Origin of the sequence: Paracoccus niistensis (genome assembly GCF_042432925.1) — a bacterium.
Lineage (GTDB): Bacteria > Pseudomonadota > Alphaproteobacteria > Rhodobacterales > Rhodobacteraceae > Paracoccus > Paracoccus niistensis.
This window is the reverse complement of sequence record NZ_JBHLWE010000029.1, coordinates 333,055-374,767: the sequence shown is the minus strand read 5'-3', so window position 1 is coordinate 374,767 and position 41,713 is coordinate 333,055. Positions and strand designations below refer to the sequence as shown.

Genomic DNA, 41,713 nt, shown 5'->3' with positions numbered 1-41,713 from the left:
TGCCGTCGCCCCTGAAATACCGGCCGGCCGCCGCGCCCAGGCGCAGCGCCATCTCGGCCGTCATCGGGTGGCTGTTGGCGCGCCCGCGCACGCCGTCGGTGCCGAAAAGCTTCCTGCTCATGCCTCTGCCCCTCTTATCGCCTGCCACAGGGCAAGCCCTTGTCTGGTTCCCGCCACGTCATGGACGCGGTGGATCTGGATGCCCTGCTGGACCGCCGCCAGCGTCACCGCCAGGGTGCCCGGATCGCGCCGGACTGCTTCCCCGGCCCCGCCGATGGTGCCGATGAACCGCTTGCGCGAGGCGCCCAGCAGCACCGGCACGCCCAGGGCATGATACAGCGAAATGCGCCGCAGGATGGCCAGGTTATGCTCCAGCGTCTTGCCGAAGCCGATGCCGGGGTCGATCACGATCCGGTCCCGGGGGATGCCGGCGGCCTCGGCGCGCGCGATGCGCAGGGCCAGCGCGTCATAGACGTCCAGCAGCACGTCACCATAGCACGGGTCGTCCTGCATGTTCTCCGGCAGCCCCTGGGCGTGCATCAGACAGACTTCCGCGCCGCTTTCCGCAACCGCCGCCGCCATGCCGGGATCGAAGTCGAACCCCGAGACGTCGTTCACCATCCCCGCGCCCGCCGTTACCGCCGCTCGCGCGACCTGGGCCTTGCGGGTGTCCACGGAGACCGCAGCCTCGGCCGACAGGGCCGCGATGGCCGGGCGGGTGCGGGCGATCTCCTCGGGGACGGGCACGGCCGCCGCGCCGGGGCGGGTCGATTCGCCGCCGATGTCGAGGATATGGGCGCCTTCCGCGATCAGCTCGCGCCCGTGGGCGATCCCGCCGTCCGCATTCCAGTGCCCGCCGTCGGAAAAGCTGTCGGGCGTCACGTTGACGATGCCCATGATGCGCGGCGCGTCCATGGACAGGCCCAGCACCGGCGGGCGCGGGGCTGTCAGCGCCGCGATCACCTCGGACGGAACGTCGGTCACGATCCGGGGCGGGGCGCCCCGGGTCAGCAGTTCGAAGGAAGAAAAGCCAGTCCAGCCGCCGGCAAGACGCCAGCGGCCGCCGGAGATGTCGGGAACGGGACGGAAATACTGGGTGGTCATGGCATGGCGGCTCTGAATCAGCGACTCATGCCGCCAGGATGCCCGCTCTGCAAGGTTCAGGCATCCAGCAGCACCGACCGGATGCGGAAACTCGCCGCTTCGCTGGGCAGCGCCGCCCCCTCGGGCAGTGCCCAGTCGATGCGATCGGCGTCGAGCCTGTCGGCCAGCCACATCGCCAGCGCAGCAGGATCGGCAGGCACTTCGGCATCAGCGGCCATCCGGGCCGGCGCCCAGACAACGGCGAGGCCGTTCGTGGCGGCCCAGTCGATCTCGGTCCGGCTGTCCGCCACATCCACGCCCAGCGCCCCGGCCAGTGCCCAAGCCGCCTGGTCCAGCGCCAGCAGCGCGATCCGCCGCCGGTTCCCCCCCTGCAGCAGGGGCAGGTCCGGGGCCGGGGGCACGATCACCAGCGGACCCGGGGGCAGCGGGACCCGCCGTCCCATGACCAGCAGAGCCGGGCGCACCGCCTGCGCCGCGACCTCGACCTGCGCCGTCCGGCGCGTCAGCGTCACACCCAATGCGCCGGGCACGCGGTCCAGCTTCTCGATCGTGACCGTCACCTCGGCGGCCTGGGGATGGGTCAGCACCTGCGCCGCGATCCGCTCGGCCAGCGTTTCCAGAAGGTCATAGCGCCGGTCGGCCAGCCCGTCGCCCACGGCCGCGACCAGCACGTCATAGCTGAGGATTGCGTCAACCTTGTCCTCGGCCCCGGTCACGGGCTGGGCCAGCGCGACCTCGAGGGAAAAGAGCAGGCGCTGGGTCAGGCCGCGCTCGCTCTGGAACGCGCCGATCTCGGCCGCGACGATATAGTCGCGCAGGTGGATGCGGTCGGGTCTGTCCATGGCGCCAGTTGAAACGAAAGCGGCCCCGCCGCAAGGGCGAGGCCGCGATATCCGCGTGGGTCGAGCCTCAGTTTGAGGCGATCCGCTGCCCGCCCCGACGATAGAAGACATGGGCGCCGATCTTCGTGGTCCGGGTGAACCGCTTGGACCAGGACGGCTTGACATAGGTGGTGTGGAAATAGGTGGCCCCGCCGGTCAGGTTGCGCGGCGCGCCCGCCAGCGCCTCGGAGGCGATCTTCTGGGCGCGGTTGAACGCCGCGCGGTCGCGCATCTTGCCGACCTTGCCCTTGTAGCTGAACTGGCTGGGCTGGTTGACGACGCCGCAGACCGACTTGGGGAAGGCCGGGTGGTCGACGCGGTTCAGGATGACCTCGGCCACGGCGCGCTGGCCCTTCACCGATTCACCCCGCGCCTCGTGATACAGCGCCTCGGTCAGGCACCTCAGCGAGGCGTTGGAAGTTCCGCCCGCCTTGGCCTGGACCAGCCGCTCGGGCCCGCCCGCGGCTGCACGCGGGTTCTGGGCCTGCGCCGTGGCGGGGATAGCCAGCGCGATACACACTCCGACGTGCGCCAGCCATTTCAGCAGCTTGCTCATGAAGGATCCTGTTGTTGCCACTTCTTTCGCCTCGGACCTGCCAGGATCCTCGGCGGCTGGTGACGGTCATGCGGCACGGGTTCCCTGCGGCGCTACCGAAAGAAGCGGGAACGGCCGGAAAAGGGGGAAAATGAGCAATTTCCGGCAGGTTCCTGCCGACATAAAATAATCAGTTCGGCAAGAATCGGCGCTCAGGCGCCGTGTGACCTGTGGGAACCGAAGGCAGTTCCGGCGGCGAGATCGCTGTCATCACGCACCGATTCAGTCAGCCGGGACAGAATCGCCTCCTGCGCGGCGGCCAGCCGGGCAACCGGGACACGGAAGGCCGAGCAGCTGACATAGTCGAGTCCCGCGCGCTGGCAGAAGGCGATGGATTCAGGATTGCCCGCATGTTCGCCGCACATGGCGACGGTGATGGCCCCGTTGCGCGTCCGCGCCCGCTGGGCGCCGATCAGAACCAACTCGCCCACCCCTTCCTGGTCAAGGATGTGGAAGGGGTCCTCGGCATAGACCCCCTGCCCCACGTAGCTGCCCATGAAACGCGCTGCGTCGTCGCGCGACAGACCATAGGTCATCTGCGTCAGGTCGTTCGTCCCGAAGGACAGGAAGGCGCAATGTTCCGCGATGTCGCCCGCCCGCAGCGCGGCGCGGGGCGTTTCGACCATGACGCCCAGCCGATAGGTGAACTCGGCCCGCGTCTCGGCGCGGACGGCGGCGGCGATGCCCTCGATGCGGTGTCGGACCAGCTCGACCTCGCGCATGGCGCTGACCAGGGGGATCATGATTTCGGGGACGACGCCCTGCCCGCTGCGGCCGACCTCGACCGCGGCCTCGAAGATGGCGCGGGCCTGCATCTCGTAGATTTCCGGCACGGTGATGCCCAGCCGGACCCCGCGCATCCCCAGCATGGGGTTGTATTCTGTCAGCGCCTCGACCCGGCGGACCACGTCAGACAGGGGCAGATCGAGCGATTCCGCCAGTTCCCGCATCCCCTCGCGGTCATGCGGCAGGAACTCGTGCAGCGGCGGGTCGAACAGGCGGATGGTGACGGGATAGCCGTCCATGATGCGGAACAGCGTGGTGAAATCCCCCCGCTGCATCGGCAGCAGGCGGTCCAGAGCGATGCGGCGGTCCTCGGCCCGGTCGGCGAAGATCATCTCGCGCATGGCGGGCAGGCGCTCGTCGTCGAAGAACATGTGTTCGGTGCGGCAGAGGCCGATGCCCTGCGCCCCGAAGCGCCGGGCGCATTTCGCATCCTGCGGCGTATCGGCATTCGCCCGGACCTTCATCGTGCGCGCGGCATCGGCCCATTCGAGCAGTTGGTTGAAGCTGTCGTCCAGCGCCGGTTCCAGCATTTCTGCCGCGCCGGCCAGCACCTCGCCCGAGGTGCCGTCCACGGTGACCTCCTCGCCCTCGCGGAAGCTGCGGCCCCCGGCGTGCATGACGCGGCCCCGGAGGTCGATCGTCAGACCCGAGGCGCCCACGATACAGGGCAGCCCCAGCCCGCGCGCGATCACAGCGGCATGGCTGGACATGCCGCCGCGTTCCGTCAGCACCGCGACCGAGGCGTGCATGCCCCGGATGTCCTCGGGCAGCGTCTCGCGGCGCACCAGGACGCAGGATTCGCCCCGCGCGGCGGCGGCCTGGGCGGCGGCGGCGGAAAAGACGATGCGGCCGGTGGCGGCGCCGGGGCTGGCGGCCATGCCGCGGGTGATCAGGTCGCGCGGCGCGCGCGGATCGACCTGGTGGTGCAGCAGGTCCGTCAGCGCGCGGGGCTGGACTCGCATCACCGCCTGTTCCGGCGGGATGATCCCGTCGCGCGCCAGCCCCACCGCGATGCGCACCGCCGCGCGCGAGGAACGCTGCACCCGCACCGCGTCGATCAGGGACAGGCGGCCATCGGCCACCACGAATTCGATCTGCATCTCCTCCTTCAGACGCTCGCGGGCGGCCACGCCGAAGCGGACGAGATCGGCAAAGACCTCGGGTGCGGCTTCCTCCAGCGAGGGGCCGCGCGGGTCGCGGGTCAGATAGATCGACTCGGCGTCATGGCGCTGCGCCCGGCCTTGGGTCTGGCCGCGAAAGCGCCCGGTGATGCGGGGATCTCCCGTCACGCTGTCGATGAACTGGATCGTGCCCGATCCGGTGACGCCCGGCCCCAGAGCCAGCGCCATGTCCTGCACCACCAGCCCCAGCGGCGCTTCTGCGGGCGCGCCCTTGGCCTGACGCAGCAGACGCGCGGTCGGCCCTTCCCAGGCGCGGGCCATCGAGCGCAGCACCTCGACCAGCTGCCGCTCGGGGTCCTGCGGGAATTCCTCGTCGGTCTCGTCCTGGTAGCTGCGCAGCGCCTCGGACAGGGTCGCCTCGGAGTCGCTGAACATGTCAGGATCAAGCCGCGCGACATGGATCGCATAGGCCTGGACGAAGCCGCGATACAGCGCATCCGCCGCCTCGGCGCCCAAGGTTTCTGTCAGTTCGGCATGGCGGGCGGCGTTCATGCCCACGTTCAGGACCGACCGGGGGCCGCCCCATTCAGGATCGAGCGCCGAGGGACGGACGCCCAGCAGCCCGCCCGCGCTGCCGATCAGCCGCCCGAGGTCGGCACCGGGCAGCGGCCGTCCGGCGGCGATCGCCCGCACGGCGGCGGCCGGAATGGCGAAGCTGCGGGGAACCGGCAGGTTCATGCGGATCAGCCGCTGCAGACACTTGGCCCGCCAGCCGTGGGTGGCGGTGTCGATCCGGGCAGAAGGCGTGATCTCGACGATGGTCGTCTCGGTGGGCTGGTCCATGGCCCGGCACCCTAAGCCCGGCCCGGATCACCGGGCAAGAGAGAAGGCAGGCTGGCGGTTACGCGGCCAGGTCCACCCAGACGGGAACATGGTCGCTGGGCTTCTCGCCCGCGCGCTGGTCGCGGTCAATGCCTGCGCCGCGCATCAGGTCGGCGGCCTGCGGTGACAGAAGCAGATGGTCGATGCGGATGCCGTTGTCGCGTTCCCAGGACTGGCGCTGGTAGTCCCAGAAGGTGAAGGGGCCGCGCGTGGCATGAGGGTCCGAGATGCGGATCGCGTCGGTCCAGCCCTGGTTGACGATCCGGCGGAAGGCCTCGCGCGATTGCGGCAGGAACAACGCGTCGTCCACCCAGGCCTCGGGCTTCGCGGCATCGCGCGGCTCGGGGATGATGTTGTAGTCACCCAGCATCACCACCGGGGTTTCCGTCGCCAGCAGTTCCGCCGCGCGCAGCCGCAGCCGTTCCATCCAGGCCAGCTTGTAGTCGTATTTCGGCCCCGGCGCCGGGTTGCCGTTGGGCAGATACAGGCCCGCGACGGTGACGGCATGGGTGTCGCCCATCACCACGGCCTCGATCCAGCGGGCCTGCTCGTCCGTCTCGTCGCCGGGCAGGCCGCGGCGCACCTCCTCGACGGGCAGACGGGACAGGACGGCGACGCCGTTCCAGCTTTTCTGCCCGTGGGTCCAAACGCGCCAGCCCAGGTCCTCGATGATTTCCGAGGGGAAACCCTCGTCCACCGTCTTGATTTCCTGCAGCACCACGACGTCGGGCTGCGCTTCGGGCAGCCAGGCCGTCAGCTGGTGCAGCCGCGCCTTGATCCCGTTGACGTTGAAACTGGCGATCTTCATGGCCGCGACCCTAGGCCGGGCGCGAAGCCGGGGCAAGAAGCCCCGCAGGAACCGGCGCGCAAGCGCAAGGATTGAACATGCTGAACGACTTGAAGGTCCAAAGCCATGTTCCAGCTTGAAAACTCCATCCCCGAACTGATGGGGCGCGGCGCGTTCCTGTTCATCCTGTTCATGGTCCTGTTCCGGCTGCTGCCCCGCCGCACGGGCGGAGAGCTTGCGCCGATGGATCTGGTGTTCCTGCTGCTGATCACGGAAGCGGCGTCGAACTCGATGGGGGATTACAGCTCGCTTGCGGATGGCACGGTGATCATCCTGACCATGCTGGCGCTGAATTACATCACCAACCGCCTGTCCTTCGCGCTGCCCTGGTTCGAGCGGATGATGGAGCACAAGCCGCTGCAGATCATCCGCGACGGCCAGACGATCCCGCGCAACCTAAAAAAGGAAATGCTGACGGCGGACGAGCTGATGGGCAGCCTGCGCCTGAACGGCGTGGACGACATCGCCCAGGTTCGCAGCGCTTGGGTCGAGGGCGACGGACGGCTGAGCGTCGTCAAGAAGGAGGATGACAGCCGCGGCGAGGGCACGCAGCACGGCAGCAGGGCGGGCTGACCGCCCCCCTTGTCACTCCGCCACGGGCGGGGTGACGATCAGCTTGTCGATCCGCATGGCGTCCATGTCGGCGACCTCGACGGTCCAGCCCTGATGGTGGAACACGTCGCCAGCCCGTGGAATGCGGTTGATGATGGACAGCACCATCCCCGCCACCGTGTTGAAATCGCCCTCGGGGACGGGAAAGCCCGTCTCGCCCGCGAACTCATCGGCGCTTTCCCCGCCCGAGACGAGCCAGGACCCGTCGGCACGCCGCACCATGTCGGGCTCGTCGCCTTCCGCGTCGGCGAAGTCGCCGGTGATGGCCTCGAGCAGGTCCATCGCGGTGATGATGCCTTGGAAGTGCCCGTATTCGTCATAGACCAGCACCATGCGCGACGGCGTGGCGCGCATGACCTCGATCACCGACAGGGCGTCGGCGGCGTCCAGAACGGTGGGCGCCTCTCGCATCAGGGCACGCAGATCAGGTTTCTCCACGCCGATCAGGTCGCGCAGGGCCACGACGCCCAAGATCTCGTCGTCCGAGCCCTCCGTCACCGGCAGGCGGGAAAAGCGGGCGCTGCGGGCCTTTTCCAGAACGACCTCGGGCGGATCGTTCACGTTGATCATCTCGACATCGCGGCGGGGCGTCATCATTGCGGCGGCGGACCGGTCGGCCACGCGCATCACGCCCGCGATCATGCCGCGCTCGCCTTCCATCAGGACCCCGGCCTGCGTGGCCTCGGCGATGGTCATGCGCACTTCCTCGTCGGTGATCGCGCGGTCCGAGCTGTTGTCGATCCCGATCAGTCGCAGCACCAGCCGCGCGCCCGTGTCGAGGAACCAGACCAGCGGGGTGCCGATCCTGGCCACCATCCGCATCGACGGCGCCACCCGCGCGGCGATGCCTTCGGGATTGGACATGGCGATCTGCTTGGGCACCAGCTCGCCGATGATGACCGACAGGGCGGTGATGGCGGTCACGACCAGGAAGACGCCCAGCGACTGCGCCACGCTGTAGGGCACGCCGGCCGCCACAAGGGCGGTGCCCACGCGCGCGCCTAGGGTCGCACCCGACACGGCGCCCAGCAGCACGCCGACCAGGGTGATCCCGATCTGCACGGCCGACAGGAACTTGCCGGGATGCTCCAGCAGCTCCAGCGCCGCCTGCGCGCCGCGGTCGCCCTTTTCGGCCATGCTGGAAAGACGCGCGGGGCGCGAGGACACGACGGCAAGCTCGGACATCGACAGCACGCCATTCAGGATGGTCAGGCCGACGATCAGCAGAATCTCAAGGAACATGGGGTCTCAGATCGAGAAGGACGTGCCGCAGCCGCAGGATGAACTGGCGTTCGGGTTGTCGATGACGAAGCGCGCGCCGATCAGCTCGTCCGACCAGTCGATCCTGGCGCCGGCAAGGAAGGGCAGCGAGACCGGATCGACGACCACGCGCTGGCCTTCGCCTTCCAGCACCAGGTCCTCCGCCGCGGGTTCGTCCATGCGGATGTCGTACTGGAAGCCCGAGCAGCCGCCGCCCAGGACGGCCACGCGCAGCGCCGGCCCCGGTCCGCCTGCGTTGATCTCGGCCAGCCGCGCGAAGGCGCGGGGCGTGACCATCGGTGGCAGGTTCATGGGGCGTTCCCGTTTCGTTGAGGTTTCACAGACTATAGGGTCGCCGATGCACTCCCGCAAGGAACCAGCCCCGATGGTCGCCGTCCTGCCCGCCCCCTATGCCTGCCAGCCGGGCGAAAGCCGGGGCCGCCTTCACCCCGAGGAACTGTCCACCTTCCGCAGCCCCTGGCAGCGCGACCGCGACCGGATCATCCATTCCTCGGCCTTCCGGCGGCTCAAGCACAAGACGCAGGTCTTCGTCGAACATGACGGCGACGAATACCGCGGCGATTATTACCGCACCCGCCTGACCCACACGATCGAGGTGGCGCAGGTCGCCCGCACCATCTCGGCCGCGCTGGGCCTGAACACGGACCTGGCCGAGGCGGTGGCGCTGGCCCATGACCTCGGCCACCCGCCCTTCGGCCATACCGGCGAGGATGCGCTGGCCGCGCTCATGGCCCCCTATGGCGGCTTTGACCACAACGCCCAGGCGCTGCGGATCGTGACGCGGCTGGAACGTCATTACGCCGGCTTCGACGGGCTGAACCTGACGTGGGAGACGCTGGAGGGCATTGCCAAGCACAACGGCCCCGTGGCCGTGCCCTACCCCTGGGCCTTGGCCGAGGTGAACGCCGCCTGGGACCTGCGCCTGTCCACCTATGCCAGCGCCGAGGCGCAGGTCGCCGCCGTCGCCGACGACGTGGCCTACAACCACCACGACCTGCATGACGGGCTGCGCTCGGGCCTGTTCACCGAAGCCGACCTGATGGAGCTGCCCCTGATCGGCCCCGCCTTCGCGGAAGTTGACCGCCGGCATCCGGGCCTCGAAACCATGCGCCGCCGGCACGAGGCCCTGCGCCGCGTCTTCGGCGTCATGGTCGAGGACGTGATCGCCGTGGCCCAGGGCCGGATCGAGGCCGCCCAGCCGCAAAGCGCCGAGGCGATCCGCGCCATGGACGGCCCGATCATCCGCTTCTCGAAGCCGCTCTACCAGAGCCTCAAGGCGGTCAAGCAGTTCCTGTTCCAGCGGATGTACCGCGCGCCATCCGTGATGGAGGAGCGCGCCCGCGTCACCGCCATCCTGAACGCGATCTTCCCGATGATGCTGGATGACCCCCGCCTGATGCCCGAGGACTGGCAGGCCGAGGCCTTGGGCGCGGGCGACCGCACCGCCTGCGCTCGCGTGGTGCTGGACTACATCGCCGGGATGACGGACCGCTTCGCCATCGCCGAATGGCGGCGGCTGACCGGCGGTCGGGACTGACGGTCAGCGCAGGAAGATCAGCCCCATCCCCGTGACCGCGATCAGCGCGCCCGCCCAGCTTGCGGCAGGCGGACGCTCGCCGGTGAGCACCCAGAGGACCGGCAGGATCAGCACCGGCGACAGCGCCGACAAGGTGGACACGATCCCGACCTTGCCGCCCTGCAGCGCGAACAGCAGCAGCGTCATGCCGACCACCATGGCCAGTATCCCCGAGGCCCCGATCTGCGCCGCGCCCTTGCCCGACAGCCTGCCCCTGGGCCTGGCCACCCCCAGCGGCAGCCCCGTCAGCGTGCCCAGGCACAGCACCGCCACCCCCACCCGCATCAGCGAGGCCACCATCGGATCGAGCCCCGCCGCCATCGCCGGCCGCGCGATCAGAGACCCCGAGGCCTGTCCCAGCGCCGCAAAAAGCCCCAGCGCCACGCCCTGCCAGATCGGGCCATGCACCCGTTCCAGATGGCTCGACGACGCACGCCCCAGCACGCAGATCGCCACGCCCGCGGCGCAAAGCGCCACGCCTGCCGCGCCCTGCGGCGACAGCGTTTCCCCCAGCACCGCCCAACCCAGAACCGCGGCCATCGGCGCGTTCATCGCGAACAACGCTCCCGTGCGGCGCGGACCCAGGCGGCGCAGGGCAAAGAACAGCACCGTGTCGCCCATGAAGACACCGACGAACCCCGAGAGCGCCAGCACCGGCAGCAGCGCGGGGTCGATCCCCTTCCAGGCACCGGACAGCAGCACCAACACGCCCAGCACCAGGGTGACAAAGGACTGCCGGTAAAGGTTGAAGGCGAATGGTCCCACCTCGGCCACCGGCCGCGCGGCCAGCAGTCCCGTCAGCGCCCAGCAGACCGCCGCGCCGAGTGCCGCAAGCTCGTGAATCGGCACTTTCGGCCCGTCCCCCGCTCGTTTGCGCAAGTGCTAGCGCGGGCGTTGAACCTGGGCAATGATCCCCGCGTTCGACCGCGAACCAACTCAGGAGAAGCGACATGGCAATCACCAGAACCGGCTCGGCCCGCTGGCAGGGCGGCATCAGGGACGGCAAGGGCGAGGTCTCGACGGAATCCGGCGCCCTTTCGGCGCTGCCCTATGGCTTCAACACCCGCTTCGAGGATCAGCCCGGCACCAACCCCGAGGAACTGATCGGCGCCGCCCACGCCGCCTGCTTCAGCATGGCGCTGTCGGGGCAGTTGGAAAAGGCGGGGGTCAGGGACGCGCGCATCGAAAGCTCTTCGGCGGTGACGATCGAGAAGCAGGGCGACGGCTTCACCATCACGAAGGCCCACCTGACCGCCCGCGTTTCGGGCCAGGGCGATGAGTCGGCAATCCGGCAGGCCGCCGAGGCCGCGAAGGCGGGCTGCCCGGTCAGCAAGGTCCTGAATGCCGAGGTGACGATGGACCTGACGGTGGGGTAAGACTGGCGGGAACGACAGGACAAGGGAGCAGGATTCCGCTCCCTCTTCCGGACGTTAGTTGTTCCTTAACTCCTGTGCCATAGCCTGACTGGCACAGGAGGCAGGAATGATTGATTTCAACAACAAGTCCTTCTTCAAGATGAAGCAGGATCCTGAATATGGAATGAAGGTGAACGACCTTCTCATTCCGGGGGAAACGATCGTTTCCTCCTACCGGTCCATGAGGGACGGGGTTGTTTTCACGAATAAGCGGATCATCGCCGTCAACGTGCAGGGCTTCACCGGAAGCAAGAAGGACTACACCTCGCTTCCGTACAAGAACATAGTTGCATATTCCGTGGAAACGTCAGGAACACTCGACATCGACTCGGAGCTTGAGATCTACTTTTCCGCTCTGGGCAAGGTCAAATTCGAATTCACGGGCCGGACCAACATCGTCGAGATCGCGCGGATCATCTCGGAAAGGATCTTCTAGTTCCGCAGCGCAGCTTCCCGAACTGCAGTTGACAGGACAAATTGGACTGCAGCAACTCAAGTGCTGAGGTGGGCTGTGCTCCTGCTCGATCAGGTTCCCCGACAGCTCGAACTGCCGCGTGCTTGAGACGCAGAGGGACCCTTCCGGGAGAGCCCCCGTGACTACAGGAACCACCTGTCAGACCCCGGACGTGCCCGCAGGCAAAAGCCTCCTGCCACCCTCAGCGCCGTCGCAACAGGAGCGGTGCCGCATCACTCTTCGGGAAACTTCTCCCTCTTCTGCATGTTGTAGGGAGGAGATCGAAGAAGGGGACAATCGATGGCGCTGGAACCCAAACCCTCGCGCGGGATGCCGCGTTCGCTGCTTTACGCCCTCATCCCCGGAGGGTTCATCCTGATGGTCGTGCTCATGATGGTGTTCGGGCGCGCCGAACAGGAAGAGGCTGGACCGCCGGGCCAGGTCGAGACAACCGCTCCCGCGACAGGCACGGCGGCGGAACGGGCGGCGCAACCGTCGCAGTGATTCCCCTGCCCCGTCCGAATTGGCCTTATCAGGGCCTGTAAGGGTTACAGGCCGAACACAGACAACAGCTCTCTGGAGCCGCATCGCGGCCCGGCTGAGCGCATAGGAACCGGAGAGCGATCAGGCCTCTGGCAGCCCGCGTGGGGCACCGGGGCAAGGCCCCTGCGAGAGGCTGATCAGCCTCTTGCGGGGCAATCAGACCATCATTTCCTTGGTCGCGGTCAGCTTGAGCTCGGGATGGTCGCGCTGGACCCGGTCGATGTCCCACTGCAGCCGGGTCAGGTACACCAGATCGCCGTCATTGTCGGTGGCCATGTGCTGCTTGTTCGTCTGCGCGAACTTCTCGACCGCGTCCTTCGGCCCCGACAGCCAGCGGGCCGAGGTGAACTGCGAGGATTCGAAGCGCACGGGCAGCCCGTATTCCTGTTCGATGCGGCTCGCCAGCACGTCGAACTGCAGCGCGCCCACGACGCCCACGATGAAGCCCGAGCCGATCATCGGCCGGAAGACCTTGGCCGCGCCTTCTTCCGCGAACTGCATCAGCGCCTTTTCCAAATGCTTGGCCTTCATCGGGTCGCCCGCCCGCACCGTCTGCAGCAGTTCCGGCGCGAAGGAGGGGATACCGGTGAAGCGCAGCGCCTCGCCCTCGGTCAGCGCGTCGCCGATGCGCAGCTGGCCGTGGTTCGGGATGCCGATGATGTCGCCCGCCCAGGCCTCCTCGGCCAGTTCCCGGTCGGCGGCGAGGAACAGCACCGGGTTCGACACCGCCATCGGCTTCTTCGACCGGACATGCAGCAACTTCATGCCACGTTCAAAATGCCCAGAGGCGAGGCGCACGAAGGCCACGCGGTCGCGGTGCTTGGGGTCCATGTTGGCCTGCACCTTGAAGACGAAGCCCGCGACCTTCTCCTCCTCGGGGGCGATCTCGCGCTCGGCGGCGTTTTGCGGCTGGGGCTGCGGCCCGAACTCGCCGATCCCCACCATCAGCTCCTTGACGCCGAAGCTGTTGATGGCGCTGCCGAACCAGATCGGGGTCATGTGCCCTTCCAGGAAGGACTTGCGGTCGAAGGCGGGCAGAAGCTCCCGCGCCATCTCGACCTCTTCCCGCAGCTTTTCCAGCAGGTCGGCGGGCACATGCCCGGCCAGCTTCGGATCGTCGAGACCGGAGATCTTGATCGACTTGGCTACCCGGTTGCGGTCGGCGCGGTCCATCAGTTCCAGCCGGTCGTGCAGCAGGTCATAGGTGCCTAGGAAGTCGCGGCCCGAGCCGATGGGCCAGCTTGCCGGTGCCACGTCGATGGCCAGGTTTTCCTGGATCTCGTCGATGATCTCGAAGGTGTCGCGGCTTTCCCGGTCCATCTTGTTGCAGAAGGTCAGGATCGGCAGGTCGCGCATCCGGCAAACCTCGAACAGCTTCCGGGTCTGGCTTTCGACGCCCTTGGCCCCGTCGATCACCATGATCGCGGCGTCGACGGCGGTCAGCGTGCGATAGGTGTCTTCGGAAAAGTCCGAGTGGCCGGGCGTGTCCACGAGGTTGAAGCGGTACTGCCCGAAGTCGAAGCTCATGGCGGATGCAGACACGGAAATCCCCCGGTCCTGCTCCATCTTCATGAAGTCCGAGCGCGTCCGCCGGGCCTCGCCCTTGGCGCGGACCTGGCCCGCCATCTGGATCGCGCCCCCGAACAGCAGGAACTTCTCGGTCAGCGTGGTCTTGCCGGCGTCGGGGTGCGCGATGATCGCGAAGGTCCGGCGGCGGGCGATTTCGGGCGGCAGTTGGGGGCGATTGTCCAGCATGGGCGGCATGTAGAGGTCCGGTACGTCCTTGGCAACGTGGCGTTGCGACAACCCCACAGCGATGCTAGTGATCACAAAATCGAGAACGGGATCTCAGGTGTAGTATGGTGGATGGAGCCAGCGCCCCCGAGCGCAAGAAGTCCCGCATGAGAGGATGGCGGGACAACTTTGAGCAATTCGAGAACTCCCGGCGCGGCAAGGTCATAATCGGCACCATACTGATGGTCATAGGGGCACTGGCCGGCAACGCGATCGACCGCGGCATAGACATTGTATTCCCTGATCAGGCCGAGAAAATCGCAGAGGCCCAGCAGGCGTTGCTGATTGATCGCACGGATGGCATCAGCCAAGGCGTGCAAGAGCTGCGCACACGCTTGGAGAACCTGGGAAGCAATCCGGACACTGCAGAGTTGATGGCATTGCAGCAGGACGCGGCCCGTCTTGTCACGGAGCTGCGGACAGTGGCGCCGGAGATAGTGTCGGCCGCAAGCCGCAATGCCAATCTCGTCGCCCAGATGCGCACCCTTGATCTCGAACGAACCGGAGCGACCTCAAGACCCGCCTTGATGATGCCGATCGGAGGAGGGGCGCAGATTTGCGGCGGCTTCACCGTCGGCGTGCAGCAAGGCACCACCGCGAACAACGTGCGCCTCGTCATCAGCCGGGGAGGAGTAACTCAAGCAATATTCGCAGGCGCAGGGGATGGAATCAGCTTGGCGCAAGCGGGTACGGTCGCAGGCGTCTCCGTTGCACAGTTCACTTCCGAAGACCCAGAGCGTGTAGGTCTGAATTTCACCTGCGATCAGGAAAGCTAGCCCGGGATCAGATATGGTACCTGCATGCCCTATCTGCGTGCGACCGCTGCGGCGTTCCCGAGCGGTCGCACGTTTCAGAAAACAGGGACCCGGCTAGAAATCAGGCCCGCACCAGCGCCTCGTAATCCTCGGCGATCTTTCGCGTCGTCGCGCCGACCTGGAAGTGCCAGTTCTCGCCGATCTGGGCGACCGGGGTCACTTCGGCCGCCGAGCCGGTCAGGAAGCACTCCTGGAAGCCCTCGACCTCCGCGGGCAGGATGTGGCGCTCATGCACCGCCATGCCCTGGTCCTTGCACATCTGGATGATGGTCTGGCGGGTGATGCCGTTCAGGAAGGCGTCGGCCAGCGGCGTATGGATCTCCCCGTCCTTCACGAAGAAGACGTTGGCGCCGGTCGCCTCGGCCACATAGCCGCGATAGTCCATGAACAGCGCGTCCGAGCAGCCCTTCTTCTCGGCCGCGTGCTTGGACATGGTGCAGATCATGTAAAGGCCCGCCGCCTTGGCCGCTGCCGGGATCGTCTCGGGGCTCGGGCGCTTCCATTTCGAGATGTCCAGCTTGGCGCCCTGCCACTTGGCATCCCCATAGTAGCTGCCCCATTCCCAGGTGCAGATCGCCAGGCGGACCGGGTTGTGGCTGGCGGCAACCCCCATGTCGGGACCGGCGCCGCGGAAGGCAATGGCGCGCAGATAAGCGTTGGTGAAGCCGTTGGCGTCAAGCACCTGACGCTTGGCCTCGCAGATCTGCTCGGCCGTCCAGGGAATCTCCATGTCGATCAGCTCGCCCGATTTCAGCAGGCGCTCGGAATGCTGGCGCGACTTGAAGATCTTGCCGTCATAGCAGCGCTCGCCCTCGAAGACGGCGCTGGCATAATGCAGCGCATGGGTCAGGACATGGACCTTGGCGTCGCGCCAGTCGACCAGCTCCCCGTCCATCCAGATCTTGCCGTTGCGGTCTTCGTAGCTGCCTGCCATGATCCCCATGACCCCCGTTCTTTTCGGAATGTTTCGCGCGACCCTGCGCACGCGGCGGAAAGTTGCGTCGAAGGCAAGGCGTAGAGATTGATTCTTGGAAAGTCAACAAGGCTGCCCTATCCTTGGGCAGACCTTCGGCAACAAGGATGCGGCAATCCGGAATGAGAAACGACCCCCATCCCATTCCCGGCGGCGAAAGCCTGCTGTTCCTCACCGACGAGCAGATCCGGCGGGGGATCGAGGCGATGTATTTTGCCTATCGCGCCTTCACCGCCGACCCCGACCTGATCCTGGAAGAGATCGGCTATGGCCGTGCGCATCACCGGGCGCTGCATTTCATCACCCGCGATCCGGGGCTGACGGTGACGGCGCTGCTGGCGGTGCTGGGCGTCACCAAGCAGTCCCTGAACCGCGTGCTGCGAACGCTGATCGAGGACGGGCTGGTGGACAGCCGCGTCGGCCGCCGCGACCGGCGCGAGCGGCAGTTGTATCTGACCGAAAAGGGCGTGGCGCTGGAACGCCGCCTGTCCGAGGCCCAGCGCGCGCGCGTCCGCGCCGCCTATCGCGCGGCCGGGCCACAGGCGGTGGCGGGCTTCCGGCAGGTTCTGGAGGCGATGATGGATGGCGAGATGCTCGCGCAGTTCCGCGCGCTGCGCGAGGCGCCGGACCAGCGGCTGAGCGCCCGCCGTGCGGGGTCCGCCGGATGAGCGTGCCCGAGACGCACCTGCTGATTGTCGATGATGACGAGCGCATCCGCACGCTGCTGCGCCGCTTCCTGGCCCGCAACGGCTATTACGTCACCACGGCCAAGGACGCCGCGCAGGCCCGCCGGCTGCTGGCGGGGCTGGAATTCGACCTGATCGTGCTGGACGTGATGATGCCGGGCGAGGACGGCATCGCGCTGACCCGCGCGCTGCGGCGCCACGGCCAGACGCCGATCCTGCTGCTGACGGCCAAGGGCGATACCGACGACCGGATCACCGGGCTCGAGGCCGGGGCCGACGACTACCTGCCCAAGCCCTTCGAGCCGCGCGAGCTTCTGCTGCGCATCGCCGCGATCCTGCGCCGGATGCCCACGGTGGAAAACCGCGGCCCCAAGTTCCTGACGCTGGGGCCCATGCGCTTCGACACGGCAAAGGGCGAGCTTTGGAACGGCGACACGCCCATCCGCCTGACCGGCAGCGAGCAGACCCTGATGCGGCGGTTGGCCGAGACGCCCGGCGAGGCCGTGGACCGCCCCACCCTGATCGAGGAACTGGGGCGCGAGCCGGACGACACGGGCGAGAACTCGGACCGCGCCATCGACGTGCAGATCACCCGGCTGCGCCGGAAGATCGAGCCCGACCCGCGCGAGCCGCGCTATCTGCAGACGGTGCGCGGGATGGGCTACATGCTGGTGCCGGACTGAGGGCGCGCTTGCGTCACCCGCCGGACCGGGAGTTTCCCACCTCCATCGTCGTATACGACGATCACGGAGGACATTTCCGGACAGAAGATGCAGGCCGGGCCTGTTCCGGTCGCAATCTCACGCTTTCAGGCGGCCCTCAATCCAGCAGCCTTGCGAGGTAGCGTCCGTAGTCGGTCTTGCCGAACCTCTGGGCCTGCCGCCGCAGCTGGACATCGCTGATCCAGCCCTGCTGGAAGGCGGCTTCGTCGGGGCTGCCGGACTGCATCCCCTGGCGCTTTTCCAGGGTGCGCACGAAGTTGCCCGCGTCCAGCAGGCTGCCGTGGGTGCCGGTGTCGAGCCAGGCAAAGCCCCGGCCCATGCGCTCGACCGTCAGGCGGCCCTCGTGCAGGTAGGTTTCCAGAAGCGTGGTGATCTCGAGCTCGCCCCGCTCCGAGGGCTGGACCTCGCGCGCGCGGCGTGGCGCGTCGGCGTCGAGGAAGTAGAGCCCCGTCACCGCGTAGTTCGAGGGCGGCACGGCGGGCTTTTCGATGATCTGCACGGCCCGGCCGCCGTCGTCGAAGGCGACTACGCCGTAGCGCTCGGGGTCGGCCACGTGATAGCCGAAGACGGTCGCGTCTTCCCGCCCGTCCGCGGCCGCCAGCAGCTCGGTCAGCCCGTGGCCGTAGAAGATGTTGTCGCCCAGCACCATCGCCGAAGGGGCCCCGGCCAGGAACTCCTCGGCCAGGATATAGGCCTGCGCCAGCCCCTCGGGCCGGGACTGGACGATCCAGGTGAGCGCGATCCCCCACTGGCTGCCGTCCCCCAGCAGGCGCTGGAACTGCGCCTGGTCGTCGGGCGTGGTGATGATGGCGATCTCGCGGATGCCGGTCAGCATCAGCACCGACAGCGGATAATAGATCATCGGCTTGTCATAAACCGGCAGAAGCTGCTTCGAGACGCCAAGCGTGATCGGGTAAAGGCGGGTGCCCGACCCGCCGGCCAGGATGATGCCCTTGCGGCTGCTCATGCGGAAAGCTCCTGAATGACGCGGTCCAGCCCTGCGCGCCAGTCGGGGCGCGCAAGGCCGAAGTCGCGGGAAATGGCGGTGCAGTCGAGGCGCGAGTTCAGCGGCCGTCGTGCGGGTGTGGGATAGGCGCTGGTCGGGATGTCCTCGACCTGCGGCGACAGGCCGGAGCGGGCGAAGATCTCGCGCGCGAAGCCGGCCCAGCTGGTGTCGGGGCTGCCTGCGAAGTGATAAAGGCCGCCCTTCGCGGGGTCCGCGATCATCGCCCGTGCCATGACCAGCAGCGCCGCCGCGATGTCGGCGGCGGGCGTCGGACCCCCGACCTGGTCGGCCACGACCGTCAGCCGCTCGCGCTCGGCCCCGAGCCGGCGCATGGTCTTCACGAAGTTCGCCCCATGCGCCGAGAACACCCAGGAGGTCCGCATCACCGCCCATTGCCCGCCCGCGGCGGCAATGGCGCGCTCGCCGTCCAGCTTGGTCTGCCCGTAGACGCCCAAGGGTCCGGTCGGCGCCTCCTCGGCGCGCGGCGCCTCGCCCGAGCCGTCGAAGACATAGTCGGTCGAGACATGGAGGAAGGGGATGCCCAGCTCGGCGCAGGCACGGGCCATGGCGCCCGGTGCCTCGGCATTGACCAGCCGGGCGGCGTCGGCGTCGCTCTCGGCCCGGTCCACCGCCGTGTAGGCGGCCGCATTGATGACAGCCGCGGGGCGCATCGCGCCGATCCGCGCGGCGCAGGCGGCGGGATCGGTCAGGTCGGCCTCATCGCGCCCCAGGAACCGCGCCCCCGGAACCAGCCGCGCCAGTTCCAGCGCCACCTGGCCCCTCCGCCCGAAGATCAGAAGATCCGTCATGTCGTGCCCTCCTGCTTGCGGCGTTCGAGTTGCTCGGCCATCGCCTGGAACAGCCAGGCGGTCGTGGGATCGGCGCGGCTTTCGGCTTCCAGCTCGTCCAGCAGCGCCGCCAGCGTCCCGCTCCGGGGATCGGGCTGCGCGGCCTGCCGGCGCGCAATCTCGCGCAGCGTGTCGTTGCGGGTGTCCAGCGTGTCCTGCATCAGCGCCAGCAGCGCGTCGCGCGGGCCGCCCTGCGCACCCAGGGCGTTGATCCTCAGAACCGCGGGGACGACCGAGTCCGCGATGGATTCATGCCGCCGCTCGGGCACCGTCGCCCCGGTCGCGTCGATGTCGATCACGCGCGCGAGCTTCGGCATCCAGTTGTCCTGCGCGGACAGCTCGATCAGGTCGCGCGCGCCGAAGCCCGCCGCGAGATCGCGCCGCAACCCCTTGAGGTCGGTCAGCTTCTGCACCCTTGGCCGCGCGGCGAAGTCGGCCATGTCCAGGTCCAGTGCGAAGTCCATGCCGTCCTCGGGCGGGTTGATCATGCACTGCTTCCACATGGACCGCTGCCAGCCCGACAGGTCGCGCGTCATCAGGATCAGCCGCACGTCCCAGCCTTCCGTTTCCTCGCGGAACCAGGCCAGATGTTCGGGCGCGAAGTCGTGGAAATGCAGCGTCAGCCCCTCGGCCGAGATGAGGACGTCGCCGCCGGCCTGTGCCAGCACGGCGGGCAGCCGTTCGTCCGGCCCGTGCCGCAGCGCCGAGACAAGCCAGCGGTGGCGCGCGGCCATCAGGCCGCAATCGTCGGTCTCGGGCCAGCACAGCCCCTGCGCGGCCAGCAACGCGCGGTTCGTGCCGGCCCAGTCCTGCAGCGCTGACGATCCGCAATGGGGCAGCCCGACGTGCAGGAAGAGCGAGCGGCGGCCCGCCATCAGCCCTGCCTCCGAGGGCGCCGGGGCCCCGGCCCGGCCCCGAGATCCCTGCGGGCGCGCATCCTCAGGCCGTGCCCAGGCGCCGGCCCACGCCCTCGCGATCGAGAAGCGGGCGCCACCAGGCCTCGTTGTCGAGGTACCAGGCGACGGTGCGCTTCAGGCCTTCCTCGACCGTGACCGAGGGGCGCCAGCCCAGTTCGGTGCGGATGCGCGTGGGGTCGATCGCATAGCGCCGGTCGTGGCCGGGCCGGTCGGTCACGAAGCGGATCAGCCGGTCATGCGGTGCGCCCTCGGGCCGCATCTCGTCCAGATGCGCGCAGATCGTGCGCACGAGGTCGATGTTGCGGGCCTCGTTCTCGCCGCCGATGTTGTAGCTGCGGCCGACCTCGCCCTTTTCAAGGCACAAGAGCAGGGCGTCGGCGTGATCCTCGACATACAGCCAGTCGCGCACGTTGCCGCCGTCACCATAGACCGGGATCTCGCGCCCGTGCAGGGCATTGAGGATCACCACCGGCACCAGCTTTTCCGGGAAGTGGAAAGGGCCGTAGTTGTTCGAGCAGTTCGTCAGCACCACCGGCAGACCGTAGGTCTCGTGCCAGGCGCGGACCAGATGGTCGGATGCGGCCTTTGACGCCGAATAGGGCGAGCGCGGATCGTAGGGCGTGTCCTCGGTGAACTGCCCGGTCTCGCCCAGGCTGCCGAAGACCTCGTCGGTCGAGATGTGGTGGAAGCGGAAGCCCTCGGGCCTGTCCTGCCCCGTCCAGAAGGCCCGCGCCGCTTCCAGCAGGTTGTAGGTGCCGGTGACGTTGGTCTCGATAAAGGCGCCAGGGCCGTCGATCGAGCGGTCCACGTGGCTTTCCGCCGCCAGATGCATCACCGCATCGGGCTTGTGCTTGCCAAACACCCGGTCCAGCGCCGCGCGGTCGCGGATGTCGGCCTGCTCAAAGGCGTAGCGCGGGCTTTCCGCCACGCCCGCCACGTTTTCCAAGTTCGCCGCATAGGTCAGCGCGTCGAGGTTGACCACCTCGTGCCCGCGCGAAACCGCCAGCCGCACCACCGCCGAGCCGATGAAGCCCGCGCCGCCCGTCACCAGTATCTTCATCTCACGCCTCGAAGGGGGATTGCCAGTCAGCGAAGGGCACGGCCGTCTTGTCCTTGTCGGACAGGACCGGATCGGCCACGCCCCAGTCGATGCCGAGGCTGTCCCAGCGCACCGCCCCGTCGGCGGCCTTGTCGTAAAAGCCCGTGCATTTGTAGACGACCTCGGTGTCGTCCTCGCGCGTGACAAAGCCGTGCAGGAAGCCCGGCGGCACCCAGAGCTGGCGTCCGTTCTCGAAGCTGAGTTCCACACCCACCCACTGCCCATAGGTCGGGCTGCCACGCCGCCCGTCCACGGCCACGTCGTAAAGCGCGCCGCGCCCGCAGCGCACCAGCTTGCCCTGCTCGTGCGGCGGCGCCTGATAATGCAGTCCCCGCAGCGTGCCCGCCTTGGCAGACAGCGAGTGGTTGTCCTGCACGAATGGGGGCAGGTGCACCCCTGCCTCTTCCAGCGTGCGCCGGTTCCAGCTTTCCGAGAAGAAGCCGCGCGCATCGCCATGCCGCGCCGGCGTCAGGATCAGCACGCCCGGCAGGGCAGTTTCCTCGATCTGCATCTATAGCCTTTCAACTCCGCAAGGGGGCGCTTGCCATTTTTCACGGGAAAGGGAAAGCCGTCTGCAACCACGGCGGTCCCGCGCCGCATCGTCACAGGAGAGCTTCCATGCGAATCGTCGGCGGCCGCCTGCGCGGGCTGAAACTGGCCGAGGTCGGCGCAGGCGATCCCGCCGCCCATCTGCGCCCCACGACCGACCGGGTGCGCGAGGCAGTCTTCAACCTGCTGCTGAACAGCCACGGCTTTCCCATCGAGGGTGCGCGGGTGCTTGACCTTTTTGCCGGGACCGGGGCGCTGGGGCTCGAGGCCCTGTCGCGGGGCGCAGGCCGCGTGGCCTTCGTGGACGAGGGCGCGGCCGCCCGTGCGCTGCTGCGGGCGAACGTGGAAAAGGCCCGCGCGATGGGCGTGACCGACATCTGGCGGCGCGACGCCACCAACCTGGGCCCGAACCGGGGCGCGGGCTACGATCTGGTGTTCCTCGACCCGCCCTATGGCCAGCGGCTGGGCGAGGCGGCGCTGGCCTCGGCGCTGGCCGGCGGCTGGCTCGCCCCTGAGGCCATGGTGGTGTGGGAGGAGGACACCGCCCCCCTTCCCCCGCTGGAACTGACCCCCATTGACCAGCGCCGCTACGGCGACACGCTGGTCACGCTGCTGCGGGCGGGGTCGGAAGCCGGGGCCTAGCGGGACAGGGCCCAGAGACCCACGGCTGCAAGAAGGACCGTCCAGACCGCCGCAGCGTGCCAGAAGACGATGGACAGCAATGCGATCAGCCGCACGACATCGGCAAGCGTCCCGGCCCATGCGGCGGCAGGCACGGCAGGAACGATCCCCGCCACGATGCAGAGGAAGCTCGCCAAGGGCAGTCCAGCACCAGCGCCACGATGCCGGCCAGCGAACCCGGCCCCGGCAGACGGAAGCGAGGGCGCGGCAGCCGACGCCAGGGACGCTCGGTGCCCGGGCTCTGCCAGCCGTCCTGGCCGCCTTGCTGCCGCCGGTTCACCCTTGGGGCCGGAAGGCCGTGACCCGCGCGGGGTTCGTCTCGATGCGCCCGGCGCCGATCAGGTCCAGGCAATAGGGCACCGCCGCGAAGACCGCGTCGAGGCAGGTGGCGATGGCGGCGGGCTTGCCGGGCAGAAGGATCATCAGGCAGGCACCGCGGATGCCCGCCGTCTGGCGCGACAGGATCGCGGTCGGTACGCCCTCGGCCAGGCTCGCGCGGCGCATCTCCTCGCCGAAGCCGGGCAGTTCCTTCTCGATGACATCGGCCAGCGCCTCGGGCGTCTCGTCGCGGGGGGCCGGGCCGGTGCCGCCGGTGACAAGGATCAGGTCGGCGCCTTCACCCTCGGCCAGGCGGCGCAGGGTCGCGGCGACCCCCTCGCGGCCGTCGGGGATGATGTGGCGCGCGATCTCGACCGGCGAGGTCACGACCTCGCGCAGCCAGGCTTCGGCAGCGGGGCCGCCGCGGTCCTCGTATTCGCCGCGGCTGGCGCGGTCTGACACTGTCACGATGGCGATGCGGGCAGTCTGGCGCTGGGTCAAGGTGGGCTCCGGCGTGGCAAGTCTGCCGCATCCTGCAGGGGAATCGCGGAAGTTGAAACGGCGATCTGTGCCGGGTGCGGCCTCCAGCGGCGTTGCTCCGCGCGGGCAATCGTGCCAAAGATCGGGCAAAAGCAACGCCGGATTGCCGCCATGATCGACTACCAGGAACGCCGAACGATGATGGTGGACACCCAGGTCCGCCCGAACGATGTCACCAAGTACAACGTCATTGCCGCGATGCTCGAGATCCCGCGCGAGGAGTTCGTGCCCGACAGCCGCCGCGACGTGGCCTATGTCGGCGAGAACATCGAGATCGCGCGGGGCCGGGTCGTCCTGGAGCCCCGCACCATCGCCAAGATGATCGACGCGCTGGACCTTCAGCCGACCGAGCTGGTCCTGAACCTGGCGGCGGGCTACGGCTATACGGCCGCGGTGCTGGGACGGCTGGCCCAGGCCGTCGTCGCCGTCGAGGAGGATGCCGAGATGGCCGCCGAAGCGACGCGCAGGCTGGCCGGGATCGGGGCCGACAACGTGGCGGTCGTGCAGGGGCCGCTCGCCGCCGGGCACAAGGCCGAGGCTCCTTACGACGCCATCCTGATCGAGGGCGCCATCGAGGAACTGCCCGAGTCGCTGGCCGGACAACTGGCCGAAGGCGGCCGCATCATCGCCCTGTTCCTCGACGCGACCGTGGGGGTCGTGCGCAGCGGGGTCAAGCTCGACGGGGTGATCACATGGCGCTACGCCTTCAACGCCGGGGCGCCTGTCCTGCCGGGCTTCCGCCGCGTCCGCGAGTTCACGCTGTGATCCGGCGCCGTCTTCTTGTCGCCGCGCTGACCCTGGGAACGGCGCTGTCCAGCGCGCCGGCCTGGGCCGAATCGCTGGCCGATACGCTTGTCGCGGCTTATCGCAACTCGGCCCTTCTGGATCAGAACCGCGCGCTTCTGCGGGCCGCCGACGAGGACGTGGCCCAGGCCATGTCCACGCTGCGCCCCGTGGTCCAATGGGCCGCCTCTCACAACTTCCAGCAGGTGGACGGGATCGAGGCCGTCTCGACCACGCTGGAGTTGGTCGGGCAGATGACGCTTTACGACTGGGGCCGGGGCCAGCTGGCGATCGACATCGCCAAGGAACAGGTGCTCGCCACGCGGGAATCGCTGGTTTCGGTCGAGCAGGACGTGCTGCTGACCGCAGTGCAGGCCTTTCTGGATGTCCGCAGCGCCGAGCAGCAGGTGGCCCTGCAAGGCAGCTCGGTCCAGCTTCTGACGCGCGAACGACAGGCGGCGCAGGACCGATTCGACGTGGGCGAGATCACCTCGACCGACGTGGCGCTGGCCGAGGCCCAGCTGGCCTCCAGCCGGGCCGGGCTGGCCTCGGCGGAAGGTCAGCTCGAGGTCGCGCGCGAAAACTACCGGGCCGCCGTCGGGCGCTTCCCCGATGACCTGGACGCGCCCCCGCCCCTGCCGCGGCGCCCTGAGTCGCTGGAGCTGGCACGCGAGACGGCGCGCCGCACCCATCCGGCGGTCCGCCAGTCGCAGCGCACCGTGGCGGCGGCGGAACTGTCCGTGGCCGCTGCGCAGGCCGAGCGCCGCCCCCAGCTGACGGGCTCGCTGGGGCTTGGGACCACGCGTGCGCCGGGGCGGACACTGCTGGGCTCGTCGGGACAGGAAAACACCACCACGCTGCGGGCGGGGGTGCAGGCAAGCCAGACGATCTATTCCGGCGGGCGCCTTCCCGCAGTCCACCGCCAGGCAATGGCGCGCCGTGATTCGGCGCGCTCGGCGCTGCTGGACACGGCGCGGCAGGTCGAGCAGTCGGTCGGGACCGCCTGGGCCAACATCGACGTGGCCCGCGCCCAGATCGGGGCCATCGAGGAACAGATCGTGGCCGCGCGCGAGGCTTATGAGGGCGTGCGCGAGGAAGCCACGCTGGGCGCGCGCACCACGCTGGACGTGCTGGATGCCGAACAGGAGCTTCTGGAAGCGCAGGTTGACCTGATCACGGCGGAATCCAACCTGCAGTTAGCACATTATCAATTATTGGCCGCTATGGGTTTGCTGACGGTAGCAGAGCTGCAGTTGGGGATACCCACCTATGATCCATCGGCCTATTACAGCGCGGTCCGCGACGCGCCCTACACCAGCAGCCAGGGCGAAAGCCTCGACCGCGTCCTGCGCGCGATCGGCAAGCAGCCGGGCGGCAACTAGGCGCCTCGCCTCCCTTCCGGGGGCAGTGGCATGACCGGGGCGGCTTGCCTGTTCGAGCCTGCGCCTGTCGACACGGGCGACGTGCTCGCCTCGATCCGCCGGCTGATCGCCAGCGACAATGCGACACCCGGCGCGAGGGGCGAGGGCGTCCGGATGAGCGGCGCACCCTTTGCGCGGGACGGCGCCCTGCCCTGTGCGACAAGCCTCGGCTGTGCCCGATCCGCCAAGGCTCCGTTTGTGGGCAGCGACCGGACGGCGGCCTTGTCGGAGGCCGATCCCGTTGCGCTTCCCGGCATGATCCGGCACCTCGCCACCGACCTTGGCCAGGCACCGCTGCGCCTGAAGCCGGAGGCGATGATCGCCACGGCAGAGGCGACCGGCCATGCGGCCGGGTCCCTGCGCCTGTCCCAGGAGATTGCAGCGCCTCGGCCTGCAGCCGCCCCGCCCGAGGAAGCGGCATCAAGCGCCGGACAGGCTGCGGCCGACCCTTCCCTCGATGAAATCGCGGTAGCGTCTGACACGGCGCCGGTGGTGACCACCGGCCCCGATGCGCAGTCGGTGCTGGATGCCGGAAGCGGCTCTCCTGCGGCGCAAGGCTTCAGCGCCCGCGACAGCAACCCTCATGACCTTCCCAGCCCTTCGAACAAGGAAACGACCATGCATGCCTACCCGACCGGCGTCGTCTCGCCCCTGCATGCCGAGCCCGTGATGGCAGGCGCGGCGGAACGCTGCCCGCAGAACATGGCTCCGGCGGCTGCCGTTGCAGCTGCGGCCCCCGCCTCTGCAATTCCCATGGCCGAGGAAAACCCGCTGCGTGCCCTGCTGCGCGAGGTCGTGCGCGAGGAGTTCGAGGCCGAGATGCAGCGCCGCTTGGACGACAACCTCCGCGGCATGATCCGCGGCGAGATCGTGGTCGCGTTGACCGAAGCACTGGTCCGCCGCCCCGCCTGACCCTCATGGCAGCGGGTGAGGAAAGGCACCTTGGATGAGGCTGTTCCTTTCCCGTCCGCTGCGCCCGTGCCCGCTGCGTCAGCAGCTTGGCACACAGGTGCGTCGGCAGGCGAGGACAAGAGGGCGGACGCAGGTACGGGCAGCCGCAGGCACCAGTCCCTTCTACACAACCGTAACTCGTGCCCAGTTATCCCGCATTACGCATGGGGGGCCGATACTTCAGTCATCGGAGGACGTGCCCCCCTGCCAAGCAGGGCCAAGGCAAGGGGGTGCAGAACGCCAACCGGGCCGCAGGCATCCGATCAGCGCATGTCACACTCGGTGGAAGAAGCCAGGATCGGCGGCTTCTTCCCTGCCCTTTCAGCCGAGGCTGCGGAAGGCCCTACAGGTAGCCCTCGGGATCGACGCTGTCGAAGCCGTCGCGGACCTCGAAATGCAGGACGCCGCTGCTGCGGGCAGCGCCGATGCTCTGGCCGCGCTTGACGGCGTCGCCCTTGGCAACCGACAGCTTGTCCACGCCCGCATAGACCGTCATCAGCCCGTCGTCGTGCCGCACGACCACGATGGGCACCCCGTCGGTGTCGCGCGTCACCGCCGCCACAGTCCCGCCACCCGCCGCCTTCACGGGCGAACCCGGAGGGGCCGAGATGTCGATGCCCTCGTTCGTGCCTTTCTTGTAGGCCCGCATGATCGAGCCGTTGGCCGGCATGGCGAACTTGCCGCTGCCCGAGGCCGCGGTCCGCGTGCTGCCCAGGTTCGGCGCATCCGCCGTCTTCGTCGGGGCGCTGGCGGGCTTGGTTTCCTCGCGCGGCAAGGGCTGCCCGGAGGACGGCGGCCGGGGCGTGGGCGACCCGACGCCGGGCGCGGTGACCACGGCCGCCGTGGTCTGCGAACTTGCGGCCGGCGTCGCGGCGCGCGCGGGTGTCGCATCCGCGACCGAGGGCTTGCGGACGCCCTGCCCTGCGAAGGGGTCCGTCACCTGCGGCGTGGCGCCCGCAGCCCCTCCTTGGGCCGGACCTGCACCAGCGCCGGCGCCCAGAGGCCAGCGGATCTGCGGGATCCTGAACGGACCCATGCTCACGGTTCCTGCCCCTCCTGCCGCCGGTTGCCCCGCAGCCGCAACCTGACCCGGCGCTGCGGCGGACCCGGGCTGCCCCGGCGCCCCCGGTGCCGCGCCCGGCTGGACGCAGCCCGCCAGGACCAGCACCAGCCCGCAGGCCGCGACCTGCCCCGCATTCCGACCGAAACCCGCGCGGGTCCCCGCCCGTGCCGTCACTGAAATGACCATCTGCCCGTCCTCATCGTCCCTGCCGGGGGTCATGTCTGTCCCAACCCCTCGACCAGCGGCACGAACCGCACCTGCCGCATCTCGTCATAAGCGAAGCCCGTCTCGGTCCGCGTCACGCGGATCAGCGTCTGCACCGCGTCCGACTGTCCGACCGGCACCACCATGATACCGCCGACCTTCAGTTGCGACAACAGCGGTCCCGGAGGGTCCTCGGCCGCCGCCGTCACCATGATGCGGTCGAAGGGCGCCTGCTCGGGCAGTCCGAAGGACCCGTCCGCCACCCGCGCCGTGATGTTTGTCAGGCCAAGACGGCGGAACACCTCCTCGGCCTCGATCACCAGGCGGCGGTGGCGGTCCACGGTCATCACGCGGCGGCAGAGCAGCGACAGGACAGCCGCCTGATAGCCCGAGCCCGTCCCGATCTCGAGCACCACGTCACGCGGGCCCACGTTCAGCGCCTGCGTCATCAGCCCCACGACCGAGGGCTGGCTGATCGTCTGCCCGCAGGCAATGGGCAGGGGTGTGTCGTCGTAGGCGCGGTCCTCGAAATGGCCGCGCACGAAGGCGCCGCGGTCGATCCGCTCCATCGCGGCCAGGACACGCGGGTCCGTCACCCCGTGCGAGCGCAGGGCGAAGAGAAAGCGCATCTGCCGCTCGGCAGGGCCGTCCCCGGGGTCGTCGGGCGGAGGCGCGGGGGCCATGGCTCAGCCCTCGTCCAGCACCGCGGCCAGCCGCTCGGTCGTCGCGCGGCAGGTCAGGTCGGGGCGCATGGGGGTCACGGCGATGTGGTTGGCGCGCAGGGCCTCGACATCGCTGCCCGTGCCGCCGGGCGCCTGCTGGGACCCGCCCGCGATCCACAGGAAGCGCCGCCCGTTGGGGGCGACCTGCGCCTTGACTCCGAAGCCCACCCCCTCGCGCCGTCCCTGAGGCGTGACACGGGTGCCCCGGACCTCGGCCGCCGAGCAGGGCGGGAAGTTGACGTTGTAGAACAGGGGATAGTCCTCGCCCTCGGCCCAGTCGGCATGATCGAGCAGCGCCCGGATCACGCGGGAACCGTGGAGGCGCGCGGCCTCGAAGGGATCGTCCAGCCGCGCGGTGCCCAGCCCCAGGTATTGCGACAGCGCGATCGAGCGGACGCCCTGCAGCGCCCCTTCCATCGCGCCGCCGATGGTGCCCGAATACATCACGTTCTCGCCCGCGTTGTTGCCCCGGTTCACGCCCGAGAGCACCAAGTCCGGCCTGCGGTCCGACAGGATGTCCCCCAGACCCGCCAGCACGCAGTCGGCCGGGCTGCCCTCGGCCGCCCAGCGCCGGGGCGACAATTCCGCGATCAGGGTCGGATGGGCATAGCTGATGCAATGGCCCACGCCCGATTGCTCGAAGGCGGGGGCCACCGTCCAGACCTCGCCCCCGGGTCCGGCAAGCTCGGCCGCGATTTCGGCCAGCGCCTCGAGTCCCGGCGCGTTGATGCCGTCGTCGTTCGTGATGAGTATGCGCATCGCTTTCCCTGACGCGGGGACGGCATGCTGTGCCCCCGAATGGCCGCATCCTGATTAGCCTCGCGCAGCCTTGACGCGCAAGTCGGCCGAATCGCTGTTTGACGCCCGCCCCTTGGGATATCAGGATGGCCCAAAAGCCGGGCAGCCATGCAGATCTTCCTTCCGATCGCCGAAGTTTCGGTGAATGCCTTTACCTTGGTCGCGCTGGGCGGCATCGTCGGGCTGATGAGCGGGCTGTTCGGCGTGGGCGGCGGCTTCCTGATCACGCCGCTTCTGTTCTTCATCGGCATCCCGCCCGCGATCGCGGTGGCCACCGGCGCCAACCAGGTCGTGGCCTCGTCCTTTTCCGGCGTGCTGGCGCATCTGCGGCGCAAGACGGTGGACATCCGCATGGGGCTGGTGCTGCTGGCCGGCGGCATCGCTGGCTCAGCGCTGGGCGTCGGCGTCTTCAACCTGCTGCAGCGGGTGGGGCAGGTCGAGCTGGTGGTCCAGCTCAGCTATGTCGTGTTTCTCGGCCTGATCGGCCTGACCATGCTGCGTGAAAGCCTGGGCGCGCTGATCGCCTCGCGCTCGGCCGCGCCGCCCAAGCGGCGGCTGCACGAGCACAGCTGGGTCCACCGCCTGCCCTGGAAGATGAAGTTCCGTGCCTCGGGGCTTTACATCAGCGTCATCCCGCCCCTGCTGGTCGGGCTGGCGGTCGGCGTGCTGGCCGCCGTGATGGGCGTCGGCGGCGGATTCATCATGGTGCCCGCGATGATCTACCTGCTGGGGATGCCGACCAAGGTCGTGATCGGCACCTCGCTGTTCCAGATCGCGGCGGTCAGCGCCTTCACCACGCTGATGCACGCGGTCAGTTCCAACACCGTGGACATCATGCTGGCGGTTCTGCTGATCGTGGGCGGAGTCGTCGGCGCGCAGATCGGCACCCACTGGGGCGCGAAGCTGCGGGCGGAACAGCTGCGGGTTCTGCTGGCCCTGCTGGTGCTTGCGGTCTGCGGCCGGCTGGCCTTGGATCTGGTGCTGCGGCCGGACGACCTTTTCTCGCTCGCGGCGGGCTGAGCATGCGCGGGTGGATCACAGCGGCCGCCCTTGCCGCGCTGCTGCCCCTGGCGGCGGCAGGCCAGACGGCGCCCGCGCCCCCCCCGGTCACGCAGTCCGGCGTGCCCCTGCAGCGTGGCCCCGCGGTGCCGGCGCCAGAAACCCCTACGCCCGAGCGGCTGGTCAGCGGATTGTCCCGCGACGAGGTGGCGATCACGGCCACCTTCACCGGGTCCGAGATCCTGATCTACGGCGCCATCCGCCGCGACCAGCCCGCGCCGGCGGCCCCGCCTGGCATCATCGTCACGGTGGAAGGCCCCTCGCAGACCGTCACCGTGCGCCGCAAGGACCGGGTCGGGGGAATCTGGGTGAACACGCAGGGGGTCCGCATCGGCGCCGCCCCCGACTTCTACGTGGTGGCCACCAGCGCACCGCTGAAGGACATGCTGGAGCCCGCCGAGGACGTGCGCCACCGGATCTCGCCGCCGCTTGCCATCCGGGCGCTGTCGGGCGGCCTCGACGTCGAGGACACCACCCCCTTCACCGAGGCGTTGCTGCGCCTGCGCACCGAGTCGGGCCGCTACCGGGTGGACGAGGGCGCCGTGCATATCCTCGAAGACACGCTGTTCCGGGCCGACGTGCAGCTGCCCTCGAACCTGGTCGAGGGCGACTATCGCGCCCGCATCTTCCTTTTGCGCGAAGGCCAGGTGATCGACAGCGACACGGTGCCCATCCGGGTGCAGAAGGTGGGGCTGGAACGCTGGCTCTACCGGCTCGCGATCCAGCAGCCCTTCTGGTACGGGCTGATGTCGCTGGCCATCGCCATGGCCGCCGGGCTGATCGCCTCGGCGGCCTTCCGGGCACTGCGGCGGGGCTGAGGCAGCCCCGCGTTTCCTTGAAGGGGAAAGTCCGGTTTTCCTCGACGCAGGCGGGCGCCCCTCAGCGCGCGGCGCGGCGGGCGATCTCGGCCGCGGCGGCGCCGGTGCCGCCCGGCGCATGGGGCAGGTCCAGCGCCGCCATTCCTGCCTCGACCGTGGCAAGCGTGCCCAGGTGCATCGGCGCGGCGATGTGGCCCATATGCGCGATCCGCAGCGCATCCGAAGGCTCGGGCGCGCCCAGGCCGATGCCCAGCGTCAGCCCGGCGGCGTTTTCGGTCCAGGCCCGCAGCCGCTCGGCACCGGGCAGGTGGACGGCCGTGACCGACCGCGCCCGCGCCGCCGGATCGGCAACCAGCGCCCGAGGCCCCTGCCCACCTGCGCCCCAGGCGTCCAGCGCGGCCCAGGTGGCGGCGGCCAGCCCCTCGTGCCGCGCCCAGGCGGCCTCCAGCCCTTCCTCGTCCAGCAGCATCGCCAGTGCCTCGGCCAGCCCGTAGATGTGCTGGACCGGAGGCGTGCCGCCCCAATAGCGCCACAGTTCCTCGGGGCCGCTGCGGGGGCGCCAGTCCCAATAGGGCGTGGCCGCGCCACGGCCCGCGGCGACCTTTTCGGAATACCAGACGAAGCCCAGGCCCGGCGGCACCATCAGTCCCTTCTGGCTGGCCGAGACCAGCACGTCCACGCCCCAGTCGTCCATCTGCATCGGCTCGCAGCCCAGCGAGGCGATGGCATCCACCGCCAGCGCCGCCGGGTGGTCGCCCATGGCCTCCCGCAGGGCGGGGATGTCGCTGCGGACCGAACTGGCCGTGTCCACCTGGCAGACCAGCACGGCCCGGATCTCGCCCGCGGTGTCAGCGGCCAGCCGGTCGCGCAGGCGCTGGGGATCGACCGCGGTGAAGGGGGCGGATTCGATGCGCTCGACCTGCACGCCCATCGCCTCGGCCGTGTTCGCCCAGGCGCTACCGAAATGCCCCGATACCAGCACCAGCGCCCGGTCGCCCGGCGCGAACAGGTTGATGTTCGCGGCCTCCCAGGCGGCATGGCCGTTGCCGATATAGGCCGCGACATGCTGCGTCGTCCCCGCCAGACGCTTGAGGTCCGCCATGACGCGCAGGTTGAGCTCGACCAGCTCGCCCCCGTAGATGTCGGGCGAGGGGCGGTGCATCGCCCGCAGCACCCGGTCGGGCACGGGCGAGGGACCGGGAATGGCAAGCACGGGGCGACCGGCGGCAAAGCTCATGAAAGACCTCGGGAAATGGACAGGCCCGGCATGGGTAGAACCGCCCGGCCCTGCCGTCCAGCCCGGCCGCCGATCCGCCGACGCCACGCCGCATTTCGTCCTGACCCGACGGCTTTCCCCGCCGAGATTCCGCGAGGGCCGAGCGGGAACGCCCTGACTGCCCCGGCCTTGCCCCCCCTTCCCGGCGCGGCTATCCCGCCCTGAACCAGGAGTGCCCGATGCCCTCACGCGCTGACCGACACCGCGGCCTGTTCCGCAGGCTCTGGCGGGATTACCTGCGCCCCTACTGGCCGCGCATGGGTTTCGCCACGGTGCTGATGGTGATCGAGGGCTCGACGCTGGCGCTGCTCAGCTGGATGCTGAAGCCGCTGTTCGACCGGGTCTTCGTGGGCCGCGACGAAAGCGCGATCTGGTGGGTCGGAGGCGCGATCTTCGGCCTGTTCCTGATCCGCGCCGTCACTTACGTCGTCACCCGCGCGATCCTGACATCGGTCCAGCAGGGCGTGGCCACCCGGATGCAGGCGGATCTGTTATCCCACATCATGACGCTGGACGGCGACTTCTTCCAGGAAAACCCGCCCGGCGCACTGATCGAGCGCATCCAGGGCGACACGCTGGCGATCCGGTCCATCTGGACGACCTTCATCACGGGGGCGGGGCGCGACGCGATCTCGCTGGTGGCGCTGTTCGGCGTGGCGCTGGCCACCGATCCCTGGTGGACGGCCGCGGCCTTGGTGGGGGCACCGCTGCTGATCCTGCCCACGGGCTTCGTCCAGCGATACATCCGGCGCAAGATGCGGCAGAACCGTAACTTCGCTTCGACCCGCGCGACCCGGCTGGACGAGGTGCTGCACGGCATCCGCGCGGTCCGCCTGTACCGGATGGAGGAGTACCAGACCGCCACCTTCCGCCGCATCGTGACCGACATCCAGCGCTCGGAAACCAAGGTCAGCGCGGTGGGTGCGCTTGTCCCTGCCCTGATCGACATCGTGACCGGCCTGGGCTTTCTGGGCGTCCTGGCCCTGGGCGGCGCGCAGGTCACCAGCGGCGAGCGGACGGTGGGCGACTTCATGTCCTTCTTCACGGCGCTGGCGCTGGCCTTCCAGCCGCTGCGGCGCCTGGGCGGGCTGGCCGGGGGCTGGCAGACGGCGGCGACCTCGCTGGAACGGATCTACGCGATCTTCGACACCCATCCGACGATCCGTTCGGGGCCGCGCAGCGAGCCGCCGCCCGACACGACCATCCGGCTTGAGGACGTGCATCTTTCCTATGGCGGCCACCCGGTCCTGCGCGGCCTGACATTCACCGCCGAGGCGGGCCGGACCACCGCGCTGGTCGGCCCCTCGGGCGCGGGCAAGTCCACCGTCTTCAACCTGCTGACGCGGATGGTGGACCCCGATGCGGGCGCCGTCACCCTGGGCGGCGTACCGGTGCGGGACTTCACCCTGCCCACCTTGCGCGACCAGTTCTCGACCGTCAGCCAGGAAGCCGCGCTGTTCGACGAGACGCTGCGCGAGAACATCACGCTGGGCCATCCCGTCCCGGAAGACCGCCTGCGCGCCGCCGTGGTCGCGGCCCATGTGGCGGATTTCGCCGACGAGCTGCCCCAGGGCCTCGACACCCGCGTGGGTCCGCGCGGCTCGGCCCTGTCAGGGGGCCAGCGCCAGCGCACAGCCATCGCCCGCGCGCTTCTGCGCGACGCGCCAGTGCTGCTGCTGGACGAGGCGACGAGTGCCTTGGATGCCGCCTCGGAACGGCTGGTGCAGCAGGCGCTGGATGAACTCAGCCAGGGGCGCACGACGCTGGTGATCGCGCACCGGCTGTCCACCATCCGCGCGGCCGACCGGATCGTGGTGATCGAGGCGGGGCGGGTTGTCGAACAGGGCAACCATGACCAGCTTATGGCGGCGAACGGCGCCTATGCGGCGCTGGTCAGATTGCAGTTCGGGGGCGATTGATGCGACGGATCATCCGGGTCGGCGGGGCCGACCGCATGGACTTCCTGCAGGGGCTGGTCACCAATGACGTGACCCGCGCGCCCGTCTGGGCTGCGCTGCTGACGGCCCAGGGCAAGTACTTGGCGGATTTCCTGGTCGTGCCGGACGGCGAGGCGCTGCTGATCGACGTGGACGCGCGGCTGGCGGACGACCTGCTGCGACGGCTGTCGATGTACAAGCTGCGCGCGGCGGTCGAGCTTGCGCCGACCGACCTGCAGGTGACGCGCGGCACCGGCCCCGCACCCGAGGGCGCGATACCCGACCCGCGCCACCCCGCGCTCGGCTGGCGGCTTTACGGCGCAACGGAAGGCGACGACGGCACCGACTGGGACGCCATTCGCGTTGCCCACACCATTCCCGAGACGCTGGTCGAACTGATCCCGAACGAGACCTTCATCCTCGAAGCCGGGTTCGAGCGCCTGCACGGCGTCGATTTCCGCAAGGGCTGCTATGTCGGGCAGGAGGTCACTGCCCGGATGAAGCACAAGACCGAGCTTCGGAAGGGCCTCGTCACGGTCGCCATCAACGGCGAGGCCCCGGTCGGCACTCCCATCCTGATGGCCGACGGGCGCGAGGCGGGAACCTTGTTCACCCAGTCCGGCGGCCGGGCCATCGCGCATCTGCGCTTCGACCGCATGGACGGCCCGCTGACCGCCAACGATGCGGCGATCTCGGCGATCGATGAGCGGGCACAAGCCACGCCGTAGGGTGCGTGCCCGGCACGCACCCTCCCGGCCCCGGCGCGTGGAGACCACGCACCCTGCGGGCGCGTCGGCACCATGACCCCCGACACGCCCCATCGCATCCGCCGCATCGTCCATGTCGACATGGACGCCTTCTTCGCCAGCGTCGAGCAGCGCGACAACCCGGACCTGCGCGGCAAGCCCGTGGCAGTCGGCGGCTCATCCCTGCGCGGCGTCGTGGCGGCGGCCAGCTACGAGGCGCGGCCCTATGGGGTGCGCTCGGCCATGCCGTCGGTGCGGGCGAAACGCCTCTGCCCCGACCTCATCTTCGTCAAGGGCCGGTTCGAGGTCTATCGCGCCGTCAGCGCCCAGATCCGCGACATCTTCGCCCGCTTCACCCCGCTGATCGAGCCGCTGTCCTTGGACGAGGCCTATCTGGACCTGACCGATCACCTGGAAGGCCGCACCGCCACCGGGATCGCCAGGGAAATCCGCGCGTTGATCCGGGCGGAAACGGGGCTGACCGCCTCGGCCGGGGTCAGCTACAACAAGTTCCTGGCCAAGCTCGCCTCGGACCAGCGCAAGCCCGACGGGATGTTCGTGATCCCGCCCGAAGCCGGCCCCGACTTCGTCCTGACCCTGCCCATCGGCCGCTTCCACGGGATCGGCCCCGCAACGGCCGCCAAGATGGAACGCCACGGCATCCGCACCGGCGCCGACCTGCGTCGCCAGAGCCTCAAGTTCCTGACCGCCCGCTTCGGCAAGGCCGGGCAGTATTACTGGAACATCTCGCGCGGGATCGACCACCGCGAGGTCCGCCCCGACCGCGAGCGCAAGTCGGTCGGGGCCGAGACGACCTTCATGACCGACATCCACGACCTCGATGCCGCCGCCGAGGCGCTGGCGCCCCTGGCCGAGAAGGTCTGGCGCCACGCTAGCCCGCGCGGGATTTCGGGGCGGACGGTGACGTTGAAGGCGAAATACACCGACTTCCGGACCGTCACCCGCGCCCACAGCCAGCCCGGCCCCGTGATGTCGCAGGCCGAGCTGCTGGCGCAGGCCACCGCGCTGCTGCCGCAGGTGCTGCCGGACCCGCGCGGCGTGCGCCTGCTGGGGATCACGCTCTCCGGCCTCTGCCCCCTGCCGCAGGGGCCCTGGCCCGAACAGTTGAGCCTTTTCGGCTGAGGCTTGCGGGCGGCGCATGGATCGGCTCCAGTGCGGCGATTTCAAGATGCGAGGCGGCGGATGCAGGGGGGCGATCGCGGGCTGGTCCTGCTTGTGCCGGTGTTATGGGGGCTGAACTTCCCGGCGACGGCGCTGCTGCTGACCCATTACCCGCCGATCCTGGCGGCCACGCTGCGCTTCGTCCTGCTGGCCATTCCCGCGATGCTGTTCGTGCCTTTCCCGCAGGTGCCGCTGCGCTGGCTGATCGGTGGCGCCATGGGCGTGGGCGTCATGCAGTTCGCCTTCCTTTACCTCGGCATGGCGGCGGGAATGCCGGCGGGGCTGGCCTCGCTGGTGCTGCAGGCCTCGGCGCCCTTCACCATCCTTCTGGCCGCGGGTTTCCTGGGCGAGCGGCTGACGCCCCTGCGGCTGGCAGGGATCGGCCTGGCCGTGCTGGGGCTGGCGATCATCGGGGCCACCCGCGCGCAGTCGGCGGCGCTGCTGCCGGTGCTGCTGACGCTGATGGGCGCCTTCGGCTGGGCTATCGGCAACATCTGCTCGCGGCTGGCGATGCCGCCGAAGCCCCTGCACATGACGATGTGGATGTCGATCGTCCCGCCGATCCCGCTGTTCGCACTGTCGCTGATGATGGAAGGACCGCAGATCGTCCCTGCCCTGAGCGGCGCCTTCACCGCCGGGGCTATGCCCGCCAACCTCGGGCTGCTTTATGTCGTCGTCTTCGCCTCGTTCATCGGCTACGGCATCTGGAACACGCTGATCTCGCGCTATCCTGCCAGCGAGGTCGCGCCCTGGTCGATGCTGGTTCCTATTGTCGGCGTCGCGTCGTCCTGGGCGCTGCTGGGCGAAAGGCCCCATCCGGTCGAGCTGATGGCAGGCGCCCTGGTGATCGGCGGTGTCATCCTTGCCAGCAGGGCGGCCGTCCGCTCATAGACATTTTTTGATGTGTTTTCCCGCAACCCAAGCGGTCTCCGGGGGTTGTCAAGCAGGCTTTGCGGAATAGCTGCCACATCGGCGTCGCATAAGCCTTGATAAACTTGGCTCATGCGCGGTTTGCGTGCGGCGCATGGCCGCAATGCGGGCAAGGGGATAACGAATCGGTGCCGGGGCATATACTGCTACGCGACACCCTTCAGGGCAGATAACACGGGGCCTGCGGCGAGCCCCTTTTCCCTCGTTGTGGGGTGACAGGAATGGAAAGACTTCATGCGTGATTTTGTGGACGGCTCGGCATTCAACTTCGAACAAGGGCAGCGGGCGCGCAAGCTTTTCGCGGCGGTCGTGCTGGCCGCGCTGGATGACGCCATCGCGGACGACAAGAAATACGGCAACGGCGCCGAGCAGATTGCCCGCTGGGCGCGGTCGCGTGACGGGCGCGAGGTGCTGAGCTGCGCCGGCATCGACCCGAACGAGCGGGTGGTGAAGGGCCTGGTCGAATTCGTGACCAAGGGCGTGCGCACCTCGGTTGCCCTGTCGCGCGAGGAAAGTGAGCGCCGCATGGCCGCGGAAGAGGCCGAGGCCGCCTGAGGCATCCGTCCACTGCATCACGGGCCGCCCCTTGGGGCGGCCTTTTGCGTTTCAGCCGAACAGCCGCAGGACAAGCGGCGCGATCAGCGCCGTCAGGATGGCGTTCAGCCCCATGCCGATGCCGGCGAAGGCTCCGGCCGTGGGGTTGACCTGGAAGGCGCGGGCCGTGCCGATCCCATGCGCGGCCGTGCCCACCGCCAGTCCCCTCGCGCGCCAGTCGCGCAGACCCAGCGCGTTGAACAGCGGCGTCACCACGATGGCCCCGCAGATCCCCGTCAGCAGCACCAGCACCGCCGCCAGTGTGGGCTGTCCCCCCAGGTTCTCGGCAATGCCGATGGCGACGGGCGCCGTCGCGGACTTGGGCGCAAGCGAGGCCATGACCTCGTCCCCCAGACCGAAGAGCCGCGCAATGGCCAAGGCCGAGACGACCGCCACCACCGATCCCGCGACCAGCCCCGCGACGATCGGCAGCGCCGCCGCCCGCATCCGGGGCAGGTTGTCCTGCATCGGCAGGGCCAGGCAGACCGTGGCCGGACCCAGCATGAAATGGACGAACTGCGCGCCCTCGAAATAGGTCGCATAAGGCGTGCCGGTCGCCGTCAGCAGCAGCCCCAGCAGGAGGACCGAGATCAGCACCGGATTGGCCCAGCTCTGCCCCCGTGACAGGCGGAAGACGGCGGCCCCCAGCGCATAGGCGGCCAGCGTCGCCGTGAGCCACAGCAGCGGCCCCTGCGAAAGATAGGCCCAGATCAGGGCAGGATCGGCGCTCATCACTCCTCGGACCCCGTCCAGCGGGCGACCAGCGTGAAGACCGCCGCCCCCGCGACCAGCGCCAGCACCGTCGAGACGACAATGGCCGCCAGCAGCGCCAGCCCCTGGTGCCGCAGCAAGGGCAGATGCGCGACGATGCCGACGCCCGCCGGCACGAAGAACAGCGACAGATGCGCCAGCACCCCCTGTCCCACCGGCCGCAGCCAGTCGGCCAGCTCCGGGCGCAGCCGCATGGCCGCAAGCAGCAGCACCAGCCCCACGACCGGCCCCGGCAGCGGCAGGTGGAGACCGCGAGAGGCGATCTCTCCGACAAGCTGGAAGCCCAGGATGGTGACAAGCGCCGGAACCATGCGCCATCGTTAGCATGGGCCTGCCGCTTTGGAAGCCTCTCGCCGTCACGCGGCGGAAAGACCGCTGCCGCGTTGACTTGCCCGCGCGCAGGGGTTGAATCGCGCCCGACGTTTACGGAGCCGCCTTGCAGTTCGACCGCCTTCGCCTTTCCGGCTTCAAGAGCTTCGTGGACCCGACCGAGCTGGTCATCCGCGACGGGCTGACGGGCGTCGTCGGCCCGAACGGCTGCGGCAAGTCGAACCTGCTGGAAGCCCTGCGCTGGGTGATGGGCGAAAGCCGCCCCACCGCCATGCGCGGCGAAGGGATGGAGGACGTGATTTTCGCCGGCACCACCCGCCGTCCTGCCAAGGGACAGGCCGAGGTGACGCTGGCCCTGGACAACCGCGCCCGCCGCGCGCCCGTGGGCTTCAACGACACGGATGCGCTGGAGGTCACGCGGCGGATCACGCGCGAAGCAGGCTCGGCCTATCGCATCAACGGGCGCGAGGTGCGGGCGCGCGACGTGCAGATGCTGTTCGCGGATGCCTCGACCGGGGCGCAGTCGCCCGCGCTGGTCCGTCAGGGGCAGATTTCCGAACTGATCAACGCACGTCCCAAGGCGCGCAGGCGGGTGCTTGAGGACGCGGCGGGCATCGGCGGCCTTTACCAGCGACGACACGAGGCCGAGTTGCGCCTGAACGGGGCCGAGCAGAACCTGTCGCGCGTGGATGATCGGCTGGAACAGCTCGCCTCGCAGGCCGCCGCGCTGTCCCGGCAGGCCCGCACCGCCGCCCGCTATCGCGAGATCGGCGCGGCGCTGCGCCGGGCCGAGGGGGCGCTGGTCTGGCGCCGCTGGTCCGAGGCGCAGGCGGTCCTGACAGCCGCCCTTGCCGCCTTGGCCGACACCCGCGCCGCAGCCGCTCTGGCCGAAGCCCGCGCCCGCGCCGCCAGTGCCGCGCGCACCCGCGCCGAAGCCGCCCTGCCTGCCTTGCGCGAGGAGGAGAGCATCGTCTCCGCCCTGCACAGCCGCGCGGGCGCCGAGGCCGAGGCGCTGGACGAGGCCGAGGCCCGCGCGCGCGACAGCATCGCCGCCCTCGCCGCCCGCATGGCGCAGCTCGACCGCGACATCGCGCGCGAGTGGGCGCTGAACCGCGACGCGGGCGAGACGCTGGCGCGGCTGGAAGCAGAACGGGACGATCTGGAGCGGGCGCAGGCAAGCCACGACGACCGCCTTGCCGCAGCCGCCAGCGCCGCCGAGGCTGCGGGCGCCGCCCTGCGCGATGCCGAGGCGCGGCTGTCCGCCCTGACCGACGAGTCCGCCCGGCTCGAAGCGCACCACCAGTCGGCGGAGCGGCTCGCCATCGACCTTCGTGCCATGCGTGACCGGGCCGAACGCGCCCGCACCGAAGCCGTGGCGTCAGCCGAGCTTGCCGAAAGAACCGGGCGCGAAGCCGGGGACCTGCTGGCGGCCGCGGCACGCGCCTTGGATGCCGCGCGGGCGCAGACCGAGACGGCCGAAACCCGCCTTTCTGCGGCCGAGACCGCACGCGCCACGGCCGCCGAGGCCGAGACCACCGCCCGCGCCGCCCGCGCCACCGCCGAGGGCGAGGCCGCCGTGCTGGAGGCGGAGCGCGGGGCGGTGGCCCGCCTTGTCGAACGCGGCCGCTCCACGGCGGGCGCGGTGCTGGATGCCGTGACGGTCACGCCCGGTTTCGAGGTTGCCTTGGGCGCCGCGCTGGGTGACGACCTGCGCCTGCCCGTGACCGAGCGGGGCGCCGGGTGGCGCGAGCTTCCCGCGCCTGGCCAGACCCCAGCCCTGCCCGAAGGCGCCGCGTCCCTTGCGGCACAGGTGCAGGCGCCCCCCGCCCTTGCCCGACGGCTGGCCCAGATCGGCGTCGTTCCGGACGCGGGGACGGCCGCCCGGTTGCAGCCCGCGCTGGGTCCCGGCCAGCGGCTCGTCACCCCGGCGGGCGATCTTGTCCGCTGGGACGGGCTGGCCCTTCCGGCCGGGCAGGCCGCCTCGGCCGCAGCTTTGCACCTGCAGCAGGTGAACCGCCTCAAGGCCACGCAGGCTCAGGCCGCCGAGGCCCGCAACCGCGCCACCGCAGCCATCGCCGCCCATGACATTGCCGGCGCCGCGCTGAAACAGGCTGCCTCCGCCGAGGCCGCCGCTCGCGACGCGGCCCGCGCCGCCGAACGTGCTCTGTCAGAGGCCACCCGCAGCGCGACCCGCGCCGAATCCGACCTGTCGCGCGCGTCGGCCAGGGCCGAAGCCGCCCATGCCGAACGCGCCCGCCATGCCGACGATGCGGCCGAAGCCGCCCGTCGCCTGGTTGCGGCCGAGGCAGCCCTGTCCGCCCTTCCCGACCGTCAGGCCGTGGCGGCGGCGCTCTCGCAGACCCGGACTTCGGTCGAGGCGGCCCGCACGACGACCCTTGCCCAGCGCGCCGCTTGGGACGAGATGCGCCGCGACGGCGAGGCCCGCGCCCGCCGCCTGCAGGCGATCGCCCGCGAGCTTCCGGGCTGGCGCGCGCGGCTGGATCAGGCCAGCACCCGTGACGCCGAACTGGCTGCGCGCCGTCAGGCCACCGCCGCCGAACTGGCCGAGGCCGAAGCGGTGCCCGCAACCCTTGACCAGCGCCGGGCCGCCTTGTCGCAACGCCGGGGCGAGGCCGAGACCCGCCTGTCCCGCGCCCGTGCCGCGCTGAGCGCCGCCGAGACCGCCCTGCTTGACGCCACCGCCGCCGAACGCGAGGCCGAGCGCGCGGCCTCGGATGCCCGCGAGGCCCGCGCCGTCCGCGAGGCCAGAACAGATGCCGCCCGCGAGGCCGAAGCGCAGGCCCGCGCCCGCATCGCAGAGGACACCGGCACTGGTCCAGACGCACTGGCCGCAACCCTGGGTGCCACCGACTCCTTGCCCTCGGCCGCGCAGCTCGAGATGGAAATCGCCCGGCTACGCAGCCAGCGCGACGCCCTGGGGGCCGTGAACCTGCGCGCCGAGGAGGACAAGCGGGAACTGGAGGAGGAACGCGAAAAGCTCGCCGCCGAGAAGGACGACCTGACCGAGGCCATCCGCAAGCTGCGTACCGGAATCGGCAGCCTGAACCGCGAAGGACGCGAGC

44 protein-coding genes (1 of these 44 cut by a window edge) are annotated in these 41,713 nt (G+C 69.6%); 20 read left to right on the top strand and 24 right to left on the bottom strand.

Annotated elements, in window-relative coordinates; translation table 11 throughout:
- From ACFFII_RS10355 to xth, 6 genes are all read right to left on the bottom strand, one after another.
- Window positions 1-121: hypothetical protein (locus tag ACFFII_RS10355; protein ID WP_377698812.1), on the bottom strand; the 121-nt coding region annotated here is incomplete at its 3' end.
- Window positions 118-1,104, bottom strand: coding sequence for a dihydropteroate synthase (gene folP / locus ACFFII_RS10350; RefSeq protein ID WP_377698792.1), 987 nt, complete (start codon window positions 1,102-1,104; stop codon window positions 118-120). The genes folP and ACFFII_RS10355, both read right to left, overlap by 4 nt.
- 56 nt (window positions 1,105-1,160) lie before the next feature.
- Window positions 1,161-1,946 carry a dihydroneopterin aldolase gene (locus ACFFII_RS10345; protein WP_377698791.1) on the bottom strand — a complete coding sequence of 262 codons (786 nt, stop codon included), beginning with the start codon at window positions 1,944-1,946 and terminating at the stop codon, window positions 1,161-1,163.
- 67 nt (window positions 1,947-2,013) lie between these two features.
- Window positions 2,014-2,541 carry a cell wall hydrolase gene (locus ACFFII_RS10340; protein ID WP_377698790.1) on the bottom strand — a complete coding sequence of 176 codons (528 nt, stop codon included), beginning with the start codon at window positions 2,539-2,541 and terminating at the stop codon, window positions 2,014-2,016.
- Between the two features lie 191 nt (window positions 2,542-2,732).
- On the bottom strand, window positions 2,733-5,330 hold the full coding sequence (locus ACFFII_RS10335) for a putative PEP-binding protein (protein ID WP_377698788.1): 2,598 nt from the start codon (window positions 5,328-5,330) through the stop codon (window positions 2,733-2,735).
- 58 nt (window positions 5,331-5,388) lie between these two features.
- Entirely contained in the window at window positions 5,389-6,177 is a 789-nt protein-coding gene (gene xth / locus ACFFII_RS10330) for an exodeoxyribonuclease III (protein WP_377698787.1), read from the bottom strand.
- 105 nt (window positions 6,178-6,282) lie between these two features.
- Between xth and ACFFII_RS10325 the strand changes: the two genes are divergently transcribed.
- Window positions 6,283-6,789 (top strand): DUF421 domain-containing protein, encoded by a 507-nt coding sequence (locus ACFFII_RS10325; RefSeq protein ID WP_377698786.1) that lies wholly within the window; start codon window positions 6,283-6,285, stop codon window positions 6,787-6,789.
- Between the two features lie 12 nt (window positions 6,790-6,801).
- Here ACFFII_RS10325 and ACFFII_RS10320 read toward each other — a convergent pair whose 3' ends face one another.
- Both ACFFII_RS10320 and ACFFII_RS10315 read right to left on the bottom strand, forming a co-directional pair.
- Window positions 6,802-8,070, bottom strand: coding sequence for a hemolysin family protein (locus tag ACFFII_RS10320; protein ID WP_377698785.1), 1,269 nt, complete (start codon window positions 8,068-8,070; stop codon window positions 6,802-6,804).
- Between the two features lie 6 nt (window positions 8,071-8,076).
- On the bottom strand, window positions 8,077-8,400 hold the full coding sequence (locus ACFFII_RS10315) for a HesB/IscA family protein (RefSeq protein ID WP_090751411.1): 324 nt from the start codon (window positions 8,398-8,400) through the stop codon (window positions 8,077-8,079).
- Window positions 8,401-8,485: 85 nt separating this feature from the next.
- On the opposite strand from ACFFII_RS10315, the gene ACFFII_RS10310 reads away from it, so the two are divergent.
- Window positions 8,486-9,646 (top strand): deoxyguanosinetriphosphate triphosphohydrolase, encoded by a 1,161-nt coding sequence (locus ACFFII_RS10310; RefSeq protein ID WP_377698811.1) that lies wholly within the window; start codon window positions 8,486-8,488, stop codon window positions 9,644-9,646.
- Window positions 9,647-9,649: 3 nt separating this feature from the next.
- Here the strand turns inward: ACFFII_RS10310 and ACFFII_RS10305 are convergent, their stop codons facing one another.
- On the bottom strand, window positions 9,650-10,534 hold the full coding sequence (locus ACFFII_RS10305; protein ID WP_377698784.1) for a DMT family transporter: 885 nt from the start codon (window positions 10,532-10,534) through the stop codon (window positions 9,650-9,652).
- A gap of 107 nt (window positions 10,535-10,641) precedes the next feature.
- Here ACFFII_RS10305 and ACFFII_RS10300 point away from each other — a divergent pair, with 107 nt between their 5' ends.
- The 3 genes from ACFFII_RS10300 (at window position 10,642) to ACFFII_RS10290 (ending at window position 12,058) form a co-directional block, all read left to right on the top strand.
- On the top strand, window positions 10,642-11,061 hold the full coding sequence (locus ACFFII_RS10300; protein WP_377698810.1) for an OsmC family protein: 420 nt from the start codon (window positions 10,642-10,644) through the stop codon (window positions 11,059-11,061).
- Window positions 11,062-11,167: 106 nt separating this feature from the next.
- Window positions 11,168-11,536 (top strand): PH domain-containing protein, encoded by a 369-nt coding sequence (locus tag ACFFII_RS10295; RefSeq protein ID WP_377698783.1) that lies wholly within the window; start codon window positions 11,168-11,170, stop codon window positions 11,534-11,536.
- A 318-nt stretch (window positions 11,537-11,854) separates the two neighbouring features.
- Entirely contained in the window at window positions 11,855-12,058 is a 204-nt protein-coding gene (locus ACFFII_RS10290) for a hypothetical protein (protein WP_377698782.1), read from the top strand.
- A gap of 195 nt (window positions 12,059-12,253) precedes the next feature.
- Here the strand turns inward: ACFFII_RS10290 and ACFFII_RS10285 are convergent, their stop codons facing one another.
- Entirely contained in the window at window positions 12,254-13,852 is a 1,599-nt protein-coding gene (locus tag ACFFII_RS10285) for a peptide chain release factor 3 (protein ID WP_377698781.1), read from the bottom strand.
- Window positions 13,853-13,956: 104 nt separating this feature from the next.
- Here ACFFII_RS10285 and ACFFII_RS10280 point away from each other — a divergent pair, with 104 nt between their 5' ends.
- The gene (locus tag ACFFII_RS10280) at window positions 13,957-14,667 is read left to right on the top strand and encodes a hypothetical protein (RefSeq protein ID WP_377698780.1); all 711 of its coding nucleotides are present in this window, start codon (window positions 13,957-13,959) and stop codon (window positions 14,665-14,667) included.
- A 100-nt stretch (window positions 14,668-14,767) separates the two neighbouring features.
- Here ACFFII_RS10280 and ACFFII_RS10275 read toward each other — a convergent pair whose 3' ends face one another.
- The gene (locus ACFFII_RS10275) at window positions 14,768-15,640 is read right to left on the bottom strand and encodes a branched-chain amino acid aminotransferase (protein WP_377698809.1); all 873 of its coding nucleotides are present in this window, start codon (window positions 15,638-15,640) and stop codon (window positions 14,768-14,770) included.
- Between the two features lie 161 nt (window positions 15,641-15,801).
- Here ACFFII_RS10275 and ACFFII_RS10270 point away from each other — a divergent pair, with 161 nt between their 5' ends.
- Window positions 15,802-16,347 carry a MarR family winged helix-turn-helix transcriptional regulator gene (locus ACFFII_RS10270; protein ID WP_377698779.1) on the top strand — a complete coding sequence of 182 codons (546 nt, stop codon included), beginning with the start codon at window positions 15,802-15,804 and terminating at the stop codon, window positions 16,345-16,347.
- The gene (locus ACFFII_RS10265; protein ID WP_377698778.1) at window positions 16,344-17,048 is read left to right on the top strand and encodes a response regulator; all 705 of its coding nucleotides are present in this window, start codon (window positions 16,344-16,346) and stop codon (window positions 17,046-17,048) included. Before ACFFII_RS10270 ends, ACFFII_RS10265 begins: the two co-directional genes overlap by 4 nt.
- 136 nt (window positions 17,049-17,184) lie before the next feature.
- On the opposite strand, the gene rfbA is transcribed toward ACFFII_RS10265, so the two are convergent.
- From rfbA to rfbC, 5 genes are all read right to left on the bottom strand, one after another.
- Window positions 17,185-18,054 (bottom strand): glucose-1-phosphate thymidylyltransferase RfbA, encoded by an 870-nt coding sequence (gene rfbA, locus ACFFII_RS10260; RefSeq protein ID WP_377698777.1) that lies wholly within the window; start codon window positions 18,052-18,054, stop codon window positions 17,185-17,187.
- Window positions 18,051-18,902 (bottom strand): dTDP-4-dehydrorhamnose reductase, encoded by an 852-nt coding sequence (rfbD, locus tag ACFFII_RS10255; RefSeq protein ID WP_377698776.1) that lies wholly within the window; start codon window positions 18,900-18,902, stop codon window positions 18,051-18,053. The genes rfbA and rfbD overlap by 4 nt, the downstream gene beginning before the upstream one ends.
- Window positions 18,899-19,816, bottom strand: a complete 918-nt coding sequence (locus ACFFII_RS10250; protein ID WP_377698775.1) for a hypothetical protein — start codon at window positions 19,814-19,816, stop codon at window positions 18,899-18,901. The genes rfbD and ACFFII_RS10250 overlap by 4 nt, the downstream gene beginning before the upstream one ends.
- A 64-nt stretch (window positions 19,817-19,880) precedes the next feature.
- Window positions 19,881-20,918 carry a dTDP-glucose 4,6-dehydratase gene (rfbB, locus tag ACFFII_RS10245; RefSeq protein ID WP_377698774.1) on the bottom strand — a complete coding sequence of 346 codons (1,038 nt, stop codon included), beginning with the start codon at window positions 20,916-20,918 and terminating at the stop codon, window positions 19,881-19,883.
- A 1-nt stretch (window position 20,919) separates the two neighbouring features.
- On the bottom strand, window positions 20,920-21,468 hold the full coding sequence (gene rfbC, locus ACFFII_RS10240) for a dTDP-4-dehydrorhamnose 3,5-epimerase (protein WP_377698773.1): 549 nt from the start codon (window positions 21,466-21,468) through the stop codon (window positions 20,920-20,922).
- Window positions 21,469-21,575: 107 nt separating this feature from the next.
- Between rfbC and rsmD the strand changes: the two genes are divergently transcribed.
- Window positions 21,576-22,148, top strand: coding sequence for a 16S rRNA (guanine(966)-N(2))-methyltransferase RsmD (gene rsmD, locus ACFFII_RS10235; RefSeq protein WP_377698772.1), 573 nt, complete (start codon window positions 21,576-21,578; stop codon window positions 22,146-22,148).
- Here the strand turns inward: rsmD and ACFFII_RS10230 are convergent.
- Complete coding sequence (locus ACFFII_RS10230) at window positions 22,145-22,324, bottom strand: hypothetical protein (protein WP_377698771.1); 180 nt, start codon at window positions 22,322-22,324, stop codon at window positions 22,145-22,147. The two genes, rsmD and ACFFII_RS10230, sit on opposite strands and share 4 nt — an antisense overlap.
- A 139-nt stretch (window positions 22,325-22,463) precedes the next feature.
- Window positions 22,464-23,006: a molybdopterin adenylyltransferase gene (gene mog / locus ACFFII_RS10225; protein ID WP_377698770.1), complete on the bottom strand. Its 543-nt coding sequence runs from the start codon at window positions 23,004-23,006 to the stop codon at window positions 22,464-22,466.
- Window positions 23,007-23,156: 150 nt separating this feature from the next.
- Here mog and ACFFII_RS10220 point away from each other — a divergent pair, with 150 nt between their 5' ends.
- Genes ACFFII_RS10220 through ACFFII_RS10210 form a run of 3 tightly spaced genes read left to right on the top strand, consistent with a single transcriptional unit; the run spans window position 23,157 to window position 26,161 of the window.
- Window positions 23,157-23,810, top strand: a complete 654-nt coding sequence (locus tag ACFFII_RS10220) for a protein-L-isoaspartate O-methyltransferase family protein (RefSeq protein WP_377698769.1) — start codon at window positions 23,157-23,159, stop codon at window positions 23,808-23,810.
- Complete coding sequence (locus tag ACFFII_RS10215; RefSeq protein WP_377698768.1) at window positions 23,807-25,210, top strand: TolC family outer membrane protein; 1,404 nt, start codon at window positions 23,807-23,809, stop codon at window positions 25,208-25,210. The genes ACFFII_RS10220 and ACFFII_RS10215 overlap by 4 nt, the downstream gene beginning before the upstream one ends.
- Window positions 25,211-25,240: 30 nt before the next feature.
- Complete coding sequence (locus ACFFII_RS10210) at window positions 25,241-26,161, top strand: hypothetical protein (RefSeq protein WP_377698767.1); 921 nt, start codon at window positions 25,241-25,243, stop codon at window positions 26,159-26,161.
- A 382-nt stretch (window positions 26,162-26,543) separates the two neighbouring features.
- Here ACFFII_RS10210 and ACFFII_RS10205 read toward each other — a convergent pair whose 3' ends face one another.
- The 3 genes from ACFFII_RS10205 to surE are packed head-to-tail and all read right to left on the bottom strand — an operon-like array spanning window position 26,544 to window position 28,948.
- Window positions 26,544-27,482 (bottom strand): murein hydrolase activator EnvC family protein, encoded by a 939-nt coding sequence (locus tag ACFFII_RS10205; protein WP_377698766.1) that lies wholly within the window; start codon window positions 27,480-27,482, stop codon window positions 26,544-26,546.
- Window positions 27,479-28,150: a protein-L-isoaspartate(D-aspartate) O-methyltransferase gene (locus tag ACFFII_RS10200; RefSeq protein ID WP_377698765.1), complete on the bottom strand. Its 672-nt coding sequence runs from the start codon at window positions 28,148-28,150 to the stop codon at window positions 27,479-27,481. Before ACFFII_RS10200 ends, ACFFII_RS10205 begins: the two co-directional genes overlap by 4 nt.
- Before the next feature lie 3 nt (window positions 28,151-28,153).
- Window positions 28,154-28,948 (bottom strand): 5'/3'-nucleotidase SurE, encoded by a 795-nt coding sequence (gene surE, locus ACFFII_RS10195; RefSeq protein WP_377698764.1) that lies wholly within the window; start codon window positions 28,946-28,948, stop codon window positions 28,154-28,156.
- Window positions 28,949-29,095: 147 nt separating this feature from the next.
- Between surE and ACFFII_RS10190 the strand changes: the two genes are divergently transcribed.
- Complete coding sequence (locus tag ACFFII_RS10190) at window positions 29,096-30,007, top strand: sulfite exporter TauE/SafE family protein (protein ID WP_090751433.1); 912 nt, start codon at window positions 29,096-29,098, stop codon at window positions 30,005-30,007.
- Window positions 30,008-30,009: 2 nt separating this feature from the next.
- The gene (locus ACFFII_RS10185) at window positions 30,010-30,864 is read left to right on the top strand and encodes a TIGR02186 family protein (RefSeq protein ID WP_377698763.1); all 855 of its coding nucleotides are present in this window, start codon (window positions 30,010-30,012) and stop codon (window positions 30,862-30,864) included.
- Window positions 30,865-30,925: 61 nt separating this feature from the next.
- On the opposite strand, the gene ACFFII_RS10180 is transcribed toward ACFFII_RS10185, so the two are convergent.
- Entirely contained in the window at window positions 30,926-32,101 is a 1,176-nt protein-coding gene (locus ACFFII_RS10180) for a pyridoxal-phosphate-dependent aminotransferase family protein (protein ID WP_377698762.1), read from the bottom strand.
- Between the two features lie 218 nt (window positions 32,102-32,319).
- Between ACFFII_RS10180 and ACFFII_RS10175 the strand changes: the two genes are divergently transcribed.
- The 5 genes from ACFFII_RS10175 to ACFFII_RS10155 all read left to right on the top strand — a co-directional run bounded on the left by ACFFII_RS10175 (window position 32,320) and on the right by ACFFII_RS10155 (window position 37,490).
- Window positions 32,320-34,059 (top strand): ABC transporter ATP-binding protein, encoded by a 1,740-nt coding sequence (locus tag ACFFII_RS10175; protein WP_377698761.1) that lies wholly within the window; start codon window positions 32,320-32,322, stop codon window positions 34,057-34,059.
- Entirely contained in the window at window positions 34,059-34,805 is a 747-nt protein-coding gene (gene ygfZ, locus ACFFII_RS10170; RefSeq protein WP_377698760.1) for a CAF17-like 4Fe-4S cluster assembly/insertion protein YgfZ, read from the top strand. Before ACFFII_RS10175 ends, ygfZ begins: the two co-directional genes overlap by 1 nt.
- A gap of 72 nt (window positions 34,806-34,877) precedes the next feature.
- Window positions 34,878-35,966 (top strand): DNA polymerase IV, encoded by a 1,089-nt coding sequence (dinB, locus tag ACFFII_RS10165; RefSeq protein ID WP_377698759.1) that lies wholly within the window; start codon window positions 34,878-34,880, stop codon window positions 35,964-35,966.
- Between the two features lie 60 nt (window positions 35,967-36,026).
- Window positions 36,027-36,896, top strand: a complete 870-nt coding sequence (locus ACFFII_RS10160) for an EamA family transporter (protein ID WP_377698758.1) — start codon at window positions 36,027-36,029, stop codon at window positions 36,894-36,896.
- Window positions 36,897-37,169: 273 nt separating this feature from the next.
- Entirely contained in the window at window positions 37,170-37,490 is a 321-nt protein-coding gene (locus ACFFII_RS10155) for a DUF6280 family protein (protein WP_090751440.1), read from the top strand.
- Window positions 37,491-37,541: 51 nt separating this feature from the next.
- Here ACFFII_RS10155 and ACFFII_RS10150 read toward each other — a convergent pair whose 3' ends face one another.
- Both ACFFII_RS10150 and ACFFII_RS10145 read right to left on the bottom strand, forming a co-directional pair.
- Window positions 37,542-38,261, bottom strand: a complete 720-nt coding sequence (locus ACFFII_RS10150) for an LrgB family protein (protein ID WP_377698757.1) — start codon at window positions 38,259-38,261, stop codon at window positions 37,542-37,544.
- On the bottom strand, window positions 38,261-38,611 hold the full coding sequence (locus ACFFII_RS10145; RefSeq protein ID WP_377698756.1) for a CidA/LrgA family protein: 351 nt from the start codon (window positions 38,609-38,611) through the stop codon (window positions 38,261-38,263). The genes ACFFII_RS10150 and ACFFII_RS10145 overlap by 1 nt, the downstream gene beginning before the upstream one ends.
- A 125-nt stretch (window positions 38,612-38,736) precedes the next feature.
- Here ACFFII_RS10145 and smc point away from each other — a divergent pair, with 125 nt between their 5' ends.
- Window positions 38,737-41,713 carry the 5' portion of a chromosome segregation protein SMC gene (gene smc / locus ACFFII_RS10140; RefSeq protein ID WP_377698755.1) on the top strand. The gene runs 473 nt beyond the window's last position, so only the first 2,977 of its 3,450 coding nucleotides appear in the window; it begins with the start codon at window positions 38,737-38,739; the stop codon falls past the right edge of the window.

What these genes read in the sequence shown, in the direction of transcription:
- ACFFII_RS10345 (WP_377698791.1), bottom strand. Translation starts at nt 1,946, where the DNA reads ATGGACAGACCCGACCGCATCCACCTGCGCGACTATATCGTCGCGGCC.
- rfbB (WP_377698774.1), bottom strand. Translation starts at nt 20,918, where the DNA reads ATGAAGATACTGGTGACGGGCGGCGCGGGCTTCATCGGCTCGGCGGTG.
- ACFFII_RS10180 (WP_377698762.1), bottom strand. Translation starts at nt 32,101, where the DNA reads ATGAGCTTTGCCGCCGGTCGCCCCGTGCTTGCCATTCCCGGTCCCTCG.
- ACFFII_RS10220 (WP_377698769.1), top strand. Translation starts at nt 23,157, where the DNA reads ATGATCGACTACCAGGAACGCCGAACGATGATGGTGGACACCCAGGTC.
- ACFFII_RS10155 (WP_090751440.1), top strand. Translation starts at nt 37,170, where the DNA reads ATGCGTGATTTTGTGGACGGCTCGGCATTCAACTTCGAACAAGGGCAG.
- ACFFII_RS10250 (WP_377698775.1), bottom strand. Translation starts at nt 19,816, where the DNA reads ATGGCGGGCCGCCGCTCGCTCTTCCTGCACGTCGGGCTGCCCCATTGC.
- ACFFII_RS10145 (WP_377698756.1), bottom strand. Translation starts at nt 38,611, where the DNA reads ATGGTTCCGGCGCTTGTCACCATCCTGGGCTTCCAGCTTGTCGGAGAG.
- ACFFII_RS10210 (WP_377698767.1), top strand. Translation starts at nt 25,241, where the DNA reads ATGACCGGGGCGGCTTGCCTGTTCGAGCCTGCGCCTGTCGACACGGGC.
- ACFFII_RS10290 (WP_377698782.1), top strand. Translation starts at nt 11,855, where the DNA reads ATGGCGCTGGAACCCAAACCCTCGCGCGGGATGCCGCGTTCGCTGCTT.
- ACFFII_RS10265 (WP_377698778.1), top strand. Translation starts at nt 16,344, where the DNA reads ATGAGCGTGCCCGAGACGCACCTGCTGATTGTCGATGATGACGAGCGC.
- xth (WP_377698787.1), bottom strand. Translation starts at nt 6,177, where the DNA reads ATGAAGATCGCCAGTTTCAACGTCAACGGGATCAAGGCGCGGCTGCAC.
- rsmD (WP_377698772.1), top strand. Translation starts at nt 21,576, where the DNA reads ATGCGAATCGTCGGCGGCCGCCTGCGCGGGCTGAAACTGGCCGAGGTC.
- folP (WP_377698792.1), bottom strand. Translation starts at nt 1,104, where the DNA reads ATGACCACCCAGTATTTCCGTCCCGTTCCCGACATCTCCGGCGGCCGC.
- ACFFII_RS10185 (WP_377698763.1), top strand. Translation starts at nt 30,010, where the DNA reads ATGCGCGGGTGGATCACAGCGGCCGCCCTTGCCGCGCTGCTGCCCCTG.
- ACFFII_RS10335 (WP_377698788.1), bottom strand. Translation starts at nt 5,330, where the DNA reads ATGGACCAGCCCACCGAGACGACCATCGTCGAGATCACGCCTTCTGCC.
- ACFFII_RS10295 (WP_377698783.1), top strand. Translation starts at nt 11,168, where the DNA reads ATGATTGATTTCAACAACAAGTCCTTCTTCAAGATGAAGCAGGATCCT.
- ACFFII_RS10340 (WP_377698790.1), bottom strand. Translation starts at nt 2,541, where the DNA reads ATGAGCAAGCTGCTGAAATGGCTGGCGCACGTCGGAGTGTGTATCGCG.
- ACFFII_RS10175 (WP_377698761.1), top strand. Translation starts at nt 32,320, where the DNA reads ATGCCCTCACGCGCTGACCGACACCGCGGCCTGTTCCGCAGGCTCTGG.
- rfbD (WP_377698776.1), bottom strand. Translation starts at nt 18,902, where the DNA reads ATGACGGATCTTCTGATCTTCGGGCGGAGGGGCCAGGTGGCGCTGGAA.
- rfbA (WP_377698777.1), bottom strand. Translation starts at nt 18,054, where the DNA reads ATGAGCAGCCGCAAGGGCATCATCCTGGCCGGCGGGTCGGGCACCCGC.
- ACFFII_RS10160 (WP_377698758.1), top strand. Translation starts at nt 36,027, where the DNA reads ATGCAGGGGGGCGATCGCGGGCTGGTCCTGCTTGTGCCGGTGTTATGG.
- ACFFII_RS10275 (WP_377698809.1), bottom strand. Translation starts at nt 15,640, where the DNA reads ATGGCAGGCAGCTACGAAGACCGCAACGGCAAGATCTGGATGGACGGG.
- ACFFII_RS10270 (WP_377698779.1), top strand. Translation starts at nt 15,802, where the DNA reads ATGAGAAACGACCCCCATCCCATTCCCGGCGGCGAAAGCCTGCTGTTC.
- ACFFII_RS10205 (WP_377698766.1), bottom strand. Translation starts at nt 27,482, where the DNA reads ATGACCCCCGGCAGGGACGATGAGGACGGGCAGATGGTCATTTCAGTG.
- ACFFII_RS10190 (WP_090751433.1), top strand. Translation starts at nt 29,096, where the DNA reads ATGCAGATCTTCCTTCCGATCGCCGAAGTTTCGGTGAATGCCTTTACC.
- ACFFII_RS10150 (WP_377698757.1), bottom strand. Translation starts at nt 38,261, where the DNA reads ATGAGCGCCGATCCTGCCCTGATCTGGGCCTATCTTTCGCAGGGGCCG.
- ACFFII_RS10200 (WP_377698765.1), bottom strand. Translation starts at nt 28,150, where the DNA reads ATGGCCCCCGCGCCTCCGCCCGACGACCCCGGGGACGGCCCTGCCGAG.
- rfbC (WP_377698773.1), bottom strand. Translation starts at nt 21,468, where the DNA reads ATGCAGATCGAGGAAACTGCCCTGCCGGGCGTGCTGATCCTGACGCCG.
- surE (WP_377698764.1), bottom strand. Translation starts at nt 28,948, where the DNA reads ATGCGCATACTCATCACGAACGACGACGGCATCAACGCGCCGGGACTC.
- ACFFII_RS10285 (WP_377698781.1), bottom strand. Translation starts at nt 13,852, where the DNA reads ATGCTGGACAATCGCCCCCAACTGCCGCCCGAAATCGCCCGCCGCCGG.
- ACFFII_RS10280 (WP_377698780.1), top strand. Translation starts at nt 13,957, where the DNA reads ATGGTGGATGGAGCCAGCGCCCCCGAGCGCAAGAAGTCCCGCATGAGA.
- dinB (WP_377698759.1), top strand. Translation starts at nt 34,878, where the DNA reads ATGACCCCCGACACGCCCCATCGCATCCGCCGCATCGTCCATGTCGAC.
- ACFFII_RS10320 (WP_377698785.1), bottom strand. Translation starts at nt 8,070, where the DNA reads ATGTTCCTTGAGATTCTGCTGATCGTCGGCCTGACCATCCTGAATGGC.
- ACFFII_RS10325 (WP_377698786.1), top strand. Translation starts at nt 6,283, where the DNA reads ATGTTCCAGCTTGAAAACTCCATCCCCGAACTGATGGGGCGCGGCGCG.
- ACFFII_RS10315 (WP_090751411.1), bottom strand. Translation starts at nt 8,400, where the DNA reads ATGAACCTGCCACCGATGGTCACGCCCCGCGCCTTCGCGCGGCTGGCC.
- ygfZ (WP_377698760.1), top strand. Translation starts at nt 34,059, where the DNA reads ATGCGACGGATCATCCGGGTCGGCGGGGCCGACCGCATGGACTTCCTG.